The following is a 41,641-nucleotide window of genomic DNA, read 5'->3' as shown; positions in this document are numbered from 1 at the left end:
GCGTCCGGGGCCGTCGTCGTCACGCTCGACGTGTTGTGCTCGCCGTCAGGCGGCGCCGCTGCGCAGCTGACGCATCGCCAGCTGCACCAGGGCGATCAGGGTCTGCTTGGTCGCGGCCCGCGACCGGGCGTCCGTGTAGAGCATCGGCACGTGGGCCGGGATCTGCAGCGCCTCGCGCACGTCCTCGAGCCGGTGCTTCGCGACGCCGTCGAAGCAGTTCACGCCGACGACGAACGGGATGCCGCGCGACTCGAAGTAGTCGATGGCGGGGAAGCACTGCTCGAGCCGGTCGGTGTCCACGAGGACGACCGCGCCGATCGCGCCGCGCACCAGGTCGTCCCACATGAACAGGAAGCGGTCCTGTCCCGGCGTGCCGAACAGGTACAGCCACAGGTTGCCGGGCAGTGCCACGCGGCCGAAGTCCATCGCGACCGTGGTGGTCGTCTTGCGGTCGGTCACGCCGCCCGCGTCGTCGACGCCGACCGAGTGCTCGGTCATCGCGGCCTCGGTGTTCAGCGGCTCGACGTCGGAGATGGATCCGATGAACGTCGTCTTGCCGACGGCGAAGCCGCCCGCCACGACGATCTTGGTGACCGTGGGGGCCGCCGACTGGGACGCCGGGGCGACCCCGCCGGCCGGATTCGGCGACGGCGCCGCCTGCGGCTGGACGGGCTGGGCCACCGGGCGGGCCTGCTGGACGCCCGGGGCGCCTGGGCCCGGCACGGACGTCACGGGACCGGAGGACGCGGCACCGGACGACGCGGCCGGGGCCTGCGGCGCCGCGGACGTCACGGCGCCGCCGTCGCGCGCACCACCGAGCACGCTCTGCCGCGGCGGAGCTCCGCCCGCTGCCGGGGCCGACGCGCCGGCCGCGGGTGCGCCCACGGCACCGACGGTCTGCGAGACCGGCGCCCACGCGGGGGACATGCCCCCGGACGCACCGCGCGTCGCGCTGTCAGAGGGCGGAAATGCCATTGAGAACACTCTCCAAGACGCTCAGGGACAGCCCCGAGTGGGAACTGCCGTGCCCCGTGTGGACGTTGACCGGGGTCGAGGTGTGCACGGTGATGTGCCCCTCCTCCTGCATGTCCGCGACCAGGATGCGGACGACGCCGAGGGGCAGGCGCAGAAGCGCGGAGAGCTCCGCGATCGAGACGTACGTGTGCGCGGCGTGCTGCAGGATCGCCCGCTTCTCGGGCGTGAGACCCACGCTGTTGACCGCCCCGGGCATGACCTCGACCAGCGCCTCGAGCGGCAGGTCGGACAGCGCGGAGCGGACGCGGCCACCGGTGACCGCATAGGGACGCACCGTGGAAGCCTCGTAGCCGTCCGCGGAGTGCGCGCCCAGGGAACCGAACGGTGCGTGCGTCATCGTCGTGGCCTCATCCCACCCGCGCGGAGCGCGACGAGCCGTCCACCGGGAGGTTGCCGCGCATCTCGGAGATCAGCTGCGGCGTGAGGGTGGCCTCGGTGCGCGAGACGAGCAGGGCCATCTCGTAGCCGATCAGCCCGATGTCGCACGACGACTCCGCGACGACGGCCAGGACCGAACCGTTCGAGACGTTCATGAGGAACAGGAAGCCGTTGTCCATCTCGATCACGGCCTGCCGGACGTTACCGCCGTCCAGCTGGCGTGCCGCTCCGCGGGTCAGGCTCGACATCCCGGACACTATGGCGGCGAGCTGGTCGCCGCTGGTCCGGGAGAGCTGGTCCGACATCGCCATGAGCAGACCGTCGGCCGAGACCACGAGCGTGTGGCGGCTGCCGGGCACCGTCCGCACGAAGTTGTCGAGAAGCCACCCGAAGTTGGTCGCTTCAGTACTGAGGGTCACGCTTCCTCCTCGTCAGGTACGCCGAAGGCGCAGGTCACCGCTGCTGCGGAGACGATCCAGGGACATCATTCACGGTCGGGGCGGGTGCCGTCGAGGCCGTGGTGGCACCGGCATCGGTGCGCCCGCGGCTCGTCGCCGACTGGAAGGCCGAGAGCCGCGCCCGCAGCTGCTCGGGGTCGCGCTCGATGCGCGCCGTGAACCGGTCGGCGGAGGCCGACTGGTCCCCGGCGCGGGTGCGTCGGGTGAGCCCGGAGCCGCCGCTCGGCGCGACGGCGGCCGGCCGGTACGTCTGCTCGTCGTTCGTCGAAGTCACGTTCCCTTCCTGGAAGACGCCGCGCTGCAGCAGCGTCGACATCTCCTCGTACAGGACGGCGGACGCCATCCACTCGGAGCGCGCCTCGACGGTGTCGGGCACGAAGTGCGGGTCGAGCGGGTCGACGCCCGACGGCTCGGTCGAGCGCAGCGGCAGCACCGAGCCGCCGTACGACGTCGACGACCGGTAGTCGTCCACCGCGGGCTGCGGAGCGGCCGGCGGTGCGGCGGGCCGCGGCGCGGACGGGGCGGCGTAGGACGTGGCCCGGGAGGCGTCGCCGGACCCCGACCAGGGGGCCGGTGCTGCGCTCGGTGCGGGATCCTGCACGTCGCCCCGGTCCGTGCCCTCGGACTCGGTCGAGGGCTTGCGTCCGAACAGCCCCCGCTTGCGGCCCTGGCTCGCGGTCTCCCGCGCGGCCCGCCGGCTCGGCAGGTCGGTGATGAGGTCCTCGAAGGCGGGCAGGCTCTCGAACTGGGACTGTGCCGGCTCGGCCACCGGGTCGGGCTCGGCCGGGGCCGGCTCGGCGACGGGGGCCGGCGTGGTCGGCTGCCAGGTCGCGCGCGCGATCGGCTCGGCAACCGACCGGACGACCGGCTCCGACGGCGCGGCCGGAGCGGGCGCCTGCGGCGCCTGGGACGCCCAGGGGTCTACCGCGGCCACGGGCTCGGCCACCGGTGCCGGGACGTCCCGCACGGGCAGCGCCGCAGGCTCGGGCGCACGCTCGACGCGGGGCTCCGCGACGGCTCCGGGGACCGGGGACTGTGCCGCCGACGCCTCGGGCTGCGGGGCGGGAGCCAGCGGGGCGAGCGCGTCCGGCAGGGCCGCCGGGTCCTCGGTGATCGCGTCCAGCTGCAGCGTGCTCTCGGTGTCGGACACGTCGAGGGTTTCCATCGACCGGAACCCGGAGAACAGGCCGGTGCGCTGCTCGACACCGAGGAGCGGCGCCGAGACGGGCTCGGGCTCGACCGGTGCCGGCACGGGCTCGGGCTGGGCACGGTGCCGGCTGGGCAGCGCGGCCGCGGGGCGCTCCGCCGCGCTCGGCGGACGCCAGGCGTCTGTCGTCGCGTCGTCCACGAGGTCGGGCAACGTGGGCGTCTCGAGCGGCGGGAGCACGATCGGGCCGGTGTCGACCCGGTCCGACTCGGGCTCGGCCTGCCGCCGACGACGGGGCATGCCGACCGACGTCGTACCGTCGGTGAGCGCGTCGAGGTCGACGGGGACCGCCGCCGGCGGCTCCGGCTCGAGGACGCCGGGGATCGCGCCGGTCGGCACGTAGGCGGACGCCGCCGGCTGCGGCTCGGGCACGTGGGCGGCGGGCGTGACGCCCGTCGGAGCGACGGCGGGGGTAGGCCTCGTCGCCGGCTCCTGGGCCACCGGCTCGACGACCGGGGACGGCGCGGGGACGGCGTCGACCGCGGGGACCGGGGCCTGGCTGCCGAAGCCCGCGACGGCGGCCTGCGTGCCCGCCTCCAGCGGGTCGGTCGGCTGCGGCAGCGGCAACGCGTCGTCGGGCAGGAAGAGCACCGACGGGAAGACGACCGTCACCTCGGTCCCGGTGCCCGACGCGCCCTTCCCGAAGGCCACGGAGGCCCCGAGCCGGTCGGCGAGCCGCCCGACCACGTAGAGGCCGAGCCGCTGGGCGCCCACGGCGTCCGACGCGGCGGAGCTGGCCACCTTGACGTTCGCCTCGGCGATCTCCTCCGGGCTCATGCCCAGGCCGTGGTCGCGCACGATGACGACGACGCCGCGGTCGTCGCGGGACGTCGTGACCTCGACCGGCGTGTGCGGCTCGGAGAACATCGTCGCGTTCTCGAGCAGCTCGGCCAGCAGGTGGGCCGCGTTGAGGGCGTTGTGCCCCAGCATGTGCGGGTCGACGGCGAGGTTCAGCCGCACCCGGTCGTACAGCTCGATCTCGGACGACGCGGTACGCACCACGTCGGAGACCGGCATGGGGTTGCGCACCCGGCGACCCGAGTCGATGCCCGCGAGCACGAGCAGGGACTCCGCGTTGCGACGCATCCGGGTGGCCAGGTGGTCGAGCCGGAAGAGGTTCGACAGCGTGCTCGGGTCCTCCTCGGACCGCTCCAGCTCGTCGAGGAAGGCGAGCTGCCGGTTGAGCAGCACCTGGTCGCGGCGGGCGACGTTGACGAACATCTCGGCGATCGACCCGCGCAGCGCCGCCTGCTCGCGCGCCACGGCCATCGTGGTCTCGTTCACCTCGTTGAACGAGGCCGCCAGGCGACCGATCTCGTCGGTCGACTCGACGGGCACCTGCACCAGGTCGATGGACGGTGCCTGGCCGGGCACCGCCATCTGCTCGACCATCCGGGGCAGGCGGTCGCGGACGTCGGCGGTCGCGACGGTGAGGCGCCGCAGCGGCTCGACGATGCGACGGGCGATGAACAGCGCGAGCAGGAACGACAGGAGCACGACGCCGAAGGCGGCGGCACCGGTGAGCAGCGCCGCGCTGCGGGCCGCGCTCGCGTCGTCGTCGGCGTAGTCCACCGTCATGGCCCGGACCTCGTCGCGGACGGGCTGCGTGTCGTCGACCCAGGCCTGCGACAGCTCCGACCACTGCGCGCCCAGCTCCGGGTCGATGCCCGAGAAGTTGAGGTAGCGCAGCTGGAGCCGCAGCTGGTCGAGCTCCTCGGAGTACGCCGGGACCTGCAGGTCGCCCGGCAGCAGGTCGAGCCGCTCCTGCGCCTCGGTGCGCAGCGCGTTCGTCGCCTGCAGGGAGGTGACCATGCGGTTCATCAGGTCGGGGTTCGGGTCCCCGTCCGCGGCGTCGACCAGGGCTGCTCCGACGATCGGCCGCTCCAGCGTGTTGGCCAGCATCGCCTGGTCCATCGCCACGTAGGCGTTGATGCGCTGCGCGAGGCCGGAGTCGGTGGTGCTCTGCGAGACCGACCGCGGGACGTCGAGCGCCCGCTCGATCAGGTCCGTGTACCGGGCGGTCGCCCGCTCCTCCGTGATCTGCCCGGAGATGACGTCGCGCTGGACCTCGTCGAGCGCCGTCCGGTCCTCGAGCGTGCGCGCGATCGCGTCCTGGACGTTGGTCGTGAGGGCCGTGACGTCGAGCGCCTCGAGCGCCTCGTCGCGCGCGTCGAGCGCACGGTCGGTCTCCTCCTGCGCGCTGACCAGCGCCTTCCGGGCGTCCGGCAGGCCCATCGACGCCGCGAGGCTGAGGCCGCGCTCGGCCGCGACGGCCGAGCCGGCCGCGTCCTGCAGCTCGAGCGAGTCCATGAGGGCCGCCGTCTGCTCCGCCTGGCGGTTCTCCTGCAGCGACTGCCAGGTGATCCAGCTCGCCGCCAGAGCCAGGACGAAGATCGGCACGGCGAGTGTCGCAAGGATCTTCCCGCGAACGCCCAACCTGCGGAGCATCTGAACCTCTCTCCATCCCAGTTCGTCGGAGGAACGTCGGCGGTTGCCGCGTCCTTCCGGATCAGTGCCTTCACGTCCGGCACCGTTCCGCGTCCACGAGGCAGTCTCGGGGCGCACGGGTAGGCTCCATCGGTGTGCGAGCGGTCACGATATCGGCACCCGGCGGTCCAGCGAAACTCGCCTCAACCCACGTGAACCTGGGCGAACCGGGCCCCGGAGAGCTGTCGGTCGACATTGCAGCGGCCGGCGTCAACCGTGCTGACCTGCTGCAACGGTCCGGACACTACACGCCTCCGCCCGGTGCTCCCGAGTGGCCGGGTCTCGAGATATCGGGTACGGTCCGCGCCCTCGGCCCCGGCGTGTCCGCCTGGCGCGCCGGTGACGCGGTCGTGGCGCTGCTCGAGGGCGGGGGGTACGCCGAGCAGGCCGTCGTCCGCGCCACGCAGGTCCTGCCGGCGCCGCACGGCGTCGACCTCGTGGACGCCGCCGCGCTGCCGGAGGCCGTCCTCACCGCGTGGACCAACCTCGTGGACACGGCGCGGCTGCAGGCCGGCGAGTGGGTCCTGGTGCACGGCGGCTCGGGCGGCGTCGGGAGCATCGCCGTGCAGCTCGCGACCGCCCTCGGCGCGCGCGTGGTGACGACCGCCGGCGGCCCGGAGCGCGTCGCCCGGTGCCTCGCGCTCGGCGCCGAGGTCGTCGTCGACCATCGCGCCGACGACGTGGTCGCCGCCGTACGTGACGCCACCGGGGGCCGCGGCGCCGACGTCGTGCTCGACGTGCTCGGGGCCGGCGGGCTCGCCGACAACGTGCGGGTCCTCGCCCCGGGCGGGCGCCTCGTCGTCATCGGCCTGCAGAAGGGGCGCCGCGGCGAGCTCGACCTCGGCGCGCTCATGGCCAAGGGCGCCTGGGTGACGGGGACGCTGCTTCGTCCCCGGCCGGCCGAGGAGAAGGCCGCGCTCGTCGCGGCCGTGCGCGAGCACGTGTGGCCGATGGTCGCCGACGGCCAGGTCCGCCCGGTGGTGCACGCCCGGGTCCCGCTCGACGAGGCAGCGCGGGCGCACGAGCTGCTCGAGTCGGGCGAGGTGTTCGGCAAGGTGCTGCTCGTCCCCTGACCTGCGGCACCCGACGACCGGCACCCGGCGACCGGCACCCGGCGACCGGCGCTGCGCCGTCGCCGGTGTCGGCGGCGTGGGCCAGACTGGGCCGCATGACCGGCAGCGACCCGAGCCTCCGTGACAGCGACCGCGACGACGAGCCGGGCGCGACGCCCGGGCCCGGCGAGCCCCGCGACGTGCCCGGCCCGGCGCGGGTCGTCATGCCCGACGGACGCGAGGTCCCCGTGACGGACCACGAGCACGCCTCCGACGAGGCCGCGCCCGACGACGAGGAGGGCGCGGACGCCTCACGGATCGAGGAGCCCGCCAAGGTCATGCGCATCGGCGGCATGATCAAGCGGCTTCTCGACGAGGTCCGGGACGCCCCGCTCGACGACGCCGCGCGCACGCGCCTGGCCGAGATCCACGAGCGCTCGCTCACCGAGCTCGAGGACGGCCTCTCCCCCGACCTCGTGGAGGAGCTGCACCGCATCACGCTGCCGTTCTCGGACGACGCGGTGCCGTCCGACGCGGAGCTGCGGGTCGCCCAGGCGCAGCTCGTCGGATGGCTCGAGGGCCTCTTCCACGGGATCCAGACGGCGCTCGTGGCCCAGCAGATGGCGGCGCAGGCCCAGCTCTCCCAGATGCGGCGCGCGCTGCCCCCCGGCGCGCACCCGGTGCCTTTCGGCCCGGCCGGGCCCGGCGGGCCACCGCCCGGCCCCGGCCGGGACGGCCGCGAGGACGGCCGGCCGTCGCCGGGCCAGTACCTGTAGGGGTCAGCTGCGCGCCGTCATGGCGATGGCGCCCGAGACCAGCAGCAGGCCGACGAGCTCCGGCCAGGTGGGCAGCTGGCGCAGCACGACGGCGCCGACGACGACGGCTGTCGCCGGCAGCAGCGCCAGCAGCACGGCGAACGTCGCCGTCCCGACCCGACGCAGCACCACCTGGTCGAGCACGTAGGGCACCACGGACGAGCAGACCGCCACGACCAGCAGGAAGGCCAGGAGACCTGGGTCGCCGACGACCTCGGCCGTCGACGACCCGAAGAAGGGCGCGAACGCCAGCGCGCCGGCGGCCATGCCCACCGCCAGGCCGTCGATGCCCGAACCCGCTCCCGCCCTCGCGACGCGCTTGCCGAGCACGATGTAGCCCGCCCAGCAGGCCGCGGCCGCGAGCAGCGCGCCCAGCCCGACGATCACGTCCTCGCGCGGCAGGCCCGAGGAGAGCGTCACCCCCGCGAGCAGGAGCACGCCCGAGGCGGCGACCACGATCGCCAGGCGTTCCCGCCATCCCCGCCCGGTGACCGCGGCCACGGCCACGGGGCCCACGAACTCGATCGCGACGCCGACGCCGAGCGGCAAGTGGTCGATACCCACGTAGAACGCGACGTTCATCGCGGCGAGGACCACGCCGAAGAGCGCCGCGACGCCGAGGCTGCGCCGGGTCCAGGCCCGGCGCCACGGGCGACGCCACGCGAGGAGGACGACGGCGGCCAGCACGATGCGCCACCAGCTCACCGTCGGCGCGCCCAGACGGTCGAACAGACCGACGGCGACCGCCGCGCCGAGGTACAGCGTCAGCCCCGAGACCACGAAGAGCGCCGGTGCCGGGACCCGGTCCAGGCCGGCGCGGGGGCGGGGGTTCAGGGTCGGCACCACGGGAGCATACGGGCGGAGCACCGGAGGGCACCCGGCGCAGGCCCTCGTCGACCGGCCCGGGCGGCCCGAGATGTGGACGAGATGTGCGCAGACTCTGGACGGCGCGTGACGGTTGCCTCTACGCTCGCCAGCGCTACGCGGGCCGCGCCGTCTGGCTCCGCGCCCGCTCCGTCATCGACCCAGTGAGGCCGTCATGTCCTTCCCGGACTCCGTCAAGTCCGTCTTCAGCCAGTACGCCACGTTCTCCGGCCGCGCCCGCCGCTCCGAGTTCTGGTTCTGGTACCTGTTCCTGGTCATCGTCGGCGGCGTCGTGGGCACCGTCGTCGGTATCGTCGCGGCGTCGTCGTACGACGCGACGACCGAGACGTTCGGCGCCGGCCTGTACGTGGTGAGCAGCCTCGTGAGCCTGGTCTGGCTCGCGCTGGTCCTGCCGACGCTCGCCGTCATGGTGCGACGCCTCCACGACCAGGACAAGTCCGGCTTCTTCTGGTTCCTGAGCCTGATCCCGCTCGTGGGCGGCATCATCATGATCGTGCTCTACGCGCTGCCGGGCACAGCCGGGCCGAACCGCTTCGGTCCGGACCCCAAGGTCGCGCAGGCGCCCGCCGCGTCGTACGCCGTGCCCGCCTGACGTACCGCTCGTGCACGACGACGGCGGCTTGGGCATCGCGCCCGGGCCGCCGTCGTCGTCCCCGCAACGGTCGGTGCCCGCTCAGCCCTTCACCGAGCCCGCGAGCAGGCCTCGCACGAAGTAGCGCTGCAGGCCGATGAACACGACCAGCGGCACGATCATCGAGATGAACGCCCCGGCCGAGAGCACGGGCCAGTCGCCGCCGCGGGAGCCGGCGAGCTCGGCGACGCGCACCGTCAGCGGCGCGACGTCCGGCGTCGCCCCCGTGAACACCAGCGCCACGAGCAGGTCGTTCCACACCCACAGGAACTGGAAGATCCCGAACGCCGCGATCGCCGGCACGAGGAGCGGCAGCATGACGCGGAAGAAGATCTTGACGTGGCCGGCGCCGTCCACGCGCGCCGCCTCGACCAGCGACGCCGGGATGTCCTTCATGAAGTTGTGCAGCAGGAAGATCGCCAGCGGCAGGGCGAAGATCGAGTGCGAGAGCCACACCGTCCAGAACGTGCCGTTGACCCCCAGCGACACGTAGGCCTTGAGCAGCGGGATCATCGTGATCTGGATGGGGATGATCTGCAGGGCGAAGACCGCGACGAACAGGACGTCCCGACCCCGGAACGGGATCCACGCGAAGGCGTACGCCGCGAGCAGGGCCAGCGTGATCGGGATGATCACGGCCGGCAGCGTGATCACGATCGAGTTGAGGAAGTAGCTGCCGAGGTTGGTCGACGACCCGAACAGCGCCGTCTCGTAGTTCTCCAGGGAGAACTCCGCCTCGCCGCTGAAGATGCCGCCGAAGACCGTCCACCAGCCGCTGCGGCGGATGTCCAGCTCCGGGCGGAACGACGTGACGAGCAGGCCGAGCGTGGGGATCGTCCACAGGATCGCCAGCACGAGGGCGATCCCCGACGCCCACGGGTTCGACAGCCGCTTGCGCGCGATCCGCGCGCGGTCGTTCACGGTGCGGCGGGCGGGCGGGGCCGGCGTCGCAGCGTCGGTGTCGCCGGTCACGGGGGGCGTCGGGGTGGCGCTCATCGGACCTCCTCCGACAGCCGCATCTGGCGGACGTTGTACCAGACGATCGGGATCACCAGCACGAAGAGGATCACCGCGAGCGCCGCACCCAGGCCGGCATTGTTCTGCCGGAACGACTGCGTGTAGAACTCGTTCGCCACGACCGACGTGCCGAACTGCCCGCCCGTCATGGTGCGCACGATGTCGAAGACCTTGAGGGTCGTGATGGCGATGGTCGTGAGGACGACGACGAGCGCCGGCCGGATCGACGGCACCGTGATGTAGCGGAACATGCCGAGCCCGGTGAGCCCGTCCAGGCGGGCCGCCTCCACGATGTCGTCCGGGATGGCGCGGATCGCGGCGGCCAGCAGCGTCATCGCGAAGCCGACCTGGATCCAGATGAGCACGACGATGAGGAAGAGCGTGTTCTGCGGCTGGGTGATGAGGAACTGCTGCGGCGGGATGCCCAGCCAGACCAGGACCTGGTTGAGCAGCCCGATCTGGTTCACCCCCGGCTGGTCGGGGCGGAACTCGTAGACGAACTTCCAGATGATGCTCGCGCCCACCATGGAGATGGCCATGGGCAGGAACACCAGCGCCTTGGCGAACTTCTCGAACCGGCTCTTGTCGACGACGACGGCGTACACGAGCCCGAGGAAGGTCGCGACGACCGGCACCAGCAGCACCCAGACGGCCGTGTTGCGCAGCACGATGAGGAACTGCTCGTTGGTGAAGGCGGTGACGAAGTTGTCGAGGCCCACGAATTCCGAGCCGGTGCGGTCGTAGAACGACGCGCGGATCGTCACGATGCCCGGGTAGACGAGCCCGAAGGCCAGGCCGAGGAGCGCCGGCCCGACGAACGCCGCGACCACCAGCCACTTCGGCACCCGCCGTGGCCGGTCGACCGCCAGGAGGATCACGGCCATGACGGCCACGAACAGCAGGATCGCGACGGCCATCCCGACGAGCTTCTGGGTGGCCGTGTCCGTCCCGAGGAACCAGTCCATGCTCTCCCTCCCCGTGGGGGTACCTGAACGACGTCGTCATCGGAGCGGCGGACGGGCAGGAGCGCGTGCCGCGCCCCGCCCGTCCGCCGCCCTGCGGCTCAGCGTGACGGCCAGGAGCTCTCGATCTGGTCGACGACCTCCTGCGTCTCGGCACCCGTCAGCCAGTCGACGATGCCGGTCCAGAAGGAGCCCGCCCCCACCTCGCTGGGCATGAGGTCGGACGCGTCGTACCGCGCGACCGTGGCCTCGTCGGTCAGGGTCGCGGCCACGAGGCGGTCGAAGTCCGTGGCGAGCAGCTCCGGGTCCAGGCCGTTGTTGGCGCTGACCCAGCCGCCGGCCGGCGTGGCGACGGCCTTGGCGTTCGCCCAGTCCGAGCTCGCCAGGTAGGTCTGGAAGGCCTGCACCTCCGGGCGGTCGTTGAACGCCGCGATGAAGGGCCCGGCCACGAGGGTCGGCTTCTCCTCGGTGGTCTCCGCCGGCAGGTAGAAGGCCCACACGTCGCCGTCCTCGGCGACCTCGGTGCCCTCCGGCCACTGCGCCTGGTAGAAGTTCGCCGCGCGCGACATGTAGCAGGTGCCGTCCAGGATCGGGAAGCCCGCGTCGCTCCACGTCGTCGTCGCGATCGAGCTGACGTCGCCGAGCCCGCCGTTGACGAACGCCGGGTCCTTGAGGATCGAGCCCGCAGCGTCCCACGCCTCGACGATCTGCGGGTCGTTGAACGGGATCTCGTGCGTGTACCACTGGTCGTACACGTCCGGGCCGGCGGTGCGCAGCACCATGTCCTCGATGAAGTCCGTGCCCGGCCAGCCGGTCGCGTCGCCGGACTCGACGCCCGCGCACCACGGGAGCGCGCCCGAGTCGGCGATCGTCTGGCTGAGGGTCATGAGCTCGTCCCAGGTCTGCGGCTCCTCGTACCCGGCGTCGGAGAACATGGCCGGCGAGTACCAGACGAAGGACTTCACGTTGGCGTCGTACGGGGCCGCGTAGAACTCGTCGTCGACCGTGCCGTACGCCTTCCAGTCCTCGGAGAAGAACTCGTCGACGTTGGCCTCGGTCTGCTCCGGCGCCGGCACGACCGCGTCGTACTGCGTCACCAGGGTGTTGAGCAGGCCCGGCTGGTTGACGATCGCGATGTCGGGCGGGCTGCCCGCCTGTACGCGCACCGGCAGCTGCGCCTCCTGCTCGCGCGAGCCCTCGTACTGGATCGTGACGCCCGTGCACTCCTCGAAGGGCTCGTAGGAGGCCTGGTGCGCCTCTGCCTCGGGGTCGACGATCGAGGTGTAGACCGTGACCTCCGTGCCCTCGAGGTCGCCGAACTCCTCGTAGGGCGCGCAGTCGATCTCGAAGGCCTGGGCCGTTTCGTCGCCCCCGTCGCCCCCGTCTCCTCCGTCGCCGCCACCGCCGCACGCGGCCACCAGGAGCGCGAGGCTCGCCGCACCCGCCGCGCCCATGAGCCCGCGGCGTCTCGCCGTCGTCGTCCGTGTGGTCATCGCCGATCCCCTTCACTGCGTCGTGCGTCGGTGGGCAACGTCGTGATGCGCGGGTCGTCGTGCCCGCGTGGCGGCCCGATTTCCCCTGCAATGTCTGAGTCGACCGCGAACCGGGGCGGGCCGCAACCGGGATGAGGGCGAACTCCGGTCACGATGCGATGACGATCCGTGCCACCCTTGACCTCGTCGACCACCCCGCGCCCGGACGCCTGCCCGGCGCGTGGCGCGGCGGAGACGACCACCACGACGACGGAACGACGACGAAGGACGACAGATGATCGAGCTGAGGAGCCCGCGCGAGATCGAGGAGATGCGCCCCGCGGGACGCTTCGTCGCCGAGGTGCTCACCGCCGTGCGCGACGCCGCGGCCGTCGGGGTGAACCTGCTCGAGCTGGACGCCGTGGCCCACCGGATGATCAAGGAGCGCGGCGCCGAGTCGTGCTACATCGACTATCACCCGTCGTTCGGCGCGATGCCGTTCGGCAAGGTCATCTGCACGTCGGTCAACGACGCGGTGCTGCACGGCCTCCCCCACGACTACGCGCTGCGCGACGGCGACCTGCTGAGCATCGACTTCGCCGCCGCGGTGGACGGCTGGGTCTCGGACTCCGCCGTGTCCTTCGTCGTCGGGGGCTCGCCGACGCCCGAGCGGGCCGCCGGCGACGCGAGGCTGATCCGCACCACCGAGGTCGCGCTGGAGGCCGGCATCGCCGCGGCGCAGCCCGGGAAGAAGGTCGGCGACATCTCCGCCGCGATCGCCGCCGTCGCGCGCGAGGCCGGGTACGCGATCAACACCGACTTCGGCGGGCACGGCGTCGGGCGCACCATGCACGGCGAGCCGCACGTCCCGAACGACGGGCGCGCCGGCCGAGGCTTCCCGCTCCGGCCCGGCCTCGTCATCGCCGTCGAGCCGTGGTTCCTCGAGACCACCGACGAGATCTACACCGACCCCGACGGCTGGACGCTGCGCTCGACCGACGGCTCGCGCGGCGCGCACAGCGAGCACACCATCGCGATCACCGCCGACGGCCCCGTCGTGCTCACCGCCCGCGACTGACGAGGGACCGCAGCACGGCGGCGGCGCCGTCGTCGTCGATGGTCCCGGTCACCTCGTCGGCGGCGCTGCGCACCAGGTCGTCCGCGTGCCCCATCGCGACGCCGCGCGCCGCCCACCGCAGCATGTCGACGTCGTTGTGCCCGTCGCCGACGGCGACGGTCGCGGACGGGTCGACGCCCAGCACGCCGCGCAGGCGCTCCAGGGCCGACGCCTTCGTGACGCCGCGGGGCGCGAGGTCCATCCACGCCGTCCAGCCGACCGCGTAGGTGACGTCGTCCAGGCCGATCCGGGCCGCCATCTCACCGAACTGCTCCGGCGTGTGCTCGGGGCTGCGGATGACGACGCGCGTCACCTCGCGCGCCCAGAGCTGCTCGAAGTCCACCACCCGGTGCTCGCCGTCGAGCTCGCCGTCGGGGAACAGCGCGTTCATCCGGAACCCGATGCCGATGTCCTCGACGGCGTACCGGGCGCCCGGCAGTTCCTCGCGCAGCAGCCGCAGCGCCGGGCCCGGGTCGAACGTGCGGACCTGGTCGAGCTCCCACCCGTTCGGGGCGTCCGGGTCGAGGCGCACGGTGACCGCGCCGTTGGAGCTCACCATCCACCCGGCGTCGATGCCCAGCAGCGCGGCGACCGGCGTCATCGCGACGAGCGACCGGCCCGACGAGAGCACCACGTGATGCCCGGCCGCCCGCACCGCTGCGACCGCCTCGCCCACGGCCGGCGACAGCCCGCCGTCGTACCCGAGCAGGGTGCCGTCGATGTCGAGGGCGACGAGGTGGGGCGTCATGCGACCGGCTCGAGCACCTCGAGCCCGCCGAGGTAGGGCCGCAGGCCCTCGGGCACGCGCACCGACCCGTCCGCCTGCTGGTGGTTCTCCAGGATCGCGACGATCCAGCGCGTGGTGCCGAGCGTGCCGTTGAGCGTCGCGACGGGGCGCGTGCTGCCCTCGGCCGTGCGCTCGCGCACCGCGAGGCGGCGGGCCTGGAACGTGGTGCAGTTCGACGTCGAGGTGAGCTCCAGGAAGCGCTCCTGGGTGGGCAGCCACGCCTCGCAGTCGAACTTCCGGGCGGCGGACGAGCCCAGGTCGCCCGCGGCGGTGTCGATGACGCGGTACGGCAGCTCGACCTTGCGCAGCATCGCCTCCTCCCAGCCGAGCAGGCGCTCGTGCTCCGCCGCGGCCTCCTCGGGCGGGCAGTAGCTGAACATCTCCACCTTGTGGAACTGGTGGACGCGGATGATGCCGCGGGTGTCCCGGCCCGCCGAGCCGGCCTCGCGCCGGTAGCAGGCGCTCCACCCCGCGTACCGCTTCGGGCCGCCCGACAGGTCGATGATCTCGTCGGCGTGGTAGCCCGCGAGCGCCACCTCCGACGTCCCGACCAGGTACTGGTCGTCCTTCTCCAGGTGGTACACCTCGTCCGCGTGCTTGCCGAGGAAGCCCGTGCCGCGCATGGTCTCGGGGTTGACCAGCGTCGGCGTGATCATCGGGGTGAACCCCTCGGCGACCGCCTGGTCCATCGCCGCGTTGAGCAGCGCGAGCTCGAGCCGCGCGCCGATCCCGGTGAGGAAGTAGAACCGCGCGCCCGACACCTTCGCGCCGCGCGCCATGTCGATCGCGCCGAGGCCCTCGCCGAGCGCCAGGTGGTCGCGGGGCGCGAAGCCCTCGGCGGCGAAGTCGCGGACCCTGCCCTCGTGGCGCAGCACCACGAAGTCCTCCTCGCCGCCGGCGGGCGCGCCCTCGACGACGTTCGGGATCTGGTAGAGCAGGTCGTCGAGCTCGCGCTCGGCTCCGTGAGCGTCGGCCTGGCGCGCCTTGACCTGCTCGGCCAGGTGCTTGGTGCGGCCCAGCAGCTCGGCCTTCTCGTCGCCGGACGCCTTCGCCACCTGCTTGCCCAGCGCCTTCTGCTCGGCGCGCAGCGTCTCGAAGTCCACCAGGGACGAGCGGCGGCGCGCGTCGGCGTCCAGCGCCGCGTCGACGAGGTCGGGGTTGTCGCCGCGGGCCTGCTGGCTCGCGCGGACGACGTCGGGGTTGTCGCGCAGGAGGCGGAGGTCGATCACGCCCGTCAGCCTAACGGTCGTCGAGCCGGAGCCCCCGGGGAATTCCGGACCACGCGACCGGACCGAACGACCTCGGCGCGCGACGCGACCTCGCGATGCGCAGGCGTTCCCCGTAGGTTGCCCTCATGCCGTGGGGAGTGTGGATCGGGATCGTCGCGCTGGTCGTCGCTCTCGTGGCGCTCACCGTGGCGCTGGTGCTGTTGCGACGTGCCCGCGGTCGCGCCGCCGCGGCGGTGCCCGCCGGCGACCGGGGCACGACCGGCGGGCTGCGGCTCGCCGTCGTCATCAACCCGTCGAAGGAGGGCGCCGGGGACGTGCGCGAGACCGCGGAGCGCGTGTGCGCCGACGCGGCGATGCCGACCCCCCGGTTCTACGAGACCACGGTGGACGACCCGGGCACGGGGCAGGCCCGCGCCGCGCTCGAGGACGGAGCGGACGTCGTGGCCGTGGCCGGCGGCGACGGGACGGTGCGCGCGGTGGCCTCGGCGCTCGCCGGGACGGGGCGGCCGATGGGGCTGCTGCCGGTGGGCACCGGAAACCTGCTCGCGCGCAACCTCGACATCCCGCTGACCTCGGTCGCGGAGGCGCTCGCGATCGTGCTGGGCGGCCACGACCGCACGATCGACGTAGGGCGCGCCCGCGTCTCCGAGTACGCGCCCGACGCCGAGCTGCCGGACGACCCCGACACCGCGCACATCTTCCTCGTCATCGCAGGCCTCGGCTTCGACGCCGCGATGGTCGCCGACGCCGACGACCAGCTCAAGGCGAGGGTCGGCTGGGTGGCGTACTTCCTGGCCGGGGCCCGGCACCTGCACGGGAAGCGCATGCACGCCACCATCCGGATCGACGACGGCGAGGCGGTCGAGGCCCGGCTGCGCAGCGTCATGGTGGGCAACTGCGGCCGCCTGCCCGGCGGCATCACGCTGCTGCCGGACGCCGTCATCGACGACGGCGAGCTGGACGTGGCGGCGATCGACACCCGCGGCGGGCTCGCCGGCTGGGCACAGCTGCTCGGCGAGGTCGTGGCGCAGGGGCTCGGCGTGAAGAACGACCTGCCCGGCAAGATCGGCCGCATCGACCACATCCGCGCGAAGCGGGCGGTGATCCGCGTGGACGAGGGCGAGCAGGCGCAGGCCGACGGCGACCCGCTGGGCCGCGCCGTCGAGCTGGAGACGTGGGTCGAGCCGGGCGCGCTCGTCGTGCGCACCGGCTGACGCCGGAGGGGCAGCGGAGGGTGGGGGCCGAGGCACGAGGCACCCGCCCGCAGCGGAACCGCAGACGTCAGCCGCACGAGACCGGCTGACGCCGGAGGTGCGGCGGAGGGTGGGGGCCGAGGCACGAGGCACCCGCCCGCAGCGGAACCGCAGACGTCAGCCGCACGAGACGCGCTGATCGCGTGAACGTCCGGGGCCGGTCCGCGGCGTGGGTGGTGGCCCTGCCCGGCCGCCCGGCCGCCCCGCATAGGCTGGCCCGCGTGATCAGCCCTGCCCGTCCGCCCGTGGCCGCCCGCGCCCCCCGCGCCCTGGTGGTCGCGGCGGCCGTGCTCGCGGCCGTGCTGCTGGTGCTGGTCACGACGCTCGCCGGGGCGACCCGGGCAACGGCGGCCCCGCTGTCGTCCGGCGCCGAGGACGAGGCCGCGACACCCGAGACCCCGCTGATCCTCGCGGGCGTGTCCGGGCTGCAGTGGTCCGACGTGGACGCCGCCCGGACACCGAACCTGTGGCGTCTCATCGGGGGCGGGTCGGTCGCGTCGATCGCCGTGCGGACCCTCACGCCGACGTGCCCGGTCGACGCGTGGCTGTCGATCTCCGCGGGCAGCAAGGTCGTCGCGCAGACCGACGACGCCGCGCAGGAACAGGCGACCGACATCGACGGGGACGATGCCGCGTCGGAGGTCACCGAGGGCACGGCGGGCACGTCGGGCCGTGGGTGCCCGCCCCTGCCGGTGCCGCCGGGCACCGACGCCGGTCCCGAGCCGGTGCAGGTGCCCGGCTGGTCCGACCTCACCACGACCGACCCGGTGCTGCCCGCGACCGCCGAGCCCGGCGCGCTGGGCGACCTCACCGGCGTCGCCGGCACGTGCACGACGGCGGTCGGCCCTGGCGCGGCCGTCGCCCTCGCCGACTCCGGCGGCAGCGTCCCGCGCTACCTGTCGGACGTGGGGCAGCTCACCGCCGAGCAGGTGACCGCCTGCCCGGCGACCATCGTCGACCTGGGGGTGCTGCCCGACGCGGCCGGCGACCGCAGCGACGCCGTCGAGGAGCTCGACGACCAGGTGGGCCGCCTCGCGGGCCTCCTGCCGACGGGCGGCCGGCTCGTCGTCGCGGGCATCTCGGACACCCCGCTCGGCCCGTCGGACCTGCAGGCGGTCGTCGACTGGACGTCCCCCGGCGGCCGCGCGACCTGGCTCACGTCGACCTCGTCGCGGTGGGTCGGCGTCGTCGTGCTCGCCGACCTCTCGGCCACGGTGGCGGACGCCGTGACGGGCGGCGCGCTCTCCGGCACCGCCCCCGTGCCGGAGGAGGACGCCGAGGCGGAGGCCGACGACGACCCGCTGGCGGAGGCGCTCGCGCCGTTCACCGGCTCCCCGCTGGAGCGGGGCGACGACCGCCGTATCTCCGTGGCCCGCACGGTCGAGAACCGCCAGTACCTGAGCGTCCTCACCGACACCGTGCCGCGCCTGGCGCCGCTGCTCCTGGGTCTGATCGTGGTGGCCGACCTCGCCGTGGTCGGCGCCCTGCTGCTCGCGCGGCGTCGCCGCTCCGGCGTGCTCGACGACGACGGCGGCGGCGAGCGGACGCGGCACGGGCGGCGCATCGCGCTGGCGGTCCTCGTGGTCGCGTCGAGCCTGCCCGTCGCCGCGTCGCTGGCGACGCTCTCGCGCTGGTGGGCCTGGCCCTCCCCCGTGACGACGCTCGTGCTGTCCCTCGCAGTGGCCGCCGGGGTGGCCGCGACCGTGGCGTGGGCGGCCCGCCGGCTGCTCCCCCCGTCGCCGTGGCGCCTGACCACCAGCCTCGCGGGCGTCACCTGGCTGGTCCTGACCGTCGACGGCCTCACCGGCACGACCCTGCAGCAGGGGTCGCTGCTGGGCCCGGCCCCGTCGCTCGGCGCCCGCTTCTACGGCTTCTCCAACACCGTCTTCGCCGTGTACGCCGTGGCCGGGATCGTGCTCGCCGCCGGCATCGCGGCCGTGCTGCGGGCCCGCGGCGCCCGACCGGCACGCGCCGCGTGGGCGGCCGGGGCGGTGGGTGCCGTGACCGTGGTCGTCGACGGCCTGCCCCCGTTCGGCGCCGACCTCGGCGGCATCCTCGCCCTGCTGCCCGGCTTCGCCGTGCTGGCGCTCGGCATCGCCGGCGTGCGCGTGACCTGGCGCCGGGCGCTGCTCGTGGGCGGGCTGACGGTGGCCGTCGTCGCCGTGGTCGCCGTCGCGGACTGGCTGGTCGGGGGCGGCAGCAGCCACCTCGGCGGGTTCGTGCAGTCGGTGGTGGACGGGCGCGCCGTCGGGGTCGTGGCGGGCAAGGCCGCGGGCGCGTGGGCGACCGTCGCCAACCCGGCCGGGGCCGCCGCGCTCCTGGCGTGCGTCGCCGCGGCGTGGGCCGTGCTCGACCCCGACCGGGCGCGCCTGCCCGCCGTGGCCGACGCCTACCGTCGCGACCCGCTGCTGCGCCGCCTCGTCGTCGCGCTCGTCGTGACCGCCGCGGTCGGCACGCTGCTCAACGACTCCGGGGTCGCGATCGCGTTCCTCGTGCTCACGCTGTCCGTGCCCGTCGTCCTCGCCGGGCGCATCGCCCCCGGCGCCGAGGCGGTGGCCCCGGCCGGTACGCCGTCCGACGAGCCGGGGATCCGGCGCATCCCGACGATGCTGGCGACGGTGAGCGGGGCGCTGCTCCTGGCGCTCCTGCTCGCGACGAGCGTGATCGACGCGGCCGGGGTGCGGTCGGAGTCGGACGCCGCGCAGGCGGGGGCCCAGGTCGCGCCCACCCGGGCGGACACCCTGTCGACCGACGCCCCCCTCGTCGTCGTCGGCACGTCCGGGGTGCGGTGGGACGACGTCGCCGAGGGTCGCGCGCCCGCCCTGCACGGGCTGCTGTCAGACGGCGCCGGCGCGGGCGGCATCTCCCAGCCGACGGGCGCCGCCGGCCGGTGCGTCGCCGGGGGCTGGCTCGCGCTCTCCGCGGGCACGCTCGCCGAGTCCGCCACCGAGCAGGCCCCCGACGGGACGTGGGTCTGCGCGACGACGCGGCCCGTGCCCGCGGGCGACGGCGCCACCGTCGAGGGCTGGCAGACCCTGGTCGGCCTCCAGCAGGGGTCGACCTACCAGGCCCGCCTCGGCACCCTCGGGGCCCAGCTCGCGCCGGCCACCTGCGCGACGGCCGTCGGGCCCGGCGCGGCCCTGGCGCTCGCCGACCCCGCGGGCGCGGTCGAGCGGTACCGCGACCTCGACGCCGCGCTGGACCTCGGCACCGACGCGTACGCGTGCCCGGTCACGGTCGTGGACGCCGGGGACGCGACGGCTCCCCCCGCCGACACCGACCTGACCGGCGCCGAGGCCCGGGCGGCCAGGGAGGCCGTGCACGCCGACCGACTGACCGACGTCGACGACACGGTGCGCCGCGTGCTGGACGCCGCCCCGGCCACGGCGACGGTGCTCGTCGTCGACGTCTCCGGCCAGCCGGGCGCGCGTCCCGTGCTCGGCGTCGCGCTCGCACGCCCGGCGGCGGACGACGGCCCGGACCAGCCGCGCTACCTCACCAGCGCCGCGACCCGCACCGACGGCGTCGCCCGCCTCCTCGACGTCCCCGCGACCGTGCTCGGCGCGGCCGGGCTCACCCCGGCGGCCCCCGTGCAGGACACCCCGCTCGCGTGGGGGTCGCCACGACCGACCGACGCGGCGTCGTCGGCCGAGTCGCTCGCGGACCTGACCGGGCTCGACCACGTGCGCCGGACCGTGTACACCGCCTTCGTCGACCTGCCCCTGTACGCGGGCCTCGCCCTGGCGGCGGCCTGCCTGCTGCTCGGGGCTCGGGCGGCGCGAGCCCGGGCGGCGGGCGGGCCGGTACGCCGGCGGGCCGCGTGGGCCTGGGCGCGGGGCGCGGCGCTGGTGCTCGCCGCGCTCCCGGCCTCGGCGTTCCTCGTGTCCCTGACGGGCTGGTGGCGCTTCGACGCGCCGACCCTCGCCATCGTGGCGTCGACCGTCGGCGCGACGGCCGTCGTCGCGGCGCTCGGCGCGCTGGCGCCCCGGCGGCCGGTGTGGCTCGGGCCGGGGATCGTCGCCGGCATCACGTTCGGGGTGCTCACGCTGGACGCCCTGATCGGGACCCCGCTCAACCGCGCGAGCCCGCTGGGCTCGGCACCGACGTTCGGGGCGCGCTTCTACGGCTTCGGCAACCCGACCTTCTCCGTGTACGCCGTCGCCGCCCTGGTGGCGGCCGCCGCCCTCGCGCAGGCGCTGGTGAACCGGGGCCGGCGGGTGCTGGCCGCCGTGGCCGTGGGTGCGATCGGCCTGGTGACGATGGCGGTCGACGTCTGGCCCACCCTGGGCGCGGACCTCGGCGGCGGGCTGGTGCTCGTGCCGGCGTTCGCCGTGCTCGGGCTGGCCGCCTCGGGCGCCCGCCTCACGTGGCGACGGTTCTTCGCGGTGGCCGCCGCGGGCGTGGCGGCGGTCGCGGCGGTCGGCGTCCTGGACTGGCTGCGGCCGGCCGACCAGCGCTCGCACCTGGGGCGGTTCGTCGGACAGGTGGTCGAGGGCGAGGCGTGGGAGACGCTCGCCCGCAAGGCCGGGTACGCGCTCCGGTCGGTGCTCGGCGGTGCTCCCGTCTGGCTGACCCTGCTGGTGCTGGCCACGTGCGCCCTGCTGCTGTTCGCGCCCGGGCGGTTCACGCCGCGCTGGTTCACGCGCACGGAGGCCGCGTGGCCGCTCCTGCGGCCCACCGTCCTCGCGCTGTGGATCGTGTGCGTCGCCGGTTCCGTCGTGAACGACTTCGGCGCGCGCATCGCCGTCATCGCGCTCGTGCCCGCCGTCCCGCTGCTCACCGTCGCCGTGCTGCACGCGGTGTGGCCGGGGGGCCCTCGGGCCGAGCCGGTCGAGACCAAGGACGTGGTCTCGACAAGCTCGACCGACGAAAGCCGCCGCTCGACCGACGAAGCCGTCGGTTGAGCCTGTCGAAACTGAGGACTTGGTCTCGACGAGTTCGACCGGCGGACGTCAGTGGCCGGCGCCCAGCCGGCCGCCGAGCCGTTCCAGGCGCGCCGCGCTGTCGGCGTCGAGGCCCCGGAACGTGACGGTCTTGCCGTGCGCGGCGTACTTGTGCTGGACGGCGTCGAGCGCCGCCACGGTCGACGCGTCCCACACGTGCGCGCCGGACATGTCGACGACGATGCGCGACGGGTCGCCCGCGTAGTCGAACTGGTACACCAGGTCGTTCGAGGACGCGAAGAACAGCTCGCCGTCGACGGCGTAGACCCGCTCGCCGTCGTCGTCCGACACGTCCAGCCGCCGCACGCGGGTGAGGTGCGCGACGCGGCGCACGAACAGCACGGCCGCCGCGAGCACGCCGACGACGACGCCGTACGCGAGGTTGTGGGTGGCCACCGTGACGGCGACCGTGGCGAGCATGACCGCCGTCTCCGACTTCGGCATGCGCCGGAGGGTGGACGGCCGCACGGAGTGCCAGTCGAACGTCCCGACCGACACCATGACCATCACGGCCACCAGCGCGGCCATCGGCATGATCGCGACGACGTCCCCCAGTCCGACCACGAGCGCCAGCAGGAAGGCTCCGGCGAGGAACGTCGACAGCCGGGTGCGCGCGCCCGAGGACTTCACGTTGATCATCGTCTGGCCGATCATGGCGCAGCCGCCCATGCCGCCGAAGAACCCGGTGACGACGTTCGCGACGCCCTGGCCCCAGGACTCGCGGGTCTTGTTCGAGTGGGTGTCGGTGATGTCGTCGACCAGCTTGGCGGTGAGCAGCGACTCGATGAGACCCACGAGCGCCATCGCCAGCGCGTACGGGGCGATGATCTGCAGCGTCTCGAGGCTCAACGGCACGTCGGGGAGACCGAGGGCGGGCAGCGACTCCGGCAGCGCGCCCTCGTCCCCCACCGTCGGTACGGCGATCGCGGCGGTCACCGTGACGAGAGTGAGCAGCACGATCGCCACCAGCGGCGCCGGGACGACCTTCGTCAGGCGCGGGAAGAGCACGATGATCGCGATGCCCGCGACGACCATCGGGTAGACGGCGAACGGCACGCCCGTCAGGTGCGGCAGCTGCGAGGTGAAGATGAGGATCGCCAGCGCGTTGACGAAGCCGACCATCACCGAGCGGGGGATGAACCGCATGAGCCTGGCGACGCCGAGCAGGCCGAGCACGACCTGGAGGATCCCGCCGAGGATCACGGTGGCGACGAGGTAGTCGAGGCCGTGGTCGCGCACGACGGGCGCGACGACCAGCGCGACGGCACCCGTGGCGGCCGAGATCATCGCCGGTCGTCCGCCGACGAACGAGATCGTCACCGCCATCGTGAACGCCGCGAACAGACCGATGCGCGGGTCCACGCCCGCGATGATCGAGAACGCGATGGCCTCGGGGATGAGCGCCAGCGCGACGACGAGGCCCGCCAGGACCTCGGTGCGCAGCCGGCGCACCGACGAGAACGCGGCCCGGAACGAGCCGGACGACGCGGCCTCTGGGGCGCCCGTCGCCGGCACCGGCACGGGGGCGGGGTCGGGCAAGGAGGCACGCAGGTCGTCCGGCACGCGGAGGGCTCCGTTCGGTTCCGGGGGCGGTCGGTGGCACGCCCAGGGGGCGGTGCACGCGTCGTCGTGACGGCGCACACGGCCGCCGTCGGTCGAGGTCGAGGGCGCGCGGCGTCGCGCGAGAAGGTCGTGGGAATCCGCGGTCGGACGAGGACACCGAGCGGCCGCGGCGGGGCCGACTCTACGGGAGATGGCTGCTCGAGATCACCGACGCGCGGGTCCGCGGGTATCAGCCGTCGTTGCCGGTGAAGTGCGCGACGTGCGCGTGCTCGTGATGCTCGACGACCAGGCGCAGCCCGACATCCTCGCCGTACGACGCCCCGGTGAGGATGCCGTGCAGGCGGTCGGACTCGCGGCGGGCCGCCTCGGCGATGACCTCGGCGTGATCGACGGTCTCCGGGTACGGCGACCAGGTGCCGGCGTCCGCGAGCGCCGTCGCGGCGTCGTCCACCGCGCCGGCGCCCCCGCCGTCCACCGTGACCGCGGTGAGCTCGTCGAGCTGGCCGGGGTCGACGGTCACGACGGTCTTGTACCCGTCGGAGTACCGGACGGTGAGGGGCGCGGTCTCTCCCGGGTCGCGAGCCTCGTCCTGAGCCGCCGGTGCCTGCGTCGCCGGTGCCTGCGTCGTGGGATCGGACGACGGCGGCGCCGGCGTGACGACCACGTCGTCCGGCCCGTCGGGCACTCCGCAGCCCGTCAGCACGACACCCGCGGCGAGCGCCCCCGCGACCAGGAGCCCGGACCGCCGGGCTCCGCCCCCCGCACGCGTGGCGGTCTGCGACATGGGTGATGCTCCTTCGGACGTATGGAAAGGACGTTCCACCATACGGAGCACGAGGGGTCGGCGTCACGGCAGCACGCTGCCGGGTGGCGACTCTCACACCGCCGCGGTACCCGCCGGCGGGCCGCCGCCCAGGCCGGCTGGTGTCAGGCCCGGTCGCGCAGGGGGTAGAGCCAGAAGCAGACGAACGCGAGCGCCGCCAGCAGCACCGGCACACCGCCGAGGAGCAGTCGGATGCCCGTCGCGACGGCCGGGACCTGCGCATCGGCACCCTCGACGTACCCGCTCGCGGCGAGCACCCCGGCCAGCACGACGGCCTGCACGACGACCGACCCGCGCACCACGAACCCGTTCGCGCCGAAGTACATGCCCTCGCGCCGCAGCCCGGTGCGGCGCTCGTCGTCGTCGATCACCTGGCCGAGCGTGACCTCCAGGACCTGCATCAGCCCGGCGACGCCGACGCCGACCGCGAGCCCGGCCGCGGCGGCTCCGAGCACGGTCGTGGGGATCAGGTAGAGGCAGGTCGCCAGCCCGTAGACCGCGACCACCGCGAGCATCGCCGAGCGCGGCCCCACCCGGCGCACCACCCACGACCAGCCGAGGATCGACGGGATCGCGGCCACGAAGATCGGCGCGAGCAGCAGGGTCGCGTCCGCCTCGTCGCCGCCCAGCGTGTAGTCGACGTAGAACGGGACGCCCGCGAGCAGCACCGCCGTCGTGCTCTGCAGCAGCAGCGAGCCCAGCACGTACGTGACGAACGCGCGGTTCGCGAACGTGTACCGCAGCTGGTCGCGCAGGCCGACCGCCGCCTCCCGGGCGCGCACGGCGTCGTCCGCGTCCCGCTCCACCATCCCGGCCAGCGACCAGCACAGGAAGCCGAGGCTCACGGCGGCGAGCACCAGGCCCATGGCGGCCCAGCCGACGGAGTCGTACAGCAGAGGCGCGCCCGCCGTGCCCAGGATCATCCCCACCAGGGCGAACAGCTGGCGCGGGGAGTTGCCCCGCGCCCGCTCCGCGGTCGTGCGGAAGATCTCCGGGAAGAGCGCCGACACGTTGAGCACCACGGCGACGTACGCGACGTCGTAGACGGCCACGACCACGAGGAACCACACGACCAGCCCCGCGGGTGCCAGCGGCGGCGGCATCCACACCAGCGCGAACGCCACCACGAGCGGCACGGTCCCGAGGCCGATCCACGGCACCCGGCGGCCCCACCGGGTGCGCCGGCGGTCGGACGCCGCCCCGACGAGCGGGTTGAGCAGCGCGTTGAGGACGCCGTGGGCGACCATCGCGCCCGCCACCCAGCCCGCGGGGACGCCGAGGCGGTCCACGTAGAAGTACACGACGAAGGCGGAGAACGTCTGCAGCAGCAGGTTCGCGGGGAACGCGGACGCGCCGTACGCCACCGTCTGCGCGCGGGACGGCGCGCCCACCAGACGGCGGCCGCGCAGCCGGGCCAGCGCACCCTGCGGGGGTGCCGTGGTGCTCACCGCTCGCCTCGCTGTACGGCCCGCAGGTCGCGCCAGCCGACCCGCACGATCCCCTCGGCGGCGATCGTGGCCGCGACGTCCGGGTCGGCCAGCAGCCGGCGCTCGTACCCGCGCTTGGGGGCTGCGTAGTCGACCGTGTCGGCGAGCTCGGCGTCGTCGATCATCGGGTGGAGGAAGATCTCGGTCACCCCGGGCCGCGTGGAGCGCAGCAGGTCGAGGAACCCGGCCTTGACGGTCGCGTAGTCCTCGGCGTCGGCCGTGCCCTCCCCCGCCAGCTCGAACGGGTGCGTCCACAGGCGGTCGAGGATGACGACGCCGAGGGCGTCGGCCGCCGACGTCGCGTCGTCGAGCAGCTTCTGCTGGGCGGCGGGGTCGCCGACGTCGCCCCCCACGACGTCGAGCCCCTCGACGGAGCGCGGCAGCCGGAACGGCAGGCGGCGGGCGGCCGCGAGCTCGAGCACCTGCGGCAGGAACGACCGGCCCGTCGCCAGCCCGTAGACGGAGCCCATGTGGTTGTCGAGGTGGCTGACGTCGACGCCGGCCGCCAGGGCCGCGTCGAGCTGGGCCGCGAGCTCGGCCGCAACGTCCTCGTCGCGGGCCCGCGTCTCGACGGTCGGCACGTCCGCGGGGAAGTACCCCGCGTCGTCCACCAGCGACGTGCCGACCCCGGTGAGCGGGCGCCACCGGTAGCGGGTCCACTCGCTGGTGAGGACGAGGTGGACGCCGACGTCGAGCGTCGGGTCCGCGGCGGCTGACGCGAGCGCGTCGGGCGCCCACGGGCACGGCACCATGACGGTGGTCGAGTCCAGGTGGCCGGCGGCGAGGAGCGGGACGATCGCGCGGTTCGCGGCCCGGCACATGCCGAGGTCGTCGGCGTTGAGGATGATCGCGCGGGCGCCGGGTTCGAGGCCCAGCCGCACGGTGAGGTCGGACGGGGCGTCGGCCGCCGTCACCGCAGGGCCTCGCTCGCGGCCCGCGCCGCGCCCAGCACGACGGCGTCCGACCCGAGCGGCGACGGGACCACGCGCACCGGGAGCACCGCCACCTGGTCGCGCAGGAAGGAGGCCACCCGGTCGTACACCGGCGGTCGTGCGGCCTGGTCCCCGAGGACGAACAGGCCGGGGTCGACCACGATCGCGACGGAGGCGAGGACGACGGCGAGGCGGCGCGCGACCTCCACGACGACCTCGTCGGCGAGCTCGTCGCCCGCCTCGGCGCGGTCGAGGACGTCGCGCAGCGTGACGTCCTCGCGCAGCCCGTGCTCCTTCGCGAGGCCGGCGAGCGCCACGTCCCCGAGCACCTGCGCGCCGAGCGCGCGGCCCGGCTGCGGGAGGAAGGCGACCTCGCCGGCGATGCCCGTGACGCCGCGGTGCAGCTTCCCGTCGAGCACGATGCCGGCGCCGAACCCGTCGCCGAGGACGAGCGCCACGAAGGTGCCCTCCCCGCGGCCCGCACCCAGGTGCAGCTCGGCGAGCGCGGCGAGGTTGACGTCGTTCTCCAGGGTGACGGGACAGCCCAGCGCGTCGACCAGGGCGTCGCGCAGCGCCGTCCCGCCCTTCTCGTACCCCGGCACCCGGTAGACGCTCGCGCGGTCGGCGCCGACGACGGCGGGGAAGGCGGCGGTGGCCTGCCCGATCCGGACGCGCCGCCCCCCGTCCAGCCGCGCCTCGACGTCCTCGCTCGCGGAGTGCGCCAGCGCGGCCACCGCACGCGCCCGCACGGCGGGGGTCGCCGGCACGTCGCGTCGCTCGGCGCGCGCCCGGACCGTGCCGCCTGAGTCCACCAGCGCGACGCGGACCCGGTCCCGGGCCACCTCCACGCCCAGCCCGAGCACGAGGTCGGTGCCGGCGGACGCCGTCGTCGGGGCGGGCGCGGGGGGTACGGCGGGTGACGTGTCCATGAAGCCTCCGTCGAGCGTGAGGACGAGGGGTCGCCGGTGGGTGCGGGTCGCGACCTCGTCGGCTACCCGGAGCGTAGCCACGGCCGGGTGGGATGTCGACGCACGACGGTCGGCCGGGGCGACGGTCGGCGGCGGCTCAGCTGCGGGCGTGGTCGCGGCCGATGCCGCGCACGGCGGCGACGGCCCCGCGCACGCGGCGCGCGTTCACGGCGAGGATGACGTCGCGGTACTGGGCGGCGCGGTGCACCTGCCCCTTGAGGTCGTTGGTCGACGCGCGGTGCTTGAGGTCGCACGGCACCTCGACCGCCACGTAGCCCGCACGCAGGAGGTCGATCGTCATGCCGGTCTCGACGCCCCAGCCGTGCGCCAGCGGCGTCGCGGCCTCGAACGCCTCACGCGTGAGGCAGCGCATCCCGGACAACGGCTGGGTGGGGCTCCAGCCGGTGAGGTGCTGGATGGCGCGGCGCGCGGTGCCGACGACGATGCCGCGACCGCCGGCCCCGGTCTGCCGGGGCAGGAGCGCGATCGCCAGGTCGGCCACGCCCTCGCGCACCGGGGCGACGAGCGGGGCGGTGTTCACGGCGGTGTCGCCGAGGTCCCCGTCGACGAAGAGCAGCAGCCGCGGCGCGCGGCCGTCGGCGTCGCGCATGGCGACCACCGCCGCGCCCGTCTCCATCGCGGCCGCCTTGCCGCGGTTGTGCGAGTGCCGCACGACGACGGCCCCGGCGTCGCGGGCGACGTGCTGGGTGTCGTCCGTCGACCCGTCGTCGACCACGAGCACCAGGTCGACGTGCGGGATGGCTCGTGCGGCGCGCACGGTCGACGCGATGCGCTGCGCCTCGTCCTTGGCGGGGATGATGACGGCGACGCGCTGGGTGTTGCGCCGCCCCTGCCCCGCCGGGGGCCGGGGGGTCTTCGCGACCGGCAGCACGCCCGTGCGCGTCGCGACCGTCGGCCCCGGTCCGCGCTCGCCGGTGGACGCCACGCCGGCGCCCGTGGAGGTGACGCCCTGGTCCGTGTTCACGACTCCCTGCCCGTTGCCCTCGATGACGTGGTGCTCGACGACGATTCTTGGCCGAATCACCGGGGTTCGCATGTGCGACGTTTTCCCGGCACGACTGTACTCCCCCGTCGTCCCCGAACCTGGTCAAGAAACGGTGTGAAGCGGGACGCGGGGTGAAGATCTCGGGGAGCCCGCCGACGTCAGCGGAGCGTCACCTGTCGCGAGACGATACCGGCCCTGGCGCGCCGTTCGTTCGCATCCAGCGGCGCGTCGGTCGCGAGCGCCTCGTCGAGGCGCCGCGCGAGGTCCGCCACCGGCTCCTCGAGCTCGGCCGCCTCGGTGCCGCGCGGCAGCTCCCACACGGGGACGACGAGGCCGCACGCGCGGAACATGCCGAGGAACTTGCCGCCGGCCAGCCCCGACTCGCGGCGGGCGTGCAGGCGCGCGACGGCGTCGACCACGCGGTCCTCGTCCTCCGTGCGGGCCCAGCGCAGGAACTCCTTCGACATGCGGCACCAGTAGGCGGACGGCACGGCGGCCAGCTTCACGGTGGGGATCGAGGCCTCGGCGGCCTCCTCGAGCGACTCGCGCACCTCGTCGGTGATCTCCGACGCCGAGTCGAGCCAGTAGTCGTAGCCGTCGTGCACGGTGACGTCGAACGCCACCTCCAGGTCGAGCACGTCCTGCAGGCGGGGGTCGTCGGCGCCGCGGGCCGGCAGCTCCTCGGGCAGCACGCCCGTGCCCGGCTCGGCCGCGATCGCGGCGAGCAGCGCGGCGGCGAGGTCCCGGCTCAGGTCGTCCGAGCTGCCCATCCCGTGCAGCGCGAGCAGGACCGTGCCGTCCTCGCGGTGCAGCGCGCACCAGCCGCCCGGCAGGACGGTCGTGACGACGACGTCGCGACCGCCGCGGTCAGCCGTGGTGCGCGCCGTGGCGGTGGCGGAGGGGACGATCTCGCGCAGCGCGACCCAGTCCGCCTCCCCCGGGAGACCTTCGAACGGACGCAGCACGACCTCGGACTGGGTACTGGAGACCATGCGGGGATCCTATCGGCTCGCGGGGGCCGGGCCGCTCGCGGGGGCCGGGCCTCCCGCCGGGCGTACGGCGGTGCCGCCCGCGCGCAGGTGCGGCAGGTCGTCGCGCGCGGCCAGCAGGTACGCGCCCGCCAGCGCGTCGCCGTCGGGCGCCTGCCGCCGGGCCCCCGGCAGGCGATCCGCCAGCCTGCGGTCGAAGGGCGCGGCGAGCGCGTCGGCGCGCAGCAGCCCGCCCGTCGTCGCGACGACCGGTGCGGCGCCCAGGCGGGGCCGCCCGCCGGCGACGGCGGCGGTGCCGGCCAGGTCGTCGGCCGCGCGCTCGCAGATCCTGGCCGCGACCGGGTCCCCGGCGCCGGCGGCGTCGAAGACGTCGCGGGCGAACCCCGCCACCACCCGGGCCGGGTTCTCGGCGCCGTGCACGGCGCGCGCCGCCGCGCGCGGGTCGCCCCAGCGCGTCACCAGCCGGGCCAGCAGCGCGGCGCTGCCCCCGCGGCCGTCGTCCTCGCGCAGCGCCGCGTCGATCCCGGCGCGGCCGATCGCGTACCCGCTGCCGGCGTCGCCGAGCAGGTAGCCCCAGCCGTCCACGAGGTGCAGCACCCCGTCGGCCCCGACGCCCACCGCGCTCGTGCCCGTCCCGGCCGCGAGGACAACGCCGGGGCCCCCGGACAGGGCGCCCGCGTGCGACGTGATCGCGTCGCTGGTGACGACGACCCGCGCGCCCGGGTACCGCGCGGACAGGCCGTCCAGCAGGGCCCCGGCCTGCTCCGGTGCGCTCAGCAGGCCGGCGAGCCCGGCGACGACGACGGCGGGGGTCGCGTGCTGTGCCGCACCCGGACCCGGCCCACCGCCCGGCCCGCCGCCCTGCCGCGCGCCGAGGGCGCCCGCGAGGGCGGGCTGCGCCACGACGGCGTCGATGCTCGCGAGCGCCGCGCGCGTACCGTCGGCGCCGGCCAGCCCGACCGGGCCGGGGCCCTCCGCCTCGACCGAGCGGGCCCCGCCCGACCAGGTCGCCGCGCGGCAGCCGGTCTTGCCGACGTCGAAGGTGAGGATGCACTCGTCGCTGTCTGCCGGCCCGGTCACCGGCCCATTCCCCCACAGACCCCGGGCCGCGGCAAGACCCGGGGCGGCATGCTCGCGGCGCGCGCCGTAGCGTCGAGGGGTGGAGCAGTGGCGCCGCCTGGTGGCGGAGTACGAGTCGGGCCTGGGCGACGACGCCGTCGAGCCGTCCAGCCCGCCCCCGCCGCAGGGCGAGCGGGACGCGTGGCTCGCCGCCACGCTCCCGGTGCTGGACCTGGCGCTCGGCGCGGTCGCGGCGCTGGGCGCGGCGGCCGCGCGGGCGGGGGCCACGGGCACGCTCGTGACGTCCGGTCCCGACCCGGCGCGCGTCGCGGCCGCGTTCGGCTCCGACCGGCTGCTGCGCCTCGACGGCCGCCCGGTCGACGGCTTCGCCCCGCTGTCCGGGTTCTTCCGCACGGCCGACGGCTGGGTGCGTACGCACGCCAACTACCCGCACCATCGCGCCCGCCTGCTGCACCTGCTGGGCGTGCACGACGGCGCCGGCCGGGACGAGGTCGCGGACCGGCTCGCGGCCGCCTCCGCCGCGGCGCTGGAGGATGACGCCGCGGCCGCGGGCGCGATCGTCGTGCGGGTCCGCGCGGAGGAGGAGTGGCGGGGGTCGGAGCCGGGCGCGGCCGCGTGGGACCGGCCGCTCGTCCGGACGGCGCGCCGCGCCGACACGCTCGCCGGTCCGCCCGACGGCGCCGGCCCGCTCCCCGGCGGCCCGGCCCCGCTCGCGGGCGTGCGGGTGCTCGACCTCACGCGGGTCATCGCCGGGCCGGTCGCCACGCGCGCGCTCGCGCAGCTGGGCGCCGACGTGCTGCGCGTCGACCCGCCGGTGCCGGCGGAGATCCGCTGGCAGCACCTCGACACCGGGCAGGGCAAGCGCAGCACCCTGCTCGACCTGCACGACCCCGGCGACCGGGAGCGCGCCCAGGCCCTGCTCGACGACGCCGACGTGCTCGTCACCGGGTACCGGCCCGGCGCGCTGGAGGCCTTCGGGCTGCGCCTGCCGCCCGGGGTCGTGCGGGCACGCGTGACCGCGTGGGGCGACGCCGGACCGTGGGCGCGGCGGCGCGGCTTCGACTCGATCGTGCAGGCGGCGTCGGGGATCGCGCTGGTCTCCTCGGCGGACGGCGTCACCCCCGGCGCGCTGCCCGCGCAGGCCCTCGACCACGCGACCGGCTACCTGCTCGCTGCCGGCGTCGTCGACGCGCTCCGGGCGCGGTCCCGGGACGGTCGGGGCCGCGACGTCGACGCCGCCCTCGCCCGCACCGCCGCGTGGCTGCTGGACGCCGACGGGCGGGACCGCGCGCACCCGCCGCCCGCCGTCCCGCCGTCGGGCACGGTCGTGAGCCACGGGCACCAGCCGCGCGTCACGACCGCGCGGCCCGCGCTGCCCGGCGCCGACGACCACCGCGCGCCCGCGCACCCCTGGGGCACGGACCACGCCACCTGGTGACCGCCCTCTACAGGTGGTCGAGGCGCCGGAGGATGGCTCCCTCGCGCAGGGCCCACGGGCAGATCTCGACCTCGTCGACGCCGAGCGCGCGCATGGTCTCCTCGGCGACGACGCCCCCGGCGACGATCTGCAGTGCCCGGCCCGGCCCGATGCCGGGCAGCACGGTGCGGTCCACCGACGACAGCCGCGCCAGCCGCGGCACCCAGTCCTCGAGGTGCTCGCGCCGCATGCGCCACCGGCCCGTGGGGCCGAGCACGTCGCGCGGCATCCCGGCGAGGCGGGCCAGGGAGCGGAACGTCTTGGACGTCGCGACGACGTGGTCCGGCGCGGGGGCCTCCCGCACCGGTGCGACGGCGCCCGCGAGGACGCCGCGCACGTGCTCGCGGAGCCGGTCGACGTCCTGGGGCGCCGGCGGGTCCGACTCGAAGAGGAACGCCCGCGTGGTGCGCCCGGCGCCGAGCGGGAGCGACAGCGCGACGTCGGGCTCCTCGTCCACACCCGTGGCGATCTCGAGCGAGCCGCCGCCGATGTCGAGCAGCAGCAGCCGGCCCGCGCCCCAGCCGTACCAGCGGCGCGCGGCGAGGAACGTCAGCCGCGCCTCGTCGTCGCCGGCCAGCACCTCGATCGGGACGCCGGCCTCCGCGGTGAGCGCGGCGAGCACCTGCGCGCCGTTCGCGGCCTCCCGCAGCGCGGACGTGGCCAGCGCGAGCGTGCCCCCCGTCCCGTGCTCGCGACCCACCTCGGCCGCGCGGCCGACCGCCTCGGTCAGCGCGGCGACGCCCTCGTCGGAGATCGAGCCGTCCGGCTCGAGGTAGCGCATGAGCCGCACCGTCGACTTCTGCGACACCTGCGGCACCGGCCGGGCGCCGTGCCGCGCGTCCATGACGAGCACGTGCACGGTGTTGGAGCCGATGTCGATCACGCCGAGTCGCATCGGGCGAGGCTATCGGCGCGCACCGTCGGCGTCGGCAAGCCCCACGAGCGAGTCGGCCATCTGGGCCAGCGCCGCGGGGACGAGGGAGTAGTACGCCCACCGCCCGCGCTGCTCGCGGCTCAGCAGTCCGGCGTCGACGAGGATCTTGAGGTGGTGGCTCACCGTGGGCTGCGCGAGCCCGACGGGCTCGGTGAGGTCGCAGACGCACGCCTCGCCGCCGTCCGCCGTCGCCACGATCGACAGCAGCTGTACGCGGGCCGGGTCCGCGAGCGCCTTGAAGGTGCGGGCGAGGTCGCCGGCCTCGTCGGCGCCCACCGGGGACCCGGCCGGGCCGCAGCACCCGGCGTCGCCCGAGGCGGGGGCCGCAGGGACCGCCGGCAGGTCGATCGTCGTCATGGGCGCCATCTTGCCATGCATCGAAGAACATGGATACGTTGTGGCGCGTCAGGCATCGACGCTCGTCGATGCGTCGGGACGACGAAGGAGTGCGTGATGGTCGAGACGGTGCGGGGCGAGCTTCCGGTGGTCGTGATCGGGGCGGGCCCCGTCGGGCTGGCGGCGGCCGCCCACCTGCTGGAGCGCGGGCTGGAGCCGCTGGTGCTGGAGTCCGGCCCGGCGGCGGGCGCGGCCGTCGCCTCCTGGGGGCACGTGCGGCTCTTCTCGCCGTGGCGCTACGACGTCGACGCCGCGGCCCGCCGGCTCCTGGAGCGCTCCGGCTGGGTCGAGCCCGACCCGGACGCCCTGCCGACCGGCGCCGAGCTCGTCGAGCGCTACCTCGCGCCCCTGGCCGCCACCCCCGCGATCGCCGCTCGGCTGCGCACCGGCACCCGGGTGCTCGCCGTCGCCCGCGACGGCGCGGACAAGACGCGGTCGCTCGGCCGCGACCGTCGGGGCTACCGGGTGCGGACCGTCGACGCCGCGGGCCGGGTCACGGACGTGCCGGCCCGCGCGGTGATCGACGCCTCCGGGACGTTCTCGACGTCGAACCCGCTCGGGGTCAGCGGCCTGCCGGCCGCGGGCGAGGACGCGGCCGCGTCGTTCGTCACGGGCCCGCTTCCCGACGTCCTGGGGACGCAGCGCGACCGTTTCGCGGGCCACCACACCCTGGTCGTCGGGATGGGCCACTCGGCGGCGAACACGCTGCTGAGCCTGGTCGAGCTCGCCGAGCAGGCACCCGGCACCACGATCACGTGGGCGATCCGCGGCGGCTCCGCCCGGCGCCTGTTCGGCGGCGGCACCGACGACGAGCTCCCCGCCCGCGGCCTCCTGGGGACCCGCCTCCGGGAGGCGGTGGACGCCGGCCGGCTCCGCCTGTCGACCCGGGTGTCGATCGAGCAGCTGGTCCCCGGCCCCGGGACGGTGCGGGTGCTCGGCACCGCCAAGGACGAGCCGCTGGCGCTCGACGTGCACGCGATCGTCAACGCGACCGGGTTCCGGCCGGACCTCGACATGCTGCGCGAGGTCCGCCTGGACCTCGACCCGGTGGTCGAGGCGCCGAGCGCGCTGGCGCCGCTCATCGACCCCAACCAGCACTCGTGCGGCACCGTCCCGCCGCACGGCGAGGCCGTGCTGTCCCACCCGGACGACGGCTTCTACCTGGCCGGCATGAAGTCGTACGGGCGCGCGCCGACGTTCCTGCTCGCCACCGGCTACGAGCAGGTCCGTTCGATCGCCGCGGCCCTCGCCGGCGACCGCGGGGCGGCCGACGCCGTGGAGCTGAGCCTGCCGGTCACCGGCGTCTGCTCCACCGACCTGGCGCTGGGGGCGGACGGCGAGGCCGCGGCCGGGTCGTGCTGCGGCAGCGCCCCGGCCGAGCCGCAGCTCGTCACGCTGGGCATCGGCGCTCCCGGCGCGGCGGGCGCGGCGGGCGCGGGCGTCGGCTTCGCCACCGGCGTCGCGCACGGCCGCTCCGGCGATGGCGAGGGGTGAGCCGGCCGAGCCCTCATCGTTGTGAGCGCGAATGCCCACTTTCGGTCGCGAAAGTGGGCCAAGCTCGCGCTCACCACACACTGTCAGGCGGTGGGCGGGATGACGGGCACGTCGAGGGAGGCGAGCAGCCCGCGCACGCGGCGCTCGATCTCGTCGCGGATCGGGCGCACGGCGTCCAGGCCCTGGCCCGCGGGGTCGTCGAGCTGCCAGTCCTCGTACCGCTTGCCGGGGAAGATCGGGCACGCGTCGCCGCATCCCATGGTGATGACGACGTCCGAGGCCTGCACGGCGTCGGTCGTCAGCACCTTGGGCTGCTCGGCGGTGATGTCGATCCCCGCCTCGGCCATCGCCTCGACGGCGACGGGATTGATGCGGTCGGCGGGCATCGAGCCGGCGGACCGGACCTCGACGGCGCCGCCCGACAGGGCGCGCAAGAAGCCCGCGGCCATCTGGGAGCGACCGGCGTTGTGCACGCAGACGAACAGGGCGGACGGCGACGGATCGGTCGGCGCACTGTCGGACATCGGGGCTCCAGACTCGGGCTGCGGGCGGTGGTGCCGAACTTACGCATCGACGTTCGTCAATATAGCCGGTCCCGGGCACGACGACGCCCGGCCCCCCGGGATGCGGGACCGGGCGTCGTGGTGAGGTGCGGGCGGCCGGGGCCGCCCGCTCAGCCTCCGATCAGGCCAACGCCTTGGCCTTGAGCTGCTCGAACTCCTGCGGCGTGATCGAGCCCTCGTCGAGGAGCTTCTTGGCCGAGGCGATCTGGTCGGCCGGCGACGACTGGGTCGCCACCGACTGGATGTAGGCCTCGGTGTCCGCGCGCGCCGACTTCACCGCGGCGACCTGACGCTCCGCCATCCCACGCCCGCGGGCGATGAGGTAGACGAGCGCAGTGAGCAGCGGGATGAAGATCAGGAAGACCACCCACACCGCCTTCAGCCAGCCGTTCAGGTCCCGGTCCCGGAAGAGGTCCGAGAGGATCTGGAACAGCACCATCAGGTACGCGATGAAGAGGAAGATCCAGATGAGGAAGAGGATGTAGTCCCAGAAGCTGTCCATCTCGAACAGGGTCCTTCCGTTGCGGGTCAGGTTCTCGGCGGGAACCGGCACCCGGACCGGGTTTCCGCGGTCCGCACGCTATCGCCGGCATGCCGGACGCGCGCGTCGAAACGGGGTGATCTGGGTCGCGTCCGTCGAACCGTGCCAGGCCGGGACGTTCTCGGCACCGCTGACGCTCGGCCGAGCGGCGGCCGGCCGGCCACGTCGGCGCAGGTCAGGCAGTCAGCGCGTGCGGCTGTGCTGCGCGTCGTGGACGAGAGCCTCGGCGCCGGCGACGACGGCGGCCTCGCTCGCCCGTGCCTGCCCGAGCGCCTCGGCGCGCACGGCGACGATCTGCCCGTGCAGGGCGGAGTGCACCCGACGGCGCACGTCGCGCGCGATGGCGTCGAGGTCGGAGTCGTCGGGAGCCTCGCCGCGCGGGGCGAGCTCGGCCGCGAGCCGCTCGGCGGCGGCGCCCACCTCCGCGCGGATCCGGACCTCGGCCTCGTCGAGCAGGGCCACGACCGCGGCGTCGGCGGCCCGGCCGAGCCGGGTCTTCTCGAACGCCGCCGCGGCGTCGTCGACGATCCGCCGCGCCTCGGCGACCCCGGCGGCGGCCGCGGGGGCGTGCGCCTTGAGCGTGCCCAGGTCGTACAGCAGGACGCCCTCGACGTCGGCCACGCGCGGGTCGACGTCGCGGTGCAGCGCCAGGTCCAGCACGACCAGCGGCCGTCCGGTCTCGCGGTGCCCTGAGCCCGCGCCGCCGTGAGCCCGTCGAACGGTCGAAGGGTCGCCCGCCAGGGCGGCCGCGCGCTCGCGGGCGCGCACCACCGCGGCGGTGTCGAGCACGTACTCCAGGGACGCCTCGGGGCGGGACCCGTCGCCGGCCTCCGCCACCGCGGCGGCGGTGCGGCGTCCGCGGGCGCCGGAGCAGGACACCACGACGTCGGCGTCGGCGAGGGCGGCGACCAGGCCGCCCGGGCCGTGACCTACCGCCTCGACGTCGTGCGACGCGGCGAACTGCTCGGCGCGGCCGGACTGCGAGTAGACCCGGACGTCGCCGCAGCCGCGCGCCCGCAGCGCCGCGACGGAGGCGCCCGCGTAGGAGCCGGTGCCGATGAGCACGACGCGCGCCCCGCGCCAGCCGGGCCCCGCCGCCACGGCGAGCTCCCGCTCCGCGAGGTCGAGCCCGAGCGAGACGACCGACCGGCCGGCCGCGCCCAGGGCCGTGCGGGTGCCCACCTGCTTGGAGGTGCGGGACGCCGTCTGGAACAGCAGCTCGAGGGTCTTGGAAGTCGTGCCGTCGGCGCGGGCCTCAGCCAGCGCGCGCTTCACCTGCCCGGCGATCTCCCGCTCCCCCACGACCATCGAGTCCAGGCCGGACGAGACGGCGAACAGGTGCTCGGTCACCTCCGGGCCGCTGCGCACGGTGAACGACTCGGCCGCCGCCCGGGTGGAGACCCCGGAGCTCGCGGCGACCAGCTCGGCGACGTGCCGGGTGGCGTGCCGCACGGCGTCGCCGTCGAGCGGCGCGTCGACGTCCAGGTAGAGCTCGAACCGGTTGCACGTGGAGATCACGACCGACCCCTGCACCGGCCCGCAGGAACCCACCACCGTGCGGCCCACGGACGCCGAGCCGGTGGACAGTCGCTCGAGGGCGTCGAGGTCCAGCTCGCGGTGGGATGCGGTGAGGGAGAGGAGAGCCACAGTGCTCCAACTTTAAGAGGGTGGGCGGCGCGAGGCAGAATCGATGACCGTGACATCCCCCACGCTCCCGGCCGCGACGCCCGACGACCTGCCGACGCGCCTGCCCGCCGACCACCCGCTGGCCGACGGCCGGACGTCCGCTGCTCCGCTCGTGCGCGCGCTGCGGGGCGACCGCCCGTCCACGACCCCGGTGTGGTTCATGCGGCAGGCCGGCCGGTCGCTGCCGGAGTACCGCGAGGTCCGTCAGGGGATAGGGATGCTCGAGTCCTGCCTCATGCCACACCTCGCGGCAGAGATCACCCTCCAGCCCGTGCGCCGGCACCAGGTGGACGCCGCGATCTTCTTCAGCGACATCGTCGTCCCGCTGCGCCTGGCCGGGGTCGACGTGGACATCAAGCCCGGCGTCGGGCCCGTCATGGACCGGCCGTACCGCACCGCCGACGACGTGGAGCGGCTGGTCGGGCGCGAGCTCACCGACGCGGCGCTGGAGCCGATCGCCGAGGCCGTGGGCCGGACCGTCGCCGAGCTGTCCGACCGGCACCGGTACGCCGACCGGCCCGGCGCGCGCGGCGTCGACGGCGACGCCGTCGTGCCGCTCATCGGGTTCGGCGGCGCGCCGTTCACGCTCGCGGCCTACCTCGTGGAGGGCCGCCCGTCGCGCGACCACCTCGCCGCGCGCACCCTCATGCACGCCGACCCCGAGACCTGGGCGCGCCTCACCGCGTGGACCGCGGACCTCACCGGCCGCTTCCTGCGCGCACAGGTGCTCGCGGGCGCGTCGGCCGTGCAGCTCTTCGACTCCTGGGCCGGCTCGCTGTCGCTGGCCGACTACGCGGCCCACGTCGCGCCGTCGTCCACGCGGGCGCTGGCCCACGTGGCGGGGATCCGGGTGCCCGGCGCCGGCGGCGCGGCGTCCGACGTCGGCGTGCCCGGCATCCACTTCGGCACCGGCACCGGCCACCTGCTGCCCGCCATGCGCGACGTGCTCGCCGCCGCGGGCGTCACCCACCCCGTCGTCGGGGTCGACTACCGCACCCCGCTCGACGAGGCGGCCGCGCTGCTGGCCGGCGGCCCCGGCGGCGCCGTGCCCGTGCAGGGCAACCTCGACCCCGCGCTGCTCGGCGCCCCCTGGCCGGTGCTGGAGGCGCACGTGCGGGACGTCGTCGCCCGCGGCGCCGCCGCGCCCGGGCACGTCGTCAACCTCGGCCACGGCGTGCCGCCGGAGACCGACCCCGCCGTCCTGACGCGCGTGGTCGAGCTGGTGCACACTCTGTGACCCCACCTCCCGCCCAGGTGCCCCCGCCTGCCCGGTCGGCGTCGGCGGCCGGCGCCTCGACGCCCGAGATCGTCGACGCGGTCGTCGTCGGCGGGGGCGTCGGCGGGCTGGTGGCCGCGCGCACGCTGGCCCACCGTGGGCTGCGGGTCGTCGTGCTCGAGTCCGCCGACCGCGTGGGCGGCCCGGTGCGAGGTGGGGCGTTCGGTGCGCTGCCCCGGCTCCGGCTCGACCTGGGGGCCGAGTCGTTCGCGGCGCGCGGGACGGCGGTCGCCGAGCTCGTCGCCGAGCTGGGGCTCGACGTCGTCGCCCCCGCGCCCCTGTCCGCGTGGGGGTACGCGGCCGGGCGCGCCTTCCCGCTGCCCGCCGCGGGCCTGCTCGGCATCCCGTCGGTGCCGTGGGCGGCGGACGTGCGCCGCGCGATCGGGTGGCCCGGCGTCGCGCGGGCCGCGCTCGACCGGCTGCTGCCCCGGTTCGTCGCCGACACCTCAGACCTGGGAGCGTTCGTGCGCTCGCGGATGGGGCGGCGGGTCACCGAGCGGCTGGTCGGCCCGGTCGCGGCGGGCGTGCACTCCGCGCCGCTGGACCGGCTCGACGTCGCGGCCGTCGCGCCGGGGCTGCTGGACGCGTTCGCCGCCGAGTCGTCGCTGTCCGGGGCGGTCGCGTCGCTGCGGGCCGCGGCACCGGCCGGGTCCGCCGTCCGCGGCATCGACGGGGGCATCCACGCGCTCGTCGAGGCGCTCACCGGCGAGGTCGCCGCGAGCGCCGAGGAGTGGGTCGACTCCCCGCGGGTCGACCAGACCGGCCCCATCCACACGGCGGTGCGCGTCGCCCAGCGGGTGACGGAGGTCGAGCGCCTCGACGCCGGGCCCGGCGGCACCTGGCTGGTGCGCACGGCGGCGGGGTCGCGGGTCGCCGCGCCGAGGCTCGTCGTGACGACGCCGACCGTCGCGCCGCTGCTCGCGCCGTGGCTGGTCGACCCGGGCGACGACGCGGTCCACGGCGCCGCCGACGGCGCGGCCGTGGTCGTGCCAGCCCCGGAGCGGGGCGCCGACGTCTGGCTCGTGACCCTCCTGCTCGACGCCCCGGAGCTCGACGACGCCCCCCGCGGCTCGGGCATGCTCGTCGCCCCCGACGAGCCCGCTGCGGGCGACGGCGCAGGTCAGGGCGGGGAGGGCGTCCGGGCCAAGGCCCTCACGCACGCGACGGCGAAGTGGCCCTGGCTGGCGGAGCGGGTGCGCGCGGCTGCGGGGCCGGGGGCGCACGTCGTGCGGCTGTCGTACGGGCGGATCGGGTCGTCGACGGTGCCGCCCACCGCCGAGGAGGCCGCGCGCGACGCCTCCGTGCTGCTCGGCGTCGACCTCACCGACCGAGTGCGCGACCACCTGCTGCAGCGCTGGGACGGCGCCCTCCCCCCGCCGACCCCCGCCTACCGCGCGCAGGTCGCGTCGTTCGCGGACGCCGTCGGTCGCACGCCCGGGCTGGCCGTCACCGGCGGCTGGGTCGCGGGGACCGGGCTGGCCGCCGTCGTCGCCCACGCCCAGGCGGCCACCGAGGACCTCTGAGGCTGTTCCGAGGACCAACCGACGGCGAGGTAGAGCCTCCGGTGCTCCGGTAGCGCCCCGGGAGCCCTCCAGCAGCACCGGAGGCTCTACCGGGTGGATCGGGTCGCCCGGGAACCCGCGGCGTGCTGACCACGTGACAGCAACCGTGTGAGATCGGCCTCCCGGCGCCGCCACGGTTGCCCACAGCCCTGACGGCTGCGCGACACTGGACGGGTGAGCCCCACGAACCCGGACACCGCACCGCTGCGCCTCGGTACCCGCGGGAGCACGCTCGCCACCACGCAGTCCGGCATGGTCGCGCGCCGGCTCGAGGAGCTGCTGGGCCGCCCCGTCGAGCTGGTGCGCATCCGCACGGAGGGCGACGTGAAGACCGGCTCGCTCGCGTCGCTCGGCGGCACCGGCGTGTTCGTCACCGCGCTGCGCGAGGCCCTGCTCGACGGCCGCTGCGACGTCGCCGTGCACTCCCTCAAGGACCTGCCCACGGCGCAGCCGGCCGAGCTGACGGTCGTGACGCCCGAGCGCGAGGACCCCCGCGACGCCCTGTGCGCCCGCGACGGGCTCACGCTGGAGACGCTGCCCCGCGGCGCCCGGGTCGGCACCGGATCGCCGCGCCGCGCCGCGCTGGTGCAGGCAGCGCGGCCCGACGTCGAGCTCGTGGACATCCGCGGCAACGTCGAGACGCGGCTCGCCCGCGCCCAGGGCCCGGAGGCCGACCTCGACGCCGTCGTGCTCGCCTACGCCGGCCTGTCCCGGCTGGGCCGGACGGCGGTCGTGACACAGGTGCTCGACACGCACGTCGTCGCCCCCGCGCCGGGCCAGGGGGCGCTCGCCGTGGAGGCCCGCGCGTCCGACCTCGCCGGGGGATCTGCCCTGGCGGAGGCGTTCGCCGCGCTCGACCACCGCCCCACCCGCCTCGCGGTGCTCGCCGAGCGCGCGGTGCTCGCGCGCCTGGAAGCCGGCTGCGCCGCTCCGGTCGGCGCGCACGCCCGCGTCGAGGCGGGCGAGCTGCAGCTCACCGCCGTGGTCGCGCGCGTGGACGGCACCGAGCAGCTCACCTGCTCCGCCGCCACACCCCTCGCCGCCGTCGACGGCCCCGCCGCGTGGGACGACGCCGCGACCGCCCTCGGTGTCCGGGTCGCGGAGTCCCTGCTCGCCGACGGCGCCGACCGGCTCGC

Annotated in this window: 34 protein-coding genes; 11 read left to right on the top strand and 23 right to left on the bottom strand. The window is 75.5% G+C overall.

The window, feature by feature from the left end; translation table 11 throughout:
• Window positions 1–45: 45 nt before the first annotated feature.
• From ABD254_RS11395 to ABD254_RS11380, 4 genes are all read right to left on the bottom strand, one after another.
• Entirely contained in the window at window positions 46–585 is a 540-nt protein-coding gene (locus ABD254_RS11395; protein ID WP_344248547.1) for a GTP-binding protein, read from the bottom strand.
• 370 nt (window positions 586–955) lie between these two features.
• On the bottom strand, window positions 956–1,372 hold the full coding sequence (locus tag ABD254_RS11390) for a DUF742 domain-containing protein (RefSeq protein ID WP_188525003.1): 417 nt from the start codon (window positions 1,370–1,372) through the stop codon (window positions 956–958).
• A 10-nt stretch (window positions 1,373–1,382) separates the two neighbouring features.
• Window positions 1,383–1,832: a roadblock/LC7 domain-containing protein gene (locus ABD254_RS11385; protein WP_344248465.1), complete on the bottom strand. Its 450-nt coding sequence runs from the start codon at window positions 1,830–1,832 to the stop codon at window positions 1,383–1,385.
• A gap of 34 nt (window positions 1,833–1,866) precedes the next feature.
• The gene (locus ABD254_RS11380; protein WP_344248464.1) at window positions 1,867–5,478 is read right to left on the bottom strand and encodes a sensor histidine kinase; all 3,612 of its coding nucleotides are present in this window, start codon (window positions 5,476–5,478) and stop codon (window positions 1,867–1,869) included.
• Between the two features lie 182 nt (window positions 5,479–5,660).
• On the opposite strand from ABD254_RS11380, the gene ABD254_RS11375 reads away from it, so the two are divergent.
• Both ABD254_RS11375 and ABD254_RS11370 read left to right on the top strand, forming a co-directional pair.
• Entirely contained in the window at window positions 5,661–6,638 is a 978-nt protein-coding gene (locus tag ABD254_RS11375) for an NAD(P)H-quinone oxidoreductase (protein WP_425553720.1), read from the top strand.
• 95 nt (window positions 6,639–6,733) lie between these two features.
• Window positions 6,734–7,393 (top strand): bacterial proteasome activator family protein, encoded by a 660-nt coding sequence (locus ABD254_RS11370; RefSeq protein ID WP_344248462.1) that lies wholly within the window; start codon window positions 6,734–6,736, stop codon window positions 7,391–7,393.
• A gap of 3 nt (window positions 7,394–7,396) precedes the next feature.
• Here ABD254_RS11370 and ABD254_RS11365 read toward each other — a convergent pair whose 3' ends face one another.
• On the bottom strand, window positions 7,397–8,275 hold the full coding sequence (locus tag ABD254_RS11365) for an EamA family transporter (protein ID WP_344248461.1): 879 nt from the start codon (window positions 8,273–8,275) through the stop codon (window positions 7,397–7,399).
• Window positions 8,276–8,471: 196 nt separating this feature from the next.
• Between ABD254_RS11365 and ABD254_RS11360 the strand changes: the two genes are divergently transcribed.
• Window positions 8,472–8,909, top strand: a complete 438-nt coding sequence (locus ABD254_RS11360; protein WP_344248460.1) for a DUF805 domain-containing protein — start codon at window positions 8,472–8,474, stop codon at window positions 8,907–8,909.
• An 81-nt stretch (window positions 8,910–8,990) separates the two neighbouring features.
• Here ABD254_RS11360 and ABD254_RS11355 read toward each other — a convergent pair whose 3' ends face one another.
• From ABD254_RS11355 to ABD254_RS11345, 3 genes are all read right to left on the bottom strand, one after another.
• Window positions 8,991–9,944, bottom strand: coding sequence for a carbohydrate ABC transporter permease (locus ABD254_RS11355; RefSeq protein WP_344248459.1), 954 nt, complete (start codon window positions 9,942–9,944; stop codon window positions 8,991–8,993).
• Window positions 9,941–10,930, bottom strand: a complete 990-nt coding sequence (locus ABD254_RS11350; protein ID WP_344248458.1) for a carbohydrate ABC transporter permease — start codon at window positions 10,928–10,930, stop codon at window positions 9,941–9,943. Before ABD254_RS11350 ends, ABD254_RS11355 begins: the two co-directional genes overlap by 4 nt.
• Before the next feature lie 98 nt (window positions 10,931–11,028).
• Window positions 11,029–12,420 (bottom strand): ABC transporter substrate-binding protein, encoded by a 1,392-nt coding sequence (locus tag ABD254_RS11345; RefSeq protein ID WP_344248457.1) that lies wholly within the window; start codon window positions 12,418–12,420, stop codon window positions 11,029–11,031.
• A 274-nt stretch (window positions 12,421–12,694) separates the two neighbouring features.
• Here ABD254_RS11345 and map point away from each other — a divergent pair, with 274 nt between their 5' ends.
• Entirely contained in the window at window positions 12,695–13,477 is a 783-nt protein-coding gene (gene map / locus ABD254_RS11340; RefSeq protein ID WP_344248456.1) for a type I methionyl aminopeptidase, read from the top strand.
• On the opposite strand, the gene ABD254_RS11335 is transcribed toward map, so the two are convergent.
• The gene (locus tag ABD254_RS11335) at window positions 13,461–14,264 is read right to left on the bottom strand and encodes an HAD family hydrolase (protein WP_344248455.1); all 804 of its coding nucleotides are present in this window, start codon (window positions 14,262–14,264) and stop codon (window positions 13,461–13,463) included. The genes map and ABD254_RS11335 overlap by 17 nt on opposite strands.
• Window positions 14,261–15,532, bottom strand: a complete 1,272-nt coding sequence (serS, locus tag ABD254_RS11330) for a serine--tRNA ligase (protein ID WP_344248454.1) — start codon at window positions 15,530–15,532, stop codon at window positions 14,261–14,263. The genes ABD254_RS11335 and serS overlap by 4 nt, the downstream gene beginning before the upstream one ends.
• A 125-nt stretch (window positions 15,533–15,657) precedes the next feature.
• Between serS and ABD254_RS11325 the strand changes: the two genes are divergently transcribed.
• Window positions 15,658–16,746, top strand: coding sequence for a diacylglycerol/lipid kinase family protein (locus tag ABD254_RS11325; protein WP_344248453.1), 1,089 nt, complete (start codon window positions 15,658–15,660; stop codon window positions 16,744–16,746).
• Window positions 16,747–17,006: 260 nt separating this feature from the next.
• Window positions 17,007–21,689 carry a hypothetical protein gene (locus ABD254_RS11320; protein WP_344248452.1) on the top strand — a complete coding sequence of 1,561 codons (4,683 nt, stop codon included), beginning with the start codon at window positions 17,007–17,009 and terminating at the stop codon, window positions 21,687–21,689.
• Window positions 21,690–21,737: 48 nt separating this feature from the next.
• Here the strand turns inward: ABD254_RS11320 and ABD254_RS11315 are convergent, their stop codons facing one another.
• The 8 genes from ABD254_RS11315 to ABD254_RS11280 all read right to left on the bottom strand — a co-directional run bounded on the left by ABD254_RS11315 (window position 21,738) and on the right by ABD254_RS11280 (window position 30,576).
• On the bottom strand, window positions 21,738–23,291 hold the full coding sequence (locus ABD254_RS11315; RefSeq protein WP_425553718.1) for a SulP family inorganic anion transporter: 1,554 nt from the start codon (window positions 23,289–23,291) through the stop codon (window positions 21,738–21,740).
• Window positions 23,292–23,520: 229 nt separating this feature from the next.
• Complete coding sequence (locus tag ABD254_RS11310) at window positions 23,521–24,075, bottom strand: hypothetical protein (RefSeq protein ID WP_344248451.1); 555 nt, start codon at window positions 24,073–24,075, stop codon at window positions 23,521–23,523.
• A 143-nt stretch (window positions 24,076–24,218) separates the two neighbouring features.
• Entirely contained in the window at window positions 24,219–25,562 is a 1,344-nt protein-coding gene (locus ABD254_RS11305; RefSeq protein ID WP_344248450.1) for an MFS transporter, read from the bottom strand.
• Window positions 25,559–26,515, bottom strand: coding sequence for a ChbG/HpnK family deacetylase (locus ABD254_RS11300; RefSeq protein ID WP_344248449.1), 957 nt, complete (start codon window positions 26,513–26,515; stop codon window positions 25,559–25,561). The genes ABD254_RS11305 and ABD254_RS11300 overlap by 4 nt, the downstream gene beginning before the upstream one ends.
• Window positions 26,512–27,462, bottom strand: a complete 951-nt coding sequence (locus ABD254_RS11295; protein ID WP_344248448.1) for an ROK family protein — start codon at window positions 27,460–27,462, stop codon at window positions 26,512–26,514. Before ABD254_RS11295 ends, ABD254_RS11300 begins: the two co-directional genes overlap by 4 nt.
• Before the next feature lie 136 nt (window positions 27,463–27,598).
• Window positions 27,599–28,447, bottom strand: a complete 849-nt coding sequence (locus ABD254_RS11290) for a glycosyltransferase family 2 protein (RefSeq protein ID WP_425553743.1) — start codon at window positions 28,445–28,447, stop codon at window positions 27,599–27,601.
• Window positions 28,448–28,665: 218 nt separating this feature from the next.
• Window positions 28,666–29,499 (bottom strand): DUF5926 family protein, encoded by an 834-nt coding sequence (locus tag ABD254_RS11285; RefSeq protein ID WP_344248447.1) that lies wholly within the window; start codon window positions 29,497–29,499, stop codon window positions 28,666–28,668.
• A 9-nt stretch (window positions 29,500–29,508) separates the two neighbouring features.
• Entirely contained in the window at window positions 29,509–30,576 is a 1,068-nt protein-coding gene (locus ABD254_RS11280; RefSeq protein ID WP_344248446.1) for an N-acetylglucosamine kinase, read from the bottom strand.
• A 79-nt stretch (window positions 30,577–30,655) separates the two neighbouring features.
• On the opposite strand from ABD254_RS11280, the gene ABD254_RS11275 reads away from it, so the two are divergent.
• Window positions 30,656–32,014 (top strand): CoA transferase, encoded by a 1,359-nt coding sequence (locus ABD254_RS11275; RefSeq protein WP_344248445.1) that lies wholly within the window; start codon window positions 30,656–30,658, stop codon window positions 32,012–32,014.
• Window positions 32,015–32,021: 7 nt separating this feature from the next.
• Here the strand turns inward: ABD254_RS11275 and ABD254_RS11270 are convergent, their stop codons facing one another.
• Together ABD254_RS11270 and ABD254_RS11265 are read right to left on the bottom strand one after the other, a co-directional pair.
• Window positions 32,022–32,948 (bottom strand): Ppx/GppA phosphatase family protein, encoded by a 927-nt coding sequence (locus ABD254_RS11270; RefSeq protein WP_344248444.1) that lies wholly within the window; start codon window positions 32,946–32,948, stop codon window positions 32,022–32,024.
• A 9-nt stretch (window positions 32,949–32,957) separates the two neighbouring features.
• Complete coding sequence (locus tag ABD254_RS11265; protein WP_344248443.1) at window positions 32,958–33,344, bottom strand: ArsR/SmtB family transcription factor; 387 nt, start codon at window positions 33,342–33,344, stop codon at window positions 32,958–32,960.
• Between the two features lie 96 nt (window positions 33,345–33,440).
• On the opposite strand from ABD254_RS11265, the gene ABD254_RS11260 reads away from it, so the two are divergent.
• Entirely contained in the window at window positions 33,441–34,877 is a 1,437-nt protein-coding gene (locus tag ABD254_RS11260; RefSeq protein ID WP_344248442.1) for an FAD-dependent oxidoreductase, read from the top strand.
• An 83-nt stretch (window positions 34,878–34,960) separates the two neighbouring features.
• Here the strand turns inward: ABD254_RS11260 and ABD254_RS11255 are convergent, their stop codons facing one another.
• The 3 genes from ABD254_RS11255 to ABD254_RS11245 all read right to left on the bottom strand — a co-directional run bounded on the left by ABD254_RS11255 (window position 34,961) and on the right by ABD254_RS11245 (window position 37,628).
• On the bottom strand, window positions 34,961–35,401 hold the full coding sequence (locus ABD254_RS11255) for an arsenate reductase ArsC (protein WP_344248441.1): 441 nt from the start codon (window positions 35,399–35,401) through the stop codon (window positions 34,961–34,963).
• 160 nt (window positions 35,402–35,561) lie between these two features.
• Window positions 35,562–35,942 (bottom strand): SHOCT domain-containing protein, encoded by a 381-nt coding sequence (locus ABD254_RS11250; protein WP_344248440.1) that lies wholly within the window; start codon window positions 35,940–35,942, stop codon window positions 35,562–35,564.
• Between the two features lie 222 nt (window positions 35,943–36,164).
• Window positions 36,165–37,628, bottom strand: a complete 1,464-nt coding sequence (locus tag ABD254_RS11245; RefSeq protein ID WP_344248439.1) for a glutamyl-tRNA reductase — start codon at window positions 37,626–37,628, stop codon at window positions 36,165–36,167.
• 43 nt (window positions 37,629–37,671) lie between these two features.
• Between ABD254_RS11245 and hemE the strand changes: the two genes are divergently transcribed.
• The 3 genes from hemE to hemC form a co-directional block, all read left to right on the top strand.
• Window positions 37,672–38,904 (top strand): uroporphyrinogen decarboxylase, encoded by a 1,233-nt coding sequence (hemE, locus tag ABD254_RS11240; RefSeq protein WP_344248438.1) that lies wholly within the window; start codon window positions 37,672–37,674, stop codon window positions 38,902–38,904.
• Complete coding sequence (locus tag ABD254_RS11235; protein ID WP_344248437.1) at window positions 38,901–40,466, top strand: protoporphyrinogen/coproporphyrinogen oxidase; 1,566 nt, start codon at window positions 38,901–38,903, stop codon at window positions 40,464–40,466. The genes hemE and ABD254_RS11235 overlap by 4 nt, the downstream gene beginning before the upstream one ends.
• A 291-nt stretch (window positions 40,467–40,757) precedes the next feature.
• A partial coding sequence (gene hemC / locus ABD254_RS11230; RefSeq protein ID WP_344248544.1) for a hydroxymethylbilane synthase occupies window positions 40,758–41,641 on the top strand: 884 nt, incomplete at its 3' end.

The organism is Isoptericola hypogeus (assembly GCF_039531145.1).
Classification (GTDB): Bacteria; Actinomycetota; Actinomycetes; order Actinomycetales; family Cellulomonadaceae; genus Isoptericola; species Isoptericola hypogeus.
This window is presented reverse-complemented; position numbering and strand designations above follow the sequence as displayed.

Excerpts from the sequence above, each read along its gene's own strand:
- ABD254_RS11390 (WP_188525003.1), bottom strand. The coding sequence starts at position 1,372 with ATGACGCACGCACCGTTCGGTTCCCTGGGCGCGCACTCCGCGGACGGC.
- ABD254_RS11370 (WP_344248462.1), top strand. The coding sequence starts at position 6,734 with ATGACCGGCAGCGACCCGAGCCTCCGTGACAGCGACCGCGACGACGAG.
- ABD254_RS11360 (WP_344248460.1), top strand. The coding sequence starts at position 8,472 with ATGTCCTTCCCGGACTCCGTCAAGTCCGTCTTCAGCCAGTACGCCACG.
- ABD254_RS11355 (WP_344248459.1), bottom strand. The coding sequence starts at position 9,944 with ATGAGCGCCACCCCGACGCCCCCCGTGACCGGCGACACCGACGCTGCG.
- ABD254_RS11350 (WP_344248458.1), bottom strand. The coding sequence starts at position 10,930 with ATGGACTGGTTCCTCGGGACGGACACGGCCACCCAGAAGCTCGTCGGG.
- ABD254_RS11345 (WP_344248457.1), bottom strand. The coding sequence starts at position 12,420 with ATGACCACACGGACGACGACGGCGAGACGCCGCGGGCTCATGGGCGCG.
- map (WP_344248456.1), top strand. The coding sequence starts at position 12,695 with ATGATCGAGCTGAGGAGCCCGCGCGAGATCGAGGAGATGCGCCCCGCG.
- ABD254_RS11335 (WP_344248455.1), bottom strand. The coding sequence starts at position 14,264 with ATGACGCCCCACCTCGTCGCCCTCGACATCGACGGCACCCTGCTCGGG.
- ABD254_RS11325 (WP_344248453.1), top strand. The coding sequence starts at position 15,658 with ATGCCGTGGGGAGTGTGGATCGGGATCGTCGCGCTGGTCGTCGCTCTC.
- ABD254_RS11310 (WP_344248451.1), bottom strand. The coding sequence starts at position 24,075 with ATGTCGCAGACCGCCACGCGTGCGGGGGGCGGAGCCCGGCGGTCCGGG.
- ABD254_RS11295 (WP_344248448.1), bottom strand. The coding sequence starts at position 27,462 with ATGGACACGTCACCCGCCGTACCCCCCGCGCCCGCCCCGACGACGGCG.
- ABD254_RS11285 (WP_344248447.1), bottom strand. The coding sequence starts at position 29,499 with ATGGTCTCCAGTACCCAGTCCGAGGTCGTGCTGCGTCCGTTCGAAGGT.
- ABD254_RS11270 (WP_344248444.1), bottom strand. The coding sequence starts at position 32,948 with ATGCGACTCGGCGTGATCGACATCGGCTCCAACACCGTGCACGTGCTC.
- ABD254_RS11265 (WP_344248443.1), bottom strand. The coding sequence starts at position 33,344 with ATGACGACGATCGACCTGCCGGCGGTCCCTGCGGCCCCCGCCTCGGGC.
- ABD254_RS11260 (WP_344248442.1), top strand. The coding sequence starts at position 33,441 with ATGGTCGAGACGGTGCGGGGCGAGCTTCCGGTGGTCGTGATCGGGGCG.
- ABD254_RS11255 (WP_344248441.1), bottom strand. The coding sequence starts at position 35,401 with ATGTCCGACAGTGCGCCGACCGATCCGTCGCCGTCCGCCCTGTTCGTC.
- ABD254_RS11250 (WP_344248440.1), bottom strand. The coding sequence starts at position 35,942 with ATGGACAGCTTCTGGGACTACATCCTCTTCCTCATCTGGATCTTCCTC.
- hemE (WP_344248438.1), top strand. The coding sequence starts at position 37,672 with ATGACCGTGACATCCCCCACGCTCCCGGCCGCGACGCCCGACGACCTG.